45 protein-coding genes, 1 tRNA gene and 2 pseudogenes are annotated in these 54492 nt (G+C 47.6%); 33 read left to right on the top strand and 15 right to left on the bottom strand.

Features of this window, described 5'->3' with window-relative positions; all coding sequences use genetic code 11:
* The 7 genes from VIR50_RS09100 to VIR50_RS09130 all read left to right on the top strand — a co-directional run.
* The coding region (locus VIR50_RS09100; protein WP_331934815.1) for a TonB-dependent receptor domain-containing protein at positions 1-1008 on the top strand (1008 nt) is incomplete at its 5' end.
* Between the two features lie 16 nt (positions 1009-1024).
* Positions 1025-2458, top strand: coding sequence for a RagB/SusD family nutrient uptake outer membrane protein (locus VIR50_RS09105; RefSeq protein WP_331934816.1), 1434 nt, complete (start codon positions 1025-1027; stop codon positions 2456-2458).
* A 24-nt stretch (positions 2459-2482) separates the two neighbouring features.
* Positions 2483-3760: a DUF4843 domain-containing protein gene (locus VIR50_RS09110; protein ID WP_331934817.1), complete on the top strand. Its 1278-nt coding sequence runs from the start codon at positions 2483-2485 to the stop codon at positions 3758-3760.
* A gap of 12 nt (positions 3761-3772) precedes the next feature.
* On the top strand, positions 3773-5470 hold the full coding sequence (locus VIR50_RS09115) for a PKD-like family lipoprotein (protein WP_331934818.1): 1698 nt from the start codon (positions 3773-3775) through the stop codon (positions 5468-5470).
* A gap of 13 nt (positions 5471-5483) precedes the next feature.
* Entirely contained in the window at positions 5484-6587 is a 1104-nt protein-coding gene (locus VIR50_RS09120; protein ID WP_331934819.1) for a TlpA disulfide reductase family protein, read from the top strand.
* Positions 6588-6625: 38 nt separating this feature from the next.
* Positions 6626-7789 carry a TlpA disulfide reductase family protein gene (locus VIR50_RS09125; RefSeq protein ID WP_331934820.1) on the top strand — a complete coding sequence of 388 codons (1164 nt, stop codon included), beginning with the start codon at positions 6626-6628 and terminating at the stop codon, positions 7787-7789.
* Positions 7782-8948, top strand: coding sequence for a TlpA disulfide reductase family protein (locus tag VIR50_RS09130; RefSeq protein ID WP_331934821.1), 1167 nt, complete (start codon positions 7782-7784; stop codon positions 8946-8948). Before VIR50_RS09125 ends, VIR50_RS09130 begins: the two co-directional genes overlap by 8 nt.
* 81 nt (positions 8949-9029) lie before the next feature.
* Here the strand turns inward: VIR50_RS09130 and VIR50_RS09135 are convergent, their stop codons facing one another.
* Both VIR50_RS09135 and VIR50_RS09140 read right to left on the bottom strand, forming a co-directional pair.
* Positions 9030-9353 (bottom strand): TfoX/Sxy family protein, encoded by a 324-nt coding sequence (locus VIR50_RS09135; RefSeq protein WP_331934822.1) that lies wholly within the window; start codon positions 9351-9353, stop codon positions 9030-9032.
* Positions 9354-9562: 209 nt separating this feature from the next.
* A tRNA-Pro gene (locus VIR50_RS09140) sits at positions 9563-9635 on the bottom strand.
* A gap of 215 nt (positions 9636-9850) precedes the next feature.
* Between VIR50_RS09140 and VIR50_RS09145 the strand changes: the two genes are divergently transcribed.
* From VIR50_RS09145 to tsaE, 6 genes are read left to right on the top strand one after another with little or no spacing between them, the layout of a single operon-like run.
* Positions 9851-10981 carry a zinc-dependent metalloproteinase lipoprotein gene (locus VIR50_RS09145; protein ID WP_331934823.1) on the top strand — a complete coding sequence of 377 codons (1131 nt, stop codon included), beginning with the start codon at positions 9851-9853 and terminating at the stop codon, positions 10979-10981.
* A 33-nt stretch (positions 10982-11014) separates the two neighbouring features.
* Complete coding sequence (locus VIR50_RS09150; protein WP_331934857.1) at positions 11015-12262, top strand: 3-phosphoshikimate 1-carboxyvinyltransferase; 1248 nt, start codon at positions 11015-11017, stop codon at positions 12260-12262.
* A 16-nt stretch (positions 12263-12278) separates the two neighbouring features.
* Positions 12279-12668, top strand: a complete 390-nt coding sequence (locus VIR50_RS09155) for a hypothetical protein (RefSeq protein WP_331934824.1) — start codon at positions 12279-12281, stop codon at positions 12666-12668.
* A gap of 40 nt (positions 12669-12708) precedes the next feature.
* The gene (locus tag VIR50_RS09160; protein ID WP_331934825.1) at positions 12709-13524 is read left to right on the top strand and encodes a metal ABC transporter permease; all 816 of its coding nucleotides are present in this window, start codon (positions 12709-12711) and stop codon (positions 13522-13524) included.
* Positions 13521-16448, top strand: a complete 2928-nt coding sequence (locus VIR50_RS09165; protein ID WP_331934826.1) for a type IX secretion system periplasmic lipoprotein PorW/SprE — start codon at positions 13521-13523, stop codon at positions 16446-16448. Before VIR50_RS09160 ends, VIR50_RS09165 begins: the two co-directional genes overlap by 4 nt.
* A 27-nt stretch (positions 16449-16475) precedes the next feature.
* Positions 16476-16886 (top strand): tRNA (adenosine(37)-N6)-threonylcarbamoyltransferase complex ATPase subunit type 1 TsaE, encoded by a 411-nt coding sequence (tsaE, locus tag VIR50_RS09170; RefSeq protein ID WP_331934827.1) that lies wholly within the window; start codon positions 16476-16478, stop codon positions 16884-16886.
* Between the two features lie 372 nt (positions 16887-17258).
* On the opposite strand, the gene trxA is transcribed toward tsaE, so the two are convergent.
* Positions 17259-17576 carry a thioredoxin gene (gene trxA / locus VIR50_RS09175; RefSeq protein WP_331934828.1) on the bottom strand — a complete coding sequence of 106 codons (318 nt, stop codon included), beginning with the start codon at positions 17574-17576 and terminating at the stop codon, positions 17259-17261.
* Positions 17577-17677: 101 nt separating this feature from the next.
* Complete coding sequence (dnaE, locus tag VIR50_RS09180; protein WP_331934829.1) at positions 17678-21385, bottom strand: DNA polymerase III subunit alpha; 3708 nt, start codon at positions 21383-21385, stop codon at positions 17678-17680.
* Positions 21386-21516: 131 nt separating this feature from the next.
* Here dnaE and VIR50_RS09185 point away from each other — a divergent pair, with 131 nt between their 5' ends.
* The 4 genes from VIR50_RS09185 (at position 21517) to VIR50_RS09200 (ending at position 23912) form a co-directional block, all read left to right on the top strand.
* A complete protein-coding gene (locus VIR50_RS09185; RefSeq protein ID WP_331934830.1) occupies positions 21517-22212 on the top strand; it encodes a phosphatidylserine decarboxylase family protein in 696 nt (231 codons plus the stop codon).
* Positions 22213-22214: 2 nt separating this feature from the next.
* Positions 22215-22925: a CDP-diacylglycerol--serine O-phosphatidyltransferase gene (gene pssA, locus VIR50_RS09190; RefSeq protein WP_331934831.1), complete on the top strand. Its 711-nt coding sequence runs from the start codon at positions 22215-22217 to the stop codon at positions 22923-22925.
* Between the two features lie 62 nt (positions 22926-22987).
* On the top strand, positions 22988-23269 hold the full coding sequence (locus tag VIR50_RS09195) for a DUF4834 family protein (protein ID WP_331934832.1): 282 nt from the start codon (positions 22988-22990) through the stop codon (positions 23267-23269).
* A 52-nt stretch (positions 23270-23321) separates the two neighbouring features.
* The gene (locus tag VIR50_RS09200; protein WP_331934833.1) at positions 23322-23912 is read left to right on the top strand and encodes a DUF417 family protein; all 591 of its coding nucleotides are present in this window, start codon (positions 23322-23324) and stop codon (positions 23910-23912) included.
* Positions 23913-24067: 155 nt separating this feature from the next.
* Here VIR50_RS09200 and pyrH read toward each other — a convergent pair whose 3' ends face one another.
* The 3 genes and pseudogenes from pyrH to VIR50_RS09215 all read right to left on the bottom strand — a co-directional run bounded on the left by pyrH (position 24068) and on the right by VIR50_RS09215 (position 26021).
* On the bottom strand, positions 24068-24778 hold the full coding sequence (pyrH, locus tag VIR50_RS09205; protein WP_331934834.1) for a UMP kinase: 711 nt from the start codon (positions 24776-24778) through the stop codon (positions 24068-24070).
* 20 nt (positions 24779-24798) lie between these two features.
* Positions 24799-25572, bottom strand: coding sequence for a biotin--[acetyl-CoA-carboxylase] ligase (locus VIR50_RS09210; RefSeq protein ID WP_331934835.1), 774 nt, complete (start codon positions 25570-25572; stop codon positions 24799-24801).
* Between the two features lie 75 nt (positions 25573-25647).
* Positions 25648-26021 (bottom strand): annotated as a pseudogene (locus VIR50_RS09215) (YraN family protein).
* A 151-nt stretch (positions 26022-26172) separates the two neighbouring features.
* Here VIR50_RS09215 and VIR50_RS09220 point away from each other — a divergent pair.
* The 11 genes from VIR50_RS09220 to VIR50_RS09270 all read left to right on the top strand — a co-directional run bounded on the left by VIR50_RS09220 (position 26173) and on the right by VIR50_RS09270 (position 34514).
* Positions 26173-26874 (top strand): ABC transporter ATP-binding protein, encoded by a 702-nt coding sequence (locus VIR50_RS09220; protein ID WP_331934858.1) that lies wholly within the window; start codon positions 26173-26175, stop codon positions 26872-26874.
* The gene (locus VIR50_RS09225; protein ID WP_331934836.1) at positions 26867-27640 is read left to right on the top strand and encodes a hypothetical protein; all 774 of its coding nucleotides are present in this window, start codon (positions 26867-26869) and stop codon (positions 27638-27640) included. Before VIR50_RS09220 ends, VIR50_RS09225 begins: the two co-directional genes overlap by 8 nt.
* A 19-nt stretch (positions 27641-27659) precedes the next feature.
* Positions 27660-28505 carry a hypothetical protein gene (locus tag VIR50_RS09230; protein WP_331934837.1) on the top strand — a complete coding sequence of 282 codons (846 nt, stop codon included), beginning with the start codon at positions 27660-27662 and terminating at the stop codon, positions 28503-28505.
* Positions 28506-28508: 3 nt separating this feature from the next.
* Positions 28509-28952, top strand: a complete 444-nt coding sequence (locus VIR50_RS09235) for a nucleoside deaminase (protein WP_331934838.1) — start codon at positions 28509-28511, stop codon at positions 28950-28952.
* A 98-nt stretch (positions 28953-29050) separates the two neighbouring features.
* On the top strand, positions 29051-29839 hold the full coding sequence (locus VIR50_RS09240; protein WP_331934839.1) for a Cof-type HAD-IIB family hydrolase: 789 nt from the start codon (positions 29051-29053) through the stop codon (positions 29837-29839).
* Between the two features lie 75 nt (positions 29840-29914).
* Positions 29915-31255 (top strand): alpha-L-fucosidase, encoded by a 1341-nt coding sequence (locus tag VIR50_RS09245; protein WP_414703545.1) that lies wholly within the window; start codon positions 29915-29917, stop codon positions 31253-31255.
* A 396-nt stretch (positions 31256-31651) separates the two neighbouring features.
* Entirely contained in the window at positions 31652-32164 is a 513-nt protein-coding gene (locus tag VIR50_RS09250) for a toxin-antitoxin system YwqK family antitoxin (RefSeq protein WP_331934840.1), read from the top strand.
* Between the two features lie 238 nt (positions 32165-32402).
* Entirely contained in the window at positions 32403-32723 is a 321-nt protein-coding gene (locus tag VIR50_RS09255) for an ArsR/SmtB family transcription factor (protein WP_331934841.1), read from the top strand.
* 104 nt (positions 32724-32827) lie between these two features.
* Positions 32828-33061: a thioredoxin family protein gene (locus VIR50_RS09260; RefSeq protein ID WP_331934842.1), complete on the top strand. Its 234-nt coding sequence runs from the start codon at positions 32828-32830 to the stop codon at positions 33059-33061.
* Entirely contained in the window at positions 33058-33492 is a 435-nt protein-coding gene (locus VIR50_RS09265; RefSeq protein WP_331934843.1) for an arsenate reductase ArsC, read from the top strand. Before VIR50_RS09260 ends, VIR50_RS09265 begins: the two co-directional genes overlap by 4 nt.
* 53 nt (positions 33493-33545) lie before the next feature.
* Positions 33546-34514, top strand: coding sequence for a permease (locus VIR50_RS09270; RefSeq protein WP_331934844.1), 969 nt, complete (start codon positions 33546-33548; stop codon positions 34512-34514).
* Positions 34515-34947: 433 nt separating this feature from the next.
* On the opposite strand, the gene VIR50_RS09275 is transcribed toward VIR50_RS09270, so the two are convergent.
* The 7 genes and pseudogenes from VIR50_RS09275 to VIR50_RS09305 form a co-directional block, all read right to left on the bottom strand.
* Positions 34948-35697: an exodeoxyribonuclease III gene (locus VIR50_RS09275; protein ID WP_331934845.1), complete on the bottom strand. Its 750-nt coding sequence runs from the start codon at positions 35695-35697 to the stop codon at positions 34948-34950.
* A 23-nt stretch (positions 35698-35720) separates the two neighbouring features.
* Positions 35721-36353 (bottom strand): DUF4840 domain-containing protein, encoded by a 633-nt coding sequence (locus VIR50_RS09280; RefSeq protein ID WP_331934846.1) that lies wholly within the window; start codon positions 36351-36353, stop codon positions 35721-35723.
* Between the two features lie 65 nt (positions 36354-36418).
* Positions 36419-37012, bottom strand: a complete 594-nt coding sequence (gene folE, locus VIR50_RS09285) for a GTP cyclohydrolase I FolE (RefSeq protein ID WP_331934847.1) — start codon at positions 37010-37012, stop codon at positions 36419-36421.
* Positions 37013-37048: 36 nt separating this feature from the next.
* Positions 37049-37783 (bottom strand): SPOR domain-containing protein, encoded by a 735-nt coding sequence (locus tag VIR50_RS09290; protein ID WP_331934848.1) that lies wholly within the window; start codon positions 37781-37783, stop codon positions 37049-37051.
* A gap of 91 nt (positions 37784-37874) precedes the next feature.
* Positions 37875-39947, bottom strand: a pseudogene (locus tag VIR50_RS09295) (BT_3928 family protein).
* Positions 39934-40482, bottom strand: coding sequence for a DUF1599 domain-containing protein (locus VIR50_RS09300; RefSeq protein WP_331934849.1), 549 nt, complete (start codon positions 40480-40482; stop codon positions 39934-39936). Before VIR50_RS09300 ends, VIR50_RS09295 begins: the two are co-directional and overlap by 14 nt.
* Before the next feature lie 58 nt (positions 40483-40540).
* Positions 40541-40951 (bottom strand): hypothetical protein, encoded by a 411-nt coding sequence (locus tag VIR50_RS09305; RefSeq protein ID WP_331934850.1) that lies wholly within the window; start codon positions 40949-40951, stop codon positions 40541-40543.
* A gap of 125 nt (positions 40952-41076) precedes the next feature.
* Between VIR50_RS09305 and VIR50_RS09310 the strand changes: the two genes are divergently transcribed.
* The 5 genes from VIR50_RS09310 to lpxA all read left to right on the top strand — a co-directional run bounded on the left by VIR50_RS09310 (position 41077) and on the right by lpxA (position 50126).
* Complete coding sequence (locus tag VIR50_RS09310) at positions 41077-42531, top strand: CCA tRNA nucleotidyltransferase (RefSeq protein WP_331934851.1); 1455 nt, start codon at positions 41077-41079, stop codon at positions 42529-42531.
* Between the two features lie 914 nt (positions 42532-43445).
* The gene (locus VIR50_RS09315; RefSeq protein ID WP_331934852.1) at positions 43446-44639 is read left to right on the top strand and encodes an efflux RND transporter periplasmic adaptor subunit; all 1194 of its coding nucleotides are present in this window, start codon (positions 43446-43448) and stop codon (positions 44637-44639) included.
* Between the two features lie 9 nt (positions 44640-44648).
* Entirely contained in the window at positions 44649-47936 is a 3288-nt protein-coding gene (locus VIR50_RS09320; protein WP_331934853.1) for an efflux RND transporter permease subunit, read from the top strand.
* A complete protein-coding gene (locus VIR50_RS09325; RefSeq protein WP_331934854.1) occupies positions 47923-49323 on the top strand; it encodes an efflux transporter outer membrane subunit in 1401 nt (466 codons plus the stop codon). The genes VIR50_RS09320 and VIR50_RS09325 overlap by 14 nt, the downstream gene beginning before the upstream one ends.
* A gap of 20 nt (positions 49324-49343) precedes the next feature.
* Positions 49344-50126, top strand: coding sequence for an acyl-ACP--UDP-N-acetylglucosamine O-acyltransferase (gene lpxA, locus VIR50_RS09330; protein ID WP_331934855.1), 783 nt, complete (start codon positions 49344-49346; stop codon positions 50124-50126).
* Between the two features lie 141 nt (positions 50127-50267).
* Here the strand turns inward: lpxA and VIR50_RS09335 are convergent.
* Positions 50268-54492 (bottom strand): AAA domain-containing protein (locus VIR50_RS09335; protein ID WP_331934856.1); only part of this gene is annotated, 4225 nt, incomplete at its 5' end.

The raw sequence follows: 54492 nt of genomic DNA on the forward strand, positions 1-54492 counted from the left end.
ATGTTGGGAGCGGTGCTGGCTCGGTTGAACAACCCTAACCTGAAATGGGCCAAGACCGATAATTTCGGTTTGGGAATGGATATTGGTTTTTGGAAGAACAGAATCAATATGTCGTTAAATTACTACAATAACATTACCCGACAGCTCCTGACCACTTATGACATGATGCCATCTACGGGTTTCTCCTCACAAGTAATCAATGCAGGAGAGTTGCAAAATCAGGGTTTTGATATGACGTTGAATGTCATCGCATTGCAAAATGTTCGCAAACAATTCTACTGGACCGTGGCCGCGGGTATTAACCATAATAAGAATAAGATTCGTAAAATATCAGATTATCTTCGCAAAATGAATGAAAAGCAATTGGCCTCTCCAAGTGCGCCATTGCCGGTATTCCAAGAGGGACAATCTACAACTACTTATTACGCGGTGCGTTCTCTCGGTATAGACCCTATGACGGGAAAGGAAGTTTTCCTCACTCGTGACAATCAAAAAGCGTTTGTTTGGGACGCTGCCGACAAGGTTCCGGTAGGCGATACCACCCCTGATGCAAGTGGAACATTGAGCACTTCCGTGAACTGGAAGAACTTCTCGGCCTCTTTAGGCTTCACTTATAAATGGGGAGGCATTGTTTATAACCAAACATTGGTCGATAAGATAGAGAATAGTAACATAGCTTATAACTTAGATCGTCGTGCTGCGAAAGACCGTTGGCAGAAGCCCGGCGACGTAGCTAAGTATAAGAAGATAGACCTTAACGGTTCGCAAACGCCGGCTTCGACCCGCTTTATCATGGACGATAACGAACTGAAACTGGCCAGCCTCAACGTAGGTTATCGTTTCAACTACGAAAACTTCAAGTTCATGAAGCGTCTTAACCTGCAGGCTTTGAATGTGAACTTCACTACAAACGATTTATTCCGCATGTCAACCGTTAAGATGGAACGAGGACTAAGTTATCCTTTTGCCCGTTCGTTCACGTTTTCTGTTTCGGCAATATTCAAATAATTAAAGTATCGAAAGTATGAAAAGACATAATAATGCCATAAAGTTCTTATCTCTTTTTTTGATAGGTGCCTTCTTATTCTCTTCTTGTTCGGATTGGTTTGATGAGAGTCCTAAAACAGATTTGAAAGCAGATAAGATGTTTGAAAACGAGGAGGGATTTCAAAATGCCTTGACGGGAATCTACCTCTTATTGACCTCTGCCAACACTTATGCGGGCAACATGTCATTCGGTTTGTTAGACCAATTGGCTCAAGAGTACGACTATGTACCTGATGGCGTGCAAGATATAAACGCTATTTATAATTATAAAACCTCTACTACCAATGGCTATCAGTCGAAGCAAAAGATAACGGCCTCGTGGCAGGCCATGTATAATGTGATAGCCAATTGTAACAACTTAATCAAGTGGTTGGATAAAAGAGGAACCACGGTGGTGACCGATGAGCAAGAGCGCAACATGCTTCGGGGCGAGGCTTTGGCCATCAGGGCTTTCTGCCATTTCGACTTGTTGAGAGCATGGGGCCCTTGGAACTACCGTAACAATGCAAAGGCTGCCGCCACGGAGACCATACCTTACCGCACGGTTGCCGATAATAGCAAGCAACCTCGCTTGGCCGCGAAGGAAGTTCTCAACCGTATAGAAAAGGACTTGTTGGCGGCTCGCGACCTGCTTGCTTATGAGAAAGATGTTAAGCTCAAAGGAAGCGACCGGCGATATAGGTTTAATTACCATGCGATAACAGCCCTTTTAGCGCGCGTTTACGGCTTTATGGGAGCGCAAGAGAAGGCAGTTGAGCTTGCGAAAGAGGTCATTTCAAAAAGTGGTTTGGAACTGCAGACTACTAACCAGAACGATCCTATCTTGTTCAGCGAGTGTATCTGTGGTTTGAACATGTATCAGATGGAGGACGGATTGTCGTCACGTTGGGCGATTGGTGATAAGTTTACGACCCAATATGTTATCTCTCAAAAGAAGTTTGACGCGCTGTTTGAGGTGTCGGGGAGCCGCCGCGATGATATGCGCTCAAAGACTTCGGCCTTCTATACGTATGATACGCAGCAGTTAGCACTGTCGAAGAAGTATAATACTAATCAGAAAGAGGTTATTCCTTTGATCAGATTGCCGGAAATGTATTATATCTTGTGCGAGTTTACTACCGACAATGAGCGTTCGAGAAGTTACCTGAACTATGTAAGAAACCGTAGAGGCTATTCCGCGGCCCTCAATGAGAAATATACCGATATGGCCGGACGCTTGAAGGCTTTGGATAAGGAATATCGGAAAGAATACTATGGCGAGGGTCAATATTGGTATTTCCTGAAAGCCCATGGCTATACTTCCATTCCCTATGCGGCGGATATTACGTTGACGGAAGAGCGCTACGTATTCCCCTTACCCGACGCTGAGGTGCAGTATGGATGGGTAGAATCGGAAACGGCAAGCAATTAAACGTAATCATAAAAAGATTTTATTATGAAACATTTAATCCAAAATATATTCTTTGCCGTAGGCGCTTGCGTGGCCTTATGCGCGTGTAGTCATGAGGAAATAGAAGCCTATAGTGCAAATGATAATGGAGTGTATTTTAATTATAACACTTCGTCCGAACTTGAATCTTCCATTAATTTTGCTAATCATGTATTGGGTAATCCGCGGAGTTTGCCCCTTACGCTGAATTTAAAAGCAATGGGAGTGAAAGTGGATTACGAGCGTAAGGTGACATTGAAGAGCAAACCATTGGAAGGTTATCCGCTTCTTGTCGTTAATTGCCCGGAAGTTGTATTTGAACCAGACTCTATTGAGAAGCGAGTCGTGGTGGAAGTCATGCGTCCGGAGTTACGTGATTCTGATTACGCGGCAGTGCTTTATATAGATGGTGGTGACCAAGTCAGTACCAATGTCAAGGGATTGCAAGAATATGTTATCCATGGTAATGAGTCCTTTTCAAAACCTGCAAGCTGGAATGAGTGGAGCATGGTTCAAATGTATTTGGGCAATTGGTCGGTGGATAAGCATATTTTCTTGACCAACCTTACGAAGGATAATCAGTTCTATAATAGCAACGACTATTATACGATTATTCAGTGGAACATGAAAAGTGTAGACAGTCTGCGTATATGGCAGCAGGAACATCCAACGGAAACCTCGAAGGTTGAAATCCCATTTATTAACGAAGGCGATTTTAATTATGCTCAACCTTGGTATTGGAATGATGTTCTTACACGTTATCTGGGCCGGTATAAGTCTTCTAACTTCGCTACGATTTGCGGTGCGTTGGGAGTTTCTACAAAGAATGAGTATCAAACTTTCCATGTGGATGAGGCCGGGGCGAAGCTCCTTAATCGCACGGCGGTAACAGGAATGATGGAAAAGTATAATACGTTCTACCATGATGGATGGCGAAGTGGCGACAGTTACAAGGGCAACTTCTTTATTCCCATGTTCGGCGATATTGATTATGAGGTAGTGGAACCGGCTGCATGGAGCGACCTCGATGGGGGAGCAGACATGGTAAAGCAGTATTATGGCGAGTATTCTGAGGCAAAATATAAATTCATGATTAAGGTATGGCTACAGCATAAAGGCGCAAAGTTTGTCTTGAATCAGATGTTCCCTGTCAAGAATGAGTGGGGATCAGTTTCTTGGGATTCCTCTTTAGGCGGTGAGAATGCCATTAAAGAATGCAACAAAGTGTTCCGGAAGGCGATGGCCGGTGGGACTTATAATTTTACATTCCCTACAATTGACTAAAACAGAAACGACATGAAAAAGATATTATACGTATTAGTTACTACGTTGCTGTTGGCTTCGTGCTACGAGGATAAGGGTAATTATGATTATTCTTTTGACAAGATTAATACGATAGACTCCGTGCGTTTTATCCCGGCGGCAGAGCAACAACTGACCGGTATGACGATAGAGTTTACCCAACCTTTTACCGATGCGGACACGCTGCAGCGAGTGTCGGTAGAACTTGCGCAGTCTTTACAAACCAATTTGGATAATTTGGAGTTTGTTTGGATGCGCAATTATGTGCGTGATGGTGTGAGAATCAAGGACACGATTCGTACCAAAGGCTATATGGACGTGGTTCTGCCGAAAGGCCAATCTACCACTTATAACGTAATGTTGCAGATAAAGGATAAAACCACCGACTTGTCTCATTACTCTGAATTTGTGGTAGCGACACGTCCCATCTTTAAGAACAGTATCTTCGTGTTGCATGGAACACCCGGCAATATGAAGTTAGGAAACGTGGAGAAAGTTGGTGCTGATGTTAATGTCCGTACCGATGCGTATGCGTTGATGTACCCGGGTGAGGAGAATCCTTTTGCACAAGCAACTCGTCTTATGTATCAAGCAACGATGACTTTCGTTAATTATACGAAGATGGTGGAGAGCGATAACCTTATTGCTTTTATAGATGGTGGGGAAGCAAAAGTGTACAAGCCTTTTGGTTTGGAGCGTAAACTGAACAACTATAAGAACTATGTGTTGCCCTCTTCTGACCAAGGCGGACTCTCCGTTAGTCAGATAGGAATGGAGGGAGACCCGTCAAATCAGTCGGATTATTACTACATTATTGGTAAGGATGGACGCGTAGTTACGGCACGAAGTCTGCTAAGTTTTAAGTTCCCTAATAAGGATGTAGGCGAAACAAATTACAAAGTTACGGCCGGAGCCATCACTTATAGTGAGTTCGTATTTTGGGATGGTAAGAACAATCGTTTCCTGCATGTCAATAAGGAGGATAGCTATGGTATTTGGGGAGAGCAGGAAGCCTATTACGCTCAACTCAATAATCCTTTGCAGGACGCCCATGTGGATTTCTCTACTTTGGGTGCCGGACTCTCACCCGAGGGCAAAACCGGTGTGTATGGGTTTATCCAGTATCGTGAGAATTACGAGAATGAACATCCGTTTTTCGTCTTTAAGGACGATAGCGGCAAGTTTTATCTGTATGAATTAACTCCGACCCGTACGGAAGGGGGTGATAAAGAAGGTGGCGAAAGCGGTGACAGTGACGCTCCGGCTTATACCATCAAGGGGCAAGTGCTCAACAATTTCTCGCCCAGCGATGTGTCTTCTATCTTCTATAATACATGGTTTCCCACCAATTATATCTTCTATATTGACGGTATAAACATCGTACGTTATAATATAAGTAACGGCGATAACGTTATTCTTTATACGGCCCCATCAGGTTACAACATAGCTTGTATGAAGTTTAGGGAAAACAATTCCTTTATTCATTCCGCCGACTTAGGTCGTTATCTCTGCATTGGTCTTAACAAGGGAGATAAAGGTGCCGTTACCGAAATTAAACTTACAACCGGCGGGGACGTGGATGAGACCTATAAAGCGCCCTTATATAATAAGGATAAGAATAATGTAGAGTTTGGCAATATCGCCGATTTGCAGTTTGTGCATCCATATTCTTATCAATTGCCTAATTATTAATTGAGGATATATTATGAATAAACCTATAAGGATTTTGTTATTATTGTTGCTGTGTCTGGGTGTCTCTCGGTCGTGGGCTTCAGGTGAAGATTTAACGATAAAAGGCAAAATAGAGGGCATAGACGCCGGCAGGTTGCTGTTGATAGTTCAGACGGGAGAGTCTCGGAGAGATACATTGGGTGTGGCAGACTTCAAGGCTCCCCGGTTTACACTGAAGGCTTCTTTGCGTGAACCGGCTTCGGCCATGCTTATCGTAGAGGGTTATAATGGTGGATTTCAATTCTTTGCCGAACCCGGAACGTTATATTCTGCCCGTTTAAAGAATGATGAAAGTTTTTATATACGGGGTGGAAAACTGCAAGATGCGTATGGTAAATATGCGGCGTCGGTCAATACCAAGAGCATGGAAATTAACCTATTGGAACAGCAGTATGATAGTTTGAAGCGTGTCATGAAGTATCGGAGCGCAAGCGTTCTCAATGACTCTATCGTTGTTTTACGCAATGCCTTGCAAGCGTTTTCTGATAAATTCCATGCCGATAATGATAACCTGCTTACCGCTTACGAAGCTCTTTTTACGGCTCAGCGTAAGGATTTAGGCTATCAGGACAGTAAAAAGCTTTATGATCAGCTTGGCGAAGGTGCCCGACTGTCGTTGAGTGGTCGTATTTTAGCTGAGCGAATACAGCGTTTGGAACGTTTGGCGGCCGGAAAACCCGCTCCTGATTTTACATTGCCGACCCTTGATGGTAAATCTTTCACATTGAGTCAAATGAAGGGGAAGATTAAGGTTGTAGACTTTTGGGCAAGCTGGTGTGGACCTTGCAGGCTTAATAATCCTTCTTTAAAGAAACTTTACGCAAAGTATCAGTCCAAGGGATTGGAGATGGTTAGCGTATCCTTGGACGACAATCGAAAGCGATGGAACGATGCGGTGATTAAAGATGGGTTGCCATGGGTTCAGGTTTCTTCCCTGAAAGGATGGAAAGATGAGATTGTACGTACTTATAATGTGACAGCTATTCCCGCCATATTTATTCTTGATGAGGATAATCGTATTATCGCCCGGGATATTCGCGGAGAGGCGTTAGAAAACTTTTTAGCTGATCGTTTGTAAGCGTATCGATCGTAAGCAAATAAATAATATAGAACAATATGAAAAAACAAATCTTACTTATAATAGCTATTATAATAGCTGCGGCAGGCTTTGCCCAACAGAGCAGGAAGTATACTATTCAAGGAATGATGACAGTAGACTCTCTGCGCAACACACCTCAAATAATAAAGAAAGTCTATTTAACGCATGAGGTTGGCGGCAAGACCGTTGTCTTAGACTCCGCAAAGGTCAAGAATAAGAAGTTTACTTTTACTGGAACTGCCCCTGAATGGGTGGAAGCTTATTCTATTACGGGTTTTGACAATGGGGTGGTGCAGGTGTTTCTCGAGCCGGGAAATATCGTGATAGCTCCTTTTGATGGCCGTTATCCGGGGGGAGCTAAGGTACATGGAACTCCTTCCAATGATATTTATATGGAATATTTGGACCTCAACGGGCAACAAATCTCACGTTCGCGCGAGGCAATGAATAAGGCAGTGAAGGCACATCCCGAGGCCGCTAAGTCGGAAAAGGATTTCTTACCCTATCAGACTGCGGTGTTCTATTCAAATACATTGGGCCATAAAACCATGGCCATGAAGTTTGTGGCAAAGCACTATATGTCGCCGGTTTCGCTTTATATCATCCGTTATAATTTACAGTCTTTGTTCACTCCAAAGTTTGTTGAGCGCACGTTGCTCCGTCCGTTGGCCCCAAGTCTTCAGAAACATCCTATGTACAAGGAAATCTCAAATACATTGAAGGCGGCCAATCTGAAGGTGGGAAGCGAAGGACCTGATTTCACGGCCCGGACCGTTGATGGCAAGGAACTCAGCCTTTCATCTTTGCGGGGGAAATATGTTCTGTTAGACTTTTGGGCCAGCTGGTGTGCGCCTTGCCGAAGAGAATTTCCTTTTATGAAAGAAGTATTGAAGTTATCAGAGCAACATGACAATTTCGTTATCCTCAGTTATTCTATCGACAGCAAGAAAGCGGATTGGACTAATTGCATTAAAACAAATGCGTTGACCCATCCCCATTGGTTGCATGTCTCTACTTTAAGTAGTTGGGAGTCAGATGCGGCTAAACTCTATAAGGTAGAAGCCGTGCCTCGTACGGTTCTTTTGAATCCCAAGGGACAAGTTGTCGCTTTTGACTTGCGTGGAGAAGAGATGGTAAATAAGATAAAAAACATATTGGAAGGAGAAGAAGTTTATGAATAAAAATATAATTGTTCGCTTAGGACTGATAGCGTTAATAGCATGGTTAGTCCCTGCTGCTGTGGCGGCGCAGGGTGTGTGTCATATTCAAGGGCACATGGAAAAGGATTCATTGCGATTCACAAAAGCAAAGATTGAAAAGCTTTATCTGAGTAAACTTAATGAGTTCGACCAGTTTGTAAAGATAGATTCGACTTCAGTCGTTAACGGTGACTTTAAGTTTCAATATACTTTGAAAGAAAATGAGCCGATAGTCATGTTCTTCATTACCGGTTTTGACAATGGCGATATACCTGTATGGGTAGAGCCCGGTACCGTTACGGTTTCCATACATGACGCGGCTTTTGCCAGTGGGGCACGTGTATCAGGAACTGCTACGAATAATCTTTACGCAGAGTACAAAGCTATCAACCAGCGTTGTATCAATATTCAGCAGGATTCAATCAGGCAGTTTGTCGCAAAATATGGCGAAGCCTACATGGATAGCCCGGAGGGAATGGCCCGCTTACTTCGGTCAGGAGCCGCCGAGGTGTTGGTTTGTGAGGCAGACAGATTGCAGTTCTTGTTGGATCATAACGACTCACCATTAGCTCCTATCATGTTGGAACGTGAGCTTGCTTATCACTTTGACGCCGATTATGCCAACAAATTGGTTAAGGCTTTGTCGCCTACTTTACATAAACATCCTTATTATCAGCTTTTTTCCAACTATATTAAAGCGCAGAATTTAAAGGTTGGTGGCGAACTCCCCGATGTAAAGTTACCGTTAATCAGTGGCGAAACCAAATACCTGAGCGATTATGCCGGCAAGTATGTAATCCTTGATTTTTGGGCCAGTTGGTGTGCTCCTTGTCTGAAAGAATTGCCTTATATTCGCCAAATTTATGAGTTGACACAAGCCCATAAAGACAAGATGGTTCTTATAAGTTTTTCCCTCGACAATAAAAAGAACAATTGGTTGAATGGCATGAAGAAGCATAATTTGGAGAATCCCGGGTGGGTTCATGCCTCTGATTTGCTGGGTTGGGGCTCTCAAACGGCTAAGCTGTTAGGCGTGGAAGCCATACCACAGATAATAGTGGTCGATCCTGAAGGCAAAGCCGTGTCCTTTAAATTGCGTGGTGAGGAGCTGGTAAAGAAAGTGAAGGAACTTTGCAATTAATGTTTCGACTAAGAGAAATAAAATAATAGATTAACTTTAGAGGGGGATTCCTACATAGGAATCCCCCTCTAAAGTTTTATATTACGACCGTGTCTTCTTCGGTTTAGGCGGTGGCAGCTCCTTGCAAGTTTCTTTAACAAGCATGGATAGGTAGTCGTGGTCGTCTACGTCAGCGATGTAGAAATAATCTTTGGCACCGTTATAAGGCGGCTGCATATCTATCGTGCGTAAGCGTTTCTTGGCTCCTTCTGTAGGTTTCAGATAAAAGCGGTCGTCACAAATCAATCCGAAAATTTTACCATTACAGTAAATCCCGTACTCTCCAAACATCTTTTTGAATACAATCTCTCCGGCTCCACTGCATTGGTCGGCGATGTATTGTACAAAATCTAAATTGCAAGCCATATCAGATTATTTTATAAAATCGTGTGTAAAGAATCGTCAAACTCAAAAGAAATAGGAGAATATAATTTGCTGTAGACGTATTCCATTCCCCTTGTAAATTAGTACATTACGTACTTTATCCCCTTTGTTTACAGTGAATATAGTAAGAAAACCGTGACTTTCAGAAAATGCAAAAGGGGTTGAAAATCAACCCCTTTGCTTGTTTTGTGTCGGGATGACAAGACTCGAACTTGCGACCTCGCGCCCCCCAGACGTGTGCGCTACCAACTGCGCTACATCCCGAACAATGCTTTTTGTAAGCGGTTGCAAAGGTAATGATAAATTATAGTTTGAACGAAGAAAATTAATTAAAATATTTTAAAAGTGTGGTTATTTAGGTCTAATCACCCCCTTTTTACGTAACTTTGTAGAAGAAAGATGTATAACAATGGACCGAGATTTGTCATTTGTCGCTCGAGTTCAAAGATGCGTCTTTATAATTTTCATATAAATATGAGATGAAGAATTATATATTGCTCGTCTTCGCAGCATTAACTTTGGGCTTTCTGCAAAGTTGTAAGGGTGAAGAAGACATAACGAAAGCGACAACAGTCGATTTGGATGACGATAATACCACATCTATCATCACCGAGGGATATACTTATCAGCTTCCGGTTATTTTCCATGTATTTTATCAGAACGCAGCGAATAAGGACGAATATATAGACGCTGCACGCCTGCGTACCTTGCTTAGCCGTGTCAACGAACTTTACCAAGGAAGCATTTATGGCGAAAGCGAGAATATTAATGTGCGCTTCATTGCGGCGACACACGATGAGCAGGGCCATAAGCTGACCACTCCCGGGGTGGAGTACATACACTATGACGGCACATTTCCCATAGACCAATTGAAATTTATTTCTTCAGAAGATAATCGAAAATATCTTTGGGACCTCAATGACTATATCAATGTGATGGTCTTTCCCTTCGCTCAGGCTTCTGACAATGGGGAAAGTACCGTCATGGGCATTACCAGCCTTCCGCTCATGCGCGATGATGAGCATGCAGTGGATGGGTTGCAGAAGGTTAAATCCAGTAGTAAGAAACTTACGAAAGCGAATCTGAAATATACTCACTGTTCATGTCTTAACAGCAACTATGTCTATGAGGAGTCTACCCGTTACGGTGCGAATAAAGGTCGTGGCGGCTATACTTACAATGTGGCCGACGCCAATGTCACCTTGGCCCATGAGTTAGGACATTACTTGGGGCTTAGTCACGTCTTCACGGAAGATAAGACCGGCATGATCGATGTTTGTGGCGATACCGATTACTGTGAAGATACGCCGAGCTATAACCGTGTGGAATATGAGCAGCAACTGAAGTTCTTGATAGGTGGAAGCAGAGCTACGCTCAACGCTGAGGACTTGGCCAAACGCCAATCTTGCAAAGGCGACAATTATGTTTCCGCCAATATCATGGATTATATGGTGACTTTGAGCTATAAACTCTCGGCCGATCAGAAAAAGCGCATGCGCCATGTGCTTTATTATGGACTGCTTATGCCCGGTCCCAAAAAGAATAATGTCTCTCGAAGTGCCCTGCCTGCCGATGATGTGGTTGTGGAGCAAGGCACTTACGTCTATTAGTTTAGTGTCGATTTAAGCAGTGCTTACATCATGATAACCTACAGAATAACCCCTCCCCGGCGTCTGAAAGCCCATATTCAGTTGCCCGCTTCAAAGAGTATCAGCAATCGGGCGTTGATGATTCATGCGCTTTCAACCGATAGCGTCTTGCCCGATAACCTATCAGATTGCGATGATACGGAAGTCATGGTTCGTGCTTTGCGTGATATGCCGGCCGAGATAGACATTAAGGCGGCCGGTACCGCCATGCGATTCATGACGGCTTACCTCTGCGTTACCCCGGGCGAGTATGTCCTGACGGGTACTGAAAGGATGAAACAGCGTCCCATCCGTATCCTTGTCAATGCACTTCGCTACCTTGGAGCTGACATCACTTATATGGGGGAGGATGGTTTTCCGCCGCTCCGCATTCGTGGACGGCAGATAGCGGGTGGTCATTTGGAGATTCCCGGCAGCGTAAGTTCGCAGTATATCTCGGCTTTGCTGTTGATAGGTCCGGTGCTTCGTGACGGTTTGACCTTGCGAATGACGGGCGAAATCGTGTCGCGTCCTTATATTGATCTTACGCTTTGTACCATGCGAGAGTTTGGTGCGCGGGCCGATTGGACCGATGTAGATACCATCACCGTGCGCCCTTCGACCTATATAGGTAAACCTTATATGATAGAAAATGACTGGAGTGCCTCGAGTTATTGGTACGAAATGATGGCCTTTACGGCCGATTCAGAGGCCGAAACATTGCTCGAAGGCCTGATGGACGGGTCTCGGCAGGGCGATTCTGTCGTAAAATACATTTTCTCTTTATTAGGTGTGAAGACCCAATTTGCCAGTACGGAGGCGGGCGTTCCCACTACCGTGAAGCTGAAATGCCATCCTTCTATGCTTCCCCGGCTTGACTATGACTTCGTAAACTCGCCCGATTTGGCCCAAACTTTGGTTGTTACATGTTGTGGCATGGGCATTCCTTTCCGTTTCACCGGCCTTGCCAGCCTGCGGATTAAGGAGACTGACCGCATAGCGGCCCTGAAGCGGGAACTCGGAAAAATGGGTTTCGTCCTGACAGATGAGGGCGATGACGTGTTTGTTTGGACGGGTGAGCGTTGTGAGCCTACCGGAGAAGCCATCGATACCTACGAGGATCATCGCATGGCCATGGCTTTGGCGCCGATGGCTATAAAGTTAGGGCATGTGGATATGAATCATCCGGAAGTGGTCAGCAAGTCTTATCCCCACTTTTGGGATGACCTGCGGAAGGCCGGTTTTACGGTTGAGCGCTTATAAACGAATACGTTTCAATATGTTATATTTACTGATTTTATTGGCAGGCTTGGGCTTGGCCACTGCTTTGTTCACGTTGCTGAATCGCCATTCCGGTGAAAGCGAGGCGCCCATAGTGACAACTGACTCTTGCAGCACTTGCAATGGAGATAATGACAAGTGCGAGCAGGAGTGTATGATGGAGGCTTCCATTAAGGAGATAGAATACTATGACGACGAGGAACTTGACCGTTTCAAGGGCCGCGATTCCGACGCTTATACTGATGAAGAGATAGAACAGTTCTCGGAAGTGCTCTATACCATGCGGCCGGAGGAGGTTAAAGGATGGACCCGCAGTCTTACGCTGCGAGGTATCAGCGTTCCCAATCCGTTGAAAGACGAGGTCTTTGCCTTGTCAGACCGCTTGTAACGGTGCGTTTCTTGTTTTACATTATTTATTCTTCTGAGCCGTGGAGATTCTTCAATATACATTTTTTCAAAACGCCTTAATCGGTTCCCTGCTGGCCAGCATAGTGTGTGGATTCATCGGAACCTATATCGTTACCCGTCGCTTGGTGTTCATCAGCGGCGGTATCACGCATGCCTCGTTTGGTGGTATAGGGTTAGGAGTCTATGCGGGGGTGAACCCCATCCTTACGGCCATGGTCTTCGCCGTGCTCTGTGGCTTCGGTGTGCAGTGGATGTCGCGCAAGACCGATGTGCGTGAAGACTCGGCAATAGCACTTTTCTGGACGCTCGGCATGAGTATCGGAATCATTTTCAGTTTCCTAACTCCGGGCTTCATGACCGATTTGCCTTCGTTCCTTTTTGGCAACATCCTTACCATCGGCCGTGCCGACCTATGGTTGTTGGGCGTGCTGGCGATAGGTGTCGTGGCAGTCTTTGTCATGTTTTACCGACTGATTGTCAGCGTGGCGTTCGACCGAACATTTGCCCTTGCGCGCCGATTGCCGGTCAAGACCACCGAATATGTCATGATGGCACTCATCGCCGTGACCATTGTCTCAACTTTACGGATGGTGGGTATCGTGCTCGCCATCAGCCTATTGACCATTCCACAGATGACGGCCAACCTTCTTACTTTTGATTATAAGAAGATGATAGGTTGGAGTGTGCTGATAGGTTGGATAGATTGTCTGTTGGGCTTGCTGATCAGTTATCAGCTCAACGTGCCTTCGGGTGCCTCCATTATCTTCGTAAGTATTTTTCTTTATCTCCTCACTCGGATAGGGAAACGGCTGTTTTCCTCCTCTTCTGTACAATGAATATTCGCTTGAAAGATATGCTCCTGCTGTCGGCCGTGGGCCTTTTGCTCTTGCTGACAGCCTGCTCGACCCATCAGAACACGGCAAAGTCGAGGTGGTGGCATGCTTTCAACACCCGTTACAATGTGTATTTCAATGGTGCCCAAGCCTATGTGGACGGCTCTTTGGAGAAAGAGAACGCCCATCGGGACAACTATACCGACCTATTACCTTTATATTATGTGGGCAATAAGAACAGCGTGCCTTTGGGAAAAGCCGGCTTCGACAAGGCCATAGAGAAGAGCCGGAAGGCCATCAGCCTGCATAGTATCAAGCGGAGGCCCGTGTGGGACAAGCAACGGCGCAAGACCGACCGTGACCGGGGGTGGCTTGGCCGTAAGGAGTACAACCCTTTTTTGTGGAAAGCGTGGCTGTTGATGGGCCGCTCACAGTTTCACCAAGGCCTTTTCGACGAGGCTGTGGCCACTTTCTCCCACATGAGTCACCTTTACGCAACGCAGCCTTCCATCTATCAAAGGGCACAAGCGTGGTTAGCCAAGAGCCACGTTGAGCAGGGAACACTTTACGAGGCCGAGGACATTATTCGCAATATGGGCCGTGACTCCATCCATTGGTTGGCGCAAAAAGAGTGGAACTACACCCTGACCGACTACTATCTCCATACCGCTGACTATGCCAAGGCCGCCATTTACTTGCGTCGTGTTATCGCAAGAGAGCAGCGTCGAAAGCAGAAAGCCCGTGAATGGTACCTCATGGGGCAGCTCCTGACAAGGCTCGGACACCGAAGTGAGGCCTATGAAGCCTATCGGAAAGTGGTGTCGATGAATCCTCCTTACGAATTGGAATTCAACGCTCGAATCGCCATGACCGAAGTGATTGCCGGCGGACAGCAGCGCCAAATGATAGCCCGTTTGGGCCACATGGCTGCTTCGGATAAGAATAAGGACTACTTGGAGCAGGTGTATTACGCGATAGGAAATATCTATTTGAGCCAACACGACACACTGATGGCCATTCGGGCTTATGAGGATGGAAACGCCAAAGCCGTGCACAGTGGGTGGACCAAGGGCGTGTTGCTTCAGACATTGGGTAATCTTTATTGGAGTAGGCATGACTTTGCCGACGCCCGCCGTTGCTATACGGAGGCCATCGGCTTGCTCGACAAGAGCCGGGAAGGCTATGGGTTGATGACCGAACGTTCGGAAGTGCTCGACGAATTGGTGCCCCACATGGAGACCATCGCCCTTCAGGACTCGCTCCTCCGCTTGGCAATGTTGCCCGAAAGTGAGCGCCTGAAAGCGGCCGATAGGGCCATGGAGGCTTATCGAAAGAAAGAAAAGAAAATGAGGGAAGTCATGGACAATCCGGCTTCGGCCGTCCAACAGCGTACCGAAGTGCCTCGGCAGAATCTGCCTCCCTATCAGCGTAATGGGATGGGAACTTCCCTACCTTCGGTCGATCGGGGCGTATCGACTTGGTATTTCTATAATCCCATGGCGGTGGAACGGGGCAAGGAAACCTTCAGGACGTTATGGGGCAACCGTCCCAATACCGATGATTGGCAGCGGACCAATAAGACAGTGGTCGGCGATAGGCCCACCATGAACCGGGCAGACCAGCCGATGGCCGAAGCGCCGCAGGCTGTTGAGACGCTTCCCACGGAGCAACCGGTCGTCAGTGCGGCCACTACCGACCCGTTGACCCGTGACTATTACTTGGCGCAGATACCGCTGACAGCCGATCGGCAGGCTGAAAGTCGCCGCCTATTGGCCCATGCGCTGTTCAGGGCGGGCGTCATTTTTAAAGACAAACTCAATGAGTTAGCCCTGAGCGAGAGGCTATTGACCCGAATAGAGCGTGATTTTCCTCGTTTTGAACAGTTGGATGAGGTGTATTATCACTTGTTTTTGCTCTATTCACGAGCCGATAAGCCGGTGGTGGCAGAGGGCTATGTAGCGAAATTGAAGCGACAATTCGAGGCGAGCAAGTGGACCTCCGTGCTCACTGATCCGTACTTTAAGGAGAACGCTGTCTTTGGAGAACAGATAGAGGACTCGCTTTATGGGGCAGCTTACGAGGCGTTCAAGGCCGGGAATTACAGTGTGGTGAAGGCCCATCGGGCCCTTTCGGACCGCCGTTTCCCTACGAGGGCAAATCGTGATAAGTTTCTTTTCATCGGCGGACTGAGCCGTCTTAACGAGGGCGATGTACGAGGTTGTCTGGAGGATATGCGCCTACTGATAGAGAAATATCCCGAGAGTAAGCTCAGCGAACCGGCCGGAATGCTCATCAATGGCGTGAAAGCCGGTCGAGTGTTGCATGGTGGCAATTTCAGCATGGATAATCTGTGGCAGCGCAGGACTGCGGTGTTGAGCGACAGCGATAGTATCGTCAGCCGCCCATTGAGTGAGGACATGAATTGCGAGTTCCTCTATGTGATGGTGTACCATCCCGATTCCGTGCGGGAAAATCAGTTGCTCTTTGAGCTGGCCCGTCATAATTTCACGAACTATCTGATACGTAATTTCGAGCTGACGATAGAGCATGTGGCTGGCGCCTATCGCATGGTGGTGAGTGGATTCCGCAACTATCGTGAGGCCTTGCTCTACAGTCGGCAACTTCGGGAGCGGCAAGCCGTGACCCGACTGATGGCTAATGTGCGCAGCCTGATTATCAGTAAGGTTAATTTAGATAGGCTCGGGCAGGGTGTGAGCTATGCCGATTATGAGCAATTCTATAGGAAGCATTTTGAATCGGTGCAACTGCCCGACATCAATTTGCTCAACGAGCCGGCGGAGATAGTCTATAAGAAAGAGCCGGCCGCCGAGCCGTCACAGCAGGTTACGCCCGTAGCGCCACTGCCACCGGCGAAGCCCAAGCAGCTCGATTTGGAGGATGAGTATTATGATTTGGAAGGATTTTAACGATCAATATTAAAAAACAACAATACAATGGAGATAATAATTGAGTCTTTAGACAACATTCGGGAGGCCGCCCGGAAGTTTGTTGACCAAATGGACGGCCGTAAAGTATTCGCTTTCTATGGTAAGATGGGGGCAGGCAAGACCACTTTCATCAAGGCTATTTGTGAGGTTTTGGGCGTGGAAGATGTCATAACGTCGCCCACATTCTCGCTCGTCAACGACTATACCGATGGCGAGGGACAGTCTATTTATCACTTCGATTTCTATCGAATCAAGAAACTTGAGGAGGTATATGACATGGGTTATGAGGATTATTTCTACAGTGGCAACCTATGTCTCATGGAGTGGCCCGAGCTTATCGAGGAGCTGCTGCCCGACGATGCGGTACGTGTAACCATCACCCAGTTGGCCGATGGCTCTCGCCGTGTGGAGGCATAAGGGCGCCATCGTTTACCCATAGGGTATCGGTAGCCTCAAAAGCATTTTCCCAAAGTTACCTTTTTGAATGGTGGTTTGCTGTTGTTCAAAAGGCTTTTTTTGCCAAGCAACCCAACAAAACATGGGGAACGAGGCGACAAGAGTGCCCTTTTGACATGATGAAATAGGGCATTTGAGCGGCCAATAGAAGGCAAATGAGCCGCTGAAAGGGGGCAAGTGAGCCGTCAAAAAAGTGATAAGTAAAAAAAGAAAGCCATATCTCACCCAATTTAAACGGTGAAGATATGGCTTTCTTATGTATTGAGTGACGATGTGGCAAGGAGAGAATAAGGAAATCCTTATGCTGTCATTGCCGTGTCATAAATCATTGGCTTATCCGAGCAAGGCCTTGAATTTTTCCTCAATCTTGTCTTTGCTGGCTGCTCCAACGAACTTGTCAACAAGCTGACCGTCCTTGAAGAAGAGGATGGTAGGGATGTTGCGAACACCGAACTCCATGGCGATGTCGTCGTTTTCTTCAACGTCGCACTTGCCGACAACGATTTTTCCATCGTAGTCATTGGCCAACTCTGAAATGATGGGGCCTACCATACGGCATGGTCCACACCATGTTGCCCATAAGTCAACTACCAATGGCAATTCACCATTTTTGTAGCTATTGAAATTTTCTGTTGTGATAGTTACTTCCATTTTCTTTTATTTTTATAATGAATAATTGTATTTATATTGTTTAAGAATATATCTATTTCATCTTTATAATGTAGAAGTTTGGCAAATAGTATGCCAACTATTTAATTAATGTTGTATGTCATGCCGGGCGTGGACTCTATGTAAGTGATGAGATCGTTCTTGATGTTGATGACATGACTCTTCGATCTTAACAGAATCCTTGTGTTGTGTTCCTCATCCACAATTTGGAAGAAGAGTTGGGTAGAGCCCGGATTCTCTGAAATGATGGTGCTTAAATCTGTGACAACCTCGTCGTTTATGACATTGCGGTTAATGGTAATTGTAATCTTCTCAAGCCTGTGTTCCTTTACATCTTGTAGGAATTGGATGTTCTGAACCTTTAAATCGTAGTAGTTACCGTTTTGATAAGGCTGCGTGCATTTGGCTGTGATATATACGGAACAGCCGATAGTCAGCATGCCGCTCCAGCGTCCCCAGTCCTCACCGAACAGCGCCAACTCGCCTGCACTCTCATAATCTTCGAGCGTGACGATACCAAATGGCTTCCCGTTTTTGGTGAATTTGGATTTTACTCCGGTGATAATGCCGCTGAGGGTTATCTCGTCTTTCAAGGAAAGCGCGGCCTTGTCGCCCAGTTCAGAGCACAAAGTGTTGCTCATGTTTTTGACGATAATGGCGTAGTCGTCAAGCGGGTGGGCCGAGAGATAGATACCTACAAGCTCTCTTTCTTTATTCAGTTTCTCGATGGTACTCCATTCTTCGGCTTGTGGAGCCATGGGATGTGCGATGGCAACGGCTTCTTCTCCTCCGAACAAAGAGGTTTTGGCTTCGTTTTGTTCCTGCTGGAAAAGCTGGCCATAATGTAATAAGGTGTCGAGGAAAACTTCGCCTTTGGTGTTAGGCGCCAAGTATTGCTCGCGTCGAATGCCGAAACAATCAAAGCCACCGCTCAATGCTAATGATTCAAAAGCCTTTCGATTGACATTCGTAAAGTCAATACGCTCCGCAAAATTATAGATGTCTGTAAAAGGGCCATTGGCCTCTCGCTCGTTGATAATAGCGAGAGCGGCGGCCTCGCCCATGCCCTTGATGGCTGCCATTCCAAAGCGAATCTCGCCTTTTTTGTTAACACCAAAGTTGCTGAAACTTTCGTTTACGTCGGGACCAAGGGTGAGTATGCCCATTGCCTTGCATTCATCCATGAGCTTGGTGATTTCCTTGATGTCGTTCTTACGGCGTGTAAGCAGGGCTGCCATGTACTCTGCGGGGTAGTGGGCCTTGAGATATGCGGTCTGGTAGGCCACCCATGAATAGCAAGTAGCGTGTGATTTATTGAATGCGTAAGAAGCGAATTTCTCCCAGTCGGTCCAAATCTTCTCTAACACTTGGGGATTATGACCGTTTGCTTGGCCTTGGGAAATGAATTTAGGTTTCATCGCGTCTACGATGGCTTTCTTCTTTTTACCCATGGCTTTACGAAGGGCGTCGCTCTCACCACGTGTGAAGTTGGCCAATTGACGTGAGAGAAGCATGACTTGTTCCTGATAAACCGTAATGCCATAGGTATCTTTCAGATATTTTTCCATGCAGGGAATATCGTACTTAACCAAGGAAGGGTCGTTCTTACGTTTGATAAAGTCGGGGATATAATCCATAGGTCCCGGGCGATAAAGTGCGTTCATCGCGATGAGATCTTCAAACACGGTAGGGTGTAGTTCACGCAGATATTTCTGCATACCCGGTGACTCAAATTGGAAAGTTCCGATGGTTCGGCCTTGTTGATAGAGCTGATAGGTAAGCTCATCGTCTATGGGGATATTCTCCAAATCGACAATATCTCCCGTTGTGAGTTTGATATTTTTACATGCTTCCTTCAACTCTGACAAGGTCTTCAGGCCAAGGAAGTCCATTTTGATAAGGCCGGTTGACTCTATGACATGGCCATCATATTGGGTCACGGCAGTTTTCAAGCCGGGATAGTCTGGGTCGGCAGCCGTGGAAACCGGTACCCAATCGCTGATGGCATTTTGACAAATAATGAATCCGCAAGCGTGAATACCCGTGCCTCTGACCGTTCCCTCCAGCATTTTAGCGTATTTAATGGTATTGCGTTCCTTGGGATCAACGGAGGCTTCAGCTTCCCGCAATTCAGGCGTACACTTGATAGCATTCTTCAAGTTCATCTTTAATCCGTCGGGTAAGCGGTCGGGTATGGCCTTGCATAGTGCGTTGGATTTATCCAATGGCAGCTTTTCCACCCGGGCAACGTCCTTGATGGAGTTCTTCGTTGCCATGCTACCATAAGTTATGATGTGCGCACAGTTCTCGTGACCGTACTTATCCATGACCCAGCGCAGCACCTTGCCACGTCCGTCATCGTCGAAGTCGGTATCAATATCGGGGAGGTTTACACGGTCAGGATTGAGAAAACGCTCAAACAGCAAGTCATATTTGAGAGGGTCTATTTGGGTGATTCCCAAGCAATAAGCTACCACGGAACCCGCTGCCGAGCCACGTCCCGGACCAACCATGACACCAAGTTCTTCTCTCGCGGCTTTGATAAAGTCGGACACAATGAGGAAGTAGCCGGGGAAGCCCATCGTCTTCATGACGTGCAACTCAAAGTTGATATGTTCTTTTACATTATCAGATAGCGGGTCGCCATACAACTTTTTGGCACCATCATAGGCTAATTTCGCCAAATAGTCGGCCTCAAACTTTATGCGATAAATCTTTTCGTATCCGCCAAGTCGGTCAATAACCTTCTGTCCTTCCTCGGGAGAGAGTTGGTTGTTACCGTTTTCATCGGAAGTGAATTCATTGTATAAATCTTGCTCAGAGAACCTTGTTTTCCATATTTCCTCGGTTCCGAAATCTTCGGGAATGGGGAAGAAAGGCATGATGGGGCCATGATCAATACTGTAAGTATCAATCTTGTTCAAGATTTCCAAGGTGTTAGACATGGATTCAGGAATGTCGGAAAATACCTCATTCATCTCTGCCTGGGTCTTAAACCATTCTTGTTTGCTGTATCGCATACGGTTAGGATCATCAAGGTCTTTACCGGTTGACAAGCAAAGTAGATGATCGTGAGCCTCCGCAGTCTCTTTGTCTTCAAAGTGACAGTCGTTGGTACACACAAGTTTTATACCGTATTCTTTTGAAAACTCCGCAAGGACTTTGTTGACTTTCTGTTGCAGTGGATATGCCTCTCGGTTGGCTAAAATAGTGGGATCTTTGACTTCGTGACGCTGTAACTCAAGGTAGAAGTCATCGCCAAACACCCTTTGATACCATTCGCAAGCCTCGCGGGCTCCTTCAATGTCACCTTTTAATATCTTTCTGGGTATTTCCCCGGCCAAGCAGGCGGAGCAAACAATCAAATCTTCATGGAATAACTCCAAGTCAGCCCTATCGGTACGAGGTCTGTAATAGTAACCGTCTACCCACGAGCGGCTGACTAACTTTATCAGGTTTTTGTAACCATTATAGTTTTTGGCGAGCACAATGAGGTGATAACCGCTGTTGTCTCCCATTTCTTTCACCATGTCCTCTTTACGGCGCCGGGCCACGTACATTTCACAACCGATAATGGGTTTGAAAGGTTCCAGCCCGTCTTTTTTACGCTGTTTGTTGACACCGTTACAATAGTCTACGAATTCCTTAATGCCATACATGACGCCATGGTCCGTGATAGCCATGCCTTTCATACCATCTTTAATAGCTTTATCTACTAAATAAGGTATTTTGGACTGCCCATCTAAGATAGAATATTGTGTGTGGACATGCAGATGAATAAAGTCTTCCATTATTTTTGAGTGCATTTTAGAGCACTAAGTTACGCTGAAAACTTGATATGGCAAAAGAAAAAAAGTAAAAATTTGCGCACGCAATAAAAAAACACTAACTTTGCAATTGGTTCGAATCGATAGCCTATTTTATGATTAAAATTAAGAAAAAACTTAAGAAAATACGTATTCATCGTGAGGGAACAGACCAGCTTGTTTATGGATTCATAGGGATAGCTGCCATCGCTCTCTTATTATATCGGCTTGACAATAAAGTCCCTTTTTGGACCTTTATGGTTTTAAGTCTTATCGTTTACTGCATTGTTGTTAATTTTTATCGCTGTCCTATCCGCTATTTCTCAGAGTCAGAGGATACGGAAGGCCTTGTCGTTGCCCCTGCCGATGGTCGTGTAGTGGTGATAGAAGAGGTTGATGAAAAGGAATATTTCCATGATCGTCGTTTGATGATCAGTATTTTCATGAGCCTTGTCAATGTGCATGCCAACTGGTTTCCGGTGGATGGAAAAGTAAAGAAGGTAGTACATAAGGATGGCAATTATCATAAGGCATGGCTGCCCAAGGCCAGCGAGGAGAACGAACATGCCGATGTAATCATTACCACTCCCAATGGCGTTGATGTGCTTTGCCGCCAAATCGCCGGTGCCATGGCTCGCCGTATTGTGACTTATGCCAAGGAAGGAGAGGACTGTTACATCGATGAACACCTTGGTTTTATCAAGTTAGGTAGCCGTGTGGATGTTTATCTTCCCATAGGAACTGAGGTTTGTGTGAAGATGGGTCAGGCTACAACCGGTGACCAAACGATCATCGCTAAGTTACAAAGCTGAACATGAATTTCGTAAAACATATTCCAAATACGATAACTTGCTGCAATCTGATTTCAGGTTGTATCGCCACTGCTTACGCCTTTTTCGGTGATGTCAAGGTAGCTTTGATGTTCATTATCTTAGGTGCTGTCTTTGATTTCTTCGACGGTATGGTGGCCCGTTTGCTGCATGTGTCTTCTCCAATAGGTAAGGAATTGGACTCATTGGCAGACAATATCACGTTTGGATTTGCTCCGGCGACAATTATTTTTACCGAACTTTCCGTATTGGAATATCCCTCTTTCTTGGAGCCTTTGCGTGAAGTAGTGCCTTTCTTTGCCTTTGTAATAGCGGCATTCTCGGCTTTGCGTTTGGCAAAGTTTAATCTTGACGAGCGCCAATCTACAAGTTTTATCGGCTTGCCAACGCCTGCCAACGCTCTGTTTTGGGGCGCGTTGTTGGTATCTCATCCCACTTGGATAGAGAATCAGCAAGGGGGAGGCCTTATCTTGTTGGCCATGATTGTGTTGAGTTGCTATTTATTGGTAGCTGAGTTCCCTATGTTCGCGTTGAAATTTAAGTCGTGGGGGTGGAAAGGTAACGAAATAAAATACGGCTTTATCGCTTTGTCGGTATTGTTGTTGGCAGTTTTTGGCTTGCTTGAGGCTTGGTATCTTATCATAGCTTGCTATGTTATCGTGTCGGCTTTGGTAAATATTTTTCATAAAGCCTGATACTTTTTACAGATTGGGGTGGTGAAAAAGTCATCACCGTTTATTAGGGATATACACAGAATATGGTATTACTTAAATTCTTAATCATCATTTTCTTCGTCATTGTTTTAATGATATTCATCGTATTTTGGGATGTTATTAAAACGATGTTTAGGCTCTTCTGGCAAGTGAAAAGCCAGCTTCGAGGTGCTCAAAGGGCTGATAATAGAACGTATAAAGGCCACAATCGCCGGTCATATCCCGATGGTGAATCGGTCATAGACCAACGAAGTCCGCAAGAGGCCAAGCAAAAGATATTTAAGAAAGACGAAGGTGAGTACGTAGATTATACGGAAGAGCCTTAAAGAGAGATAACACAGAAAGAGAGACTATTGTTTTATTTAAATTCAATTTAATATGTATCAAAAACTAAACACTTTATTTTATGAGGCGCTAAAAGTGGCAGTCTCAATGAAAAGCTTTGGCATTCACGCCATCAGAGTAGCTATCTTTATCATCTTTGTATGGATAGGTGGCCTTAAAGTTTGTAATTATGAGGCCGAAGGAATCGTTCCGTTCGTAGCCAACAGTCCGTTTATGAGCTTCTTTTATGCGAAAGATGCACCTGAATATAAGGACTATAAGTTAAAAGAAGGTGAGTTTGACGCCGCCAAACATGAGTGGCATAAGGCTAATAACACTTATACTTTCTCTTACGGTTTGGGCACAATGATTGTGTCATTCGGTATCTTGACATTGCTGGGAATATGGTGGCCAAAGATTGGTTTGATAGGTTCGGGCTTTGTAATCATCATGACTTTTGGCACCCTTTCGTTCTTAGTTACGACCCCCGAGGTATGGGTTCCTAACTTGGGAAGCGGCGAACATGGCTTCCCATTGCTCACCGGAGCGGGTCGTTTGGTCATAAAAGACGTATGTATATTGGCCGGTGCGTTTGTCGTATTGGTCGATTGTGCGGAGAAAATCCTACGTTCTCGTAAGCAATAAGGTAACTATTATAAAATAAAATCCCCCAAAGACAATGGCCTTTGGGGGATTTTTTATGCCCTTTTGGTTGCTTTTGGAGTGGTGGTTTTAGTGAAACGGCCACGCTGTTAAGGGCAAATGGCGCATGATTTATGGGCAAATCGTGGGGTAAAAGATTAGTTATGAACGAGTGTTCCTATCTCTTCGCCCGCCATAACTTTCTGTAAATTGCCCACAATATCCATGTTGAAAACATAGATAGGCAGGTTGTTTTCCTTGCACATGGTGGTGGCTGTGAGGTCCATAACCTTTAAACCACGTGTGTAAATCTCATCATAAGTGATGTCTTTGAACTTTGTTGCCGTTGGATCTTTCTCAGGATCGGCGGTGTAAATGCCATCCACACGGGTGCCTTTGAGCATAACGTCAGCCTCTATCTCTATGCCTCGCAGCGAGCTTCCGGTGTCTGTGGTGAAGTAGGGGCTGCCTGTTCCGGCGGAGAATATGCAGACGTAGCCGCTCTCCATGGCCTCTATGGCTTTCCATTTGCTGTAAAATTCGCCGATAGGCTCCATCCGGATGGCTGTGAGAACTTTGGTTTTAACGCCCAAAGCGCCCAAAGCGCTGCTCAAAGCCAGTGAGTTGATGACCGTGGCGCACATGCCCATCTGGTCACCTTTTACTCTATCGAAGCCTTTTTGGCTGCCACTCAACCCGCGGAATATGTTGCCACCGCCGATGACAATGCCAATTTCTACTCCCATATCGTGCACTTCCTTGATTTGTCGGGCATAGTCTGACAGACGGTCGGGGTCGATACCGAAGTTCTGTTTACCCATCAGGCTCTCGCCGCTCAGCTTTAGTAATATTCTCTTAAATCGTGCCATAATGTTTTGATTTATAGTTATTAATTGATAAATTTTACTTCTTTAAACTCGTATTCCCTGAATCGGCCTTCTTGGTCGCGCAGAACGAGCAATCCATCGTCGCCCACCTCTACGATTGCCGCCTCAAAACAACCATCCTTGTCTTCGTAAGCATGGAAGCCATGGCGGCGATAGAGCGCCTCATGATAGCGTGCCGAAATGTCTCCATGTTGTCCGTTGACCGCCATTTCATGATACTTTGTGAAGGCGGTTATGATTTGTTTCAACAGCGATTCACGGTCAACTTCATGGCCGAGAATCTGAAAGAGTGACACCGGATTGGGCGCATCGCTTTCAAATGTTTGCTGGTTGACATTCAAACCGATACCGAAGATACAGTTTTTGATGTGGCCTCCTGCGATGGAAGTCTCGATGAGTGTGCCACTCAATTTGCGATTTTTCCAATAAATATCGTTAGGCCATTTCAAGCTGATGTCATCGGTGTAGGTGTCGAGAACCTCTTTCAGGGCCAGTGCTCCGGCTTCGGATAAGATGAATTGGCTCCGCAAGGGCATTGTAATGGGGTGGGTGAGAATACTGAACAGCAGGTTCTTGCCTCGCTCGCTTTCCCATGTATGGGTTCCCTGACCTCGACCGGCAGTCTGAAAATCCGCGCTGACTACGGTCATGTTTTCGTCAGTTGCCGGCGTATATTGTCGCAGGTAGCTGTTGGTAGAGTCAACTTCCGCTAACGCTATCAGGTTGGTTTTGAATTCAGGTGCTTTGTTTTTTTTCTTGAAAGGCCACTTTATCATTGTCTTATCAAACCTATGTGGTTATTTAAAAATCAAAAAATAGGAGAATGAGTATAAGGTTTTTCCGTCTTACCTTTATAATAATAGGGGATTGAAGGCGTCTTCGATATGTTCCAAGAGGCCGTCTCCTCACGGTCGCCGATAATCGAAATGATGTCAAACCGTAGCTCGTCCCATAGCTGTTGCTCCTTAACGTAGGCGTTGGCGGCCACGCCCAAGCTCCTTATCTTGGCGGTGTTAACGGCGTCTTGGGGCTTAGTGATGACATCCGACGTGCGCGTCTTTACCTCCACAAACACAATCGTAGTGCCGTCGGGGGTGCGAGCGATGATGTCGATGTCACGGTGTCCGAAGCGCCAATCACGGTCGAGAATGGTGTAACCTTGCTCTTCCAAATAGCGGGTGGCAAAGTTTTCGCCCCATTTTCCAAGTTCATTGTGCAGTGCCATGCGTCCTACCTCATTGTTATTATTTTACAAAAATACGATTATTATTTTACATTATATAGAAAAACAGCTATTTTTGCGAATACTATCAGGGGCCTTTTGAACGCCTTTTGCGCTCCTTAGGCTATGTTTTTTGACGATAATATTGTTCAGAATGGTTATCCAAGAGCTGTCATTTCGCTATCCCCGGCACAATGATTTTGTGTTTCGCGACTTCTCGTTGTCGTTTCGTGAAGGACGTATTTACGGCCTTTTAGGTCCTAACGGCGCCGGAAAATCCACCTTATTATATTTAATGGCAGGCCTGCTGACGCCCGATGGTGGGCGGGTAAGCCTTGATGGAGTAGACGTGAGGTTGCGTCTACCAACAACGATGCGTGAGATTTTTCTCGTTCCCGATGAGTTTGAACTGCCCCGTGTTACGCTTACGGAGTACATAGCCACTAACAGCGTGTTCTATCCTCACTTCTCTTTAACCGACATGCAGACCTATTTGAACACGTTTGGCATGACGATGGACGTGCGCCTTGACGGGCTTTCGCTCGGCCAGCGTAAGAAAATCTTTATGAGCTTTGCCATGGCTGCCCATACCAAAGTACTCTTGATGGACGAGCCTACCAATGGTCTTGACATTCCGGGGAAGCGCCAGTTTCGTGAGTTTATCACGCAAGGACTTACCGATGATCGCATTTTCGTCGTCTCCACCCATCAGGTAAAGGATATAGAAAGCATTATCGGACATGTATTGTTGATAGATAGAAGCGAGATTATCCGTGACGAACCGTTGGATGGAACGGCCGATTTGGAATCTTATTTTGAGCAAGCCATGCAAGGAAGGGAGGCGCACCATGACTAAAGATGTATTTAATCAAGAGCGTTTTAGGGCTTACGTGGCTAAGTTATGGGCCGAGCAAAAGCGGTTTGCCATGACCTTTTGCCTGATTCTCGCGGGGCTTATCTTTGCGGCAGAACTATTCGCTGTCTTTACATGTTATCATGTTCCGAGTTATGCAGTCGACAATAATATGCCTGCGGAAGACCCTATACGCAATGGCATAGTGGTGGAGTGTCTGCTCCTTTTGTTTGCCGGTGGCTGCATAGCTGCCAGCCGTATGTTGGCTGATGGTCAGCAAAAGGCCGGTCGTATTCATGTGCTTACCCAGCCCGTCAGTATGTTTGAGAATTGGTTGGCCCGTGTATTGATATTCGTGGTGGGCTATTTCGTGGCGTTTCATGCTATTTACTATGGGTTTGAACTGGTGCGTGTGGCTATCTTTTCGCCTGTTTTCCCGCAGTCACACATCAGTGTACAGCATTTGTTCTCCTTTGCTGGGAGTTCCGACATGTTCTTCCCAGCTTTATTTTATTCGACGGTAGCTTATGCGTTTTTCGTATCTTTCTATACGTTGGGGTGCTTCGTGTTTCCTCGGCGGCCGCTGCTGGCTACTACCGTCGCCTTGTTCTGTATCGGTATAGCGTTGTTGTTTATACTGTTACTCTATGCGGATCCCTCCGAATTCTTCATGGAGGTAATGTTCGTTTGGGGCGCCTTGTTGGCCGGTTGTAACTTTTGGCTGTCTTACCGGCGGCTCCGTGAATTAGAAATTATTGACAGAATGTAACCCAAAAGCGCACTCGATTATGAAAAAGACCAGCGAAATCATTATCGGCCTTTTGGCCTTCACGTTACTCTTGGTAGCCATTTCTCCCGTGTTTAATATACATTCTGAGCAATCTGTTGTGTATTTAGGGCAGCGTGCCAGCCTGCGAACGCCTTGTATAGAAGAAGTTGAGGCGTTCGATTCGACCTTGAGTGATTTGCTCTATAAGGATAATTATACGATTAGTATTAAGGTGAACGACAGCCTGAAGGAGGCTGTCGTAGACTATCCTTCGCAGTTGATGGTCGCTAAAATGAAAGGTACGAAGCTATGCTTGGGCATGATTCCGGCCTTGAAAGAAAAGCAAGGGCAAAAGGGAACGATTTATTTGGAGGAGCGCAAGTCGGTTACTGATACCACCAAATATGATGGTCCGGTTCAGTTAAAAGTAAATATTGAAATGCCTTCAGCCATGGTTCATCGCATGCTTCGTAAGCCTTCATCTTTCCGTTTAAGTCCATGTCGGTTGCGGTTGGTAGGCTTGCAGACCGATAATTTTGTTTTCCGAACAAATGTGGGTTTTGTTTTAGATAGTTGTACGATACGCTCCGCTGACATAGATGTGAGCCCCGAAGACCTTAGCTTGTCGGAAACCACTATTGGAACGCTTGTTCTCAATGTGCGAGGAGATGGCGAGCAGTCATTTTCTTCTGATATATTGGAATGGGAATCGGTGAAGGTTGGCCATCTTATCCTTCGTGGATGGAGTGCATCTACGGTTCGTTTGGACCAACATTGTTATGATCATGTGACGGTAGAGCCCGATTTGGGGCGTACGCTTGACGTGGAACTGAATGAAATAAAAGACAAAATGACACTTAAATAGTTTATGGAGCAGGAAAATAAAGACGAACTTTATATGCGCCGTGCGCTCGATGAGGCGCAGCGGGCGTTCGACGATGGCGAGATACCCGTGGGGGCGGTGGTGGTTTGTCGTGACCGTATCATCAGTCGGGCACACAACCTTACCGAAATGCTTCACGACGTTACGGCCCATGCCGAAATGCAAGCCATCACGTCGGCGGCCAACCAGTTGGGTGGCAAGTACCTGAATGATTGCACTTTGTATGTAACTTTAGAGCCTTGTGTGATGTGTGCCGGTGCTTTGGGATGGTCGCAGATAAGCCGTATCGTCTATGGAGCTTCTGATGAGAAACGTGGCTTCTCGCGCTTTGCCCCCAATGCCTTGCATCCCAAGACATCGGTGACGGCCGGCGTGCTCGAGGCCGAATGTAAGGAACTGATGCAGCTTTTTTTCAAGCAACGACGCTAAACGGGGGCATGATAACTTAGCCCCCATTTGTAAATATTAACGAGAAGAGCCTGTTTTATTGTTCTTAGTTTTGTATCTTTGTCCTATAATTATAAGCTATGAACAATAATATCAGAGCTCTGTTTTTTGATATAGACGGCACCTTAGTGAGCTTTTCCACCCATCGCATACCCGATTCCACGGTGTCAGCGTTGGAGCAAGCCAAGCATAATGGCGTGAAAATATACATTTCAACGGGGCGTCCTGTCAGTCTTATAGTTAACTTATCCCAAATAGATTCGCTCATTGATGGCTACGTTTCAACCAACGGCGCCTATTGTTTTGTTGGCAACGATGTTGTCAGCTGCTCATCCATGTTGCGTCATGACGTGGATGTTATTCTGTCGGCATGCGAGGAATGGAGGGTGCCCGCCGTGGTTGTGGGCACTGACAAGATAGCGGTCTTTCAGGAAGATGGCTCTATCGATAAGGCTTTCCGGGTGGGGTTGGGAATCAACAATGTGGTCTTTTCACCTTTGGATGAGGTGTTGGAAGGTCCCATCTTGCAACTTACGCCTTTCTTCTCGCCCGAACAAGAAGCCTTGGTCATGCCCCGCCTCGAGGCATGTACAAGCGGACGATGGACCCCGGCCTTCACTGACATAACATCGGTAAAGGCCGACAAGGGATTGGGACTGCGTGCCATGGCCGCCCATGAAGGGCTGGCGATAGGTCAGACGATGGCGTTTGGCGATGGAGGCAACGACATTCCAATTCTTAGAACGGCCGGTGTCGGCGTGGCCATGGGTAACGCCGGAGAGGAGGTAAAGGCCGTGGCGGGGTATGTGACCACCTCGGTCGACGAGGATGGTGTCATGAATGCGCTCCGTCATTTCCATGTGATTTGAAAGCAATTGCCACCTGATTTGAAAGCAATTTATAATAGTCTGTTATTACATATTTTATCTAACACCTAATACAAGATGAAAAAGTTTATTATGGCAGCCCTGCTCATGGGCATGTCCTTGCCGTTGATGGCGCAGAAAGCCGCCGATGATTCCACGGCTTGGAAGTCGAGAATGCAATGGTTTAAGGACGCTAAGTTGGGTATTTTTATCCACTATGGCATTTACGCGGTGGACGGAGTGTCGGAGAGTTGGTCGTTCCGCAATGAGCGGGTGTCCTACAAGGACTATATGGCTCAGGCCAAACGGTTCACCGGAAGCAAATGGAACGCCAAGGATTGGGTCGACCTTATTAAAGAGAGTGGTGCCAAGTACGCGGTCTTAACGACGAAACACCATGATGGCGTGGCCCTTTGGGATACCAAGGTGGGCAAGTTGAGCACGGTGAAAACCACCAAATCGAAGAAAGACTTCATCACACCTTTTGTCAATGAGCTGCGCAATCAGGGAGTGAAAGTGGGCCTTTACTATTCTTTACTTGACTGGAGCCACAAGGATTATCCTAATTTCACGAGGAGCATTACCCGTTACAAGATAGAGAATGACCGTAAACGATGGAATCGTTTCATTGATTTCAACTTTGCGCAACTCGGGGAATTGCGTGACCAATACAACCCCGATTTATGGTGGTTTGACGGCGACTGGGAGCAGACCGCTGAGGATTGGCACGCTCCGGAGCTCATAACATTCCTGCGTGATGGCAATCCTAACGTGGTAGTCAACAGCCGTGTGCAGGGCTATGGCGACTATGCGACGCCCGAAGTGGGTGGTCCGGTGCAGCAACCTTCCGATCCTTATTGGGAACTTTGTATGACGATGAACGACTCTTGGGGCTATCAGCACAAGGATACGCTGTTCAAATCGCCTTACGAACTGCTGCGTACGTTCTGCGACTGCCTAAGCATGGGCGGTAACTTGCTGCTCGACTTCGGTCCGAAAGAGGATGGTACGATACCCGAGGAAGAAGTGGCTATCCTCAAGGAGTTTGGCCGTTGGACGGGCAAACATAAGGAAGCCATCTACGGAACCGACGCCGGTGTTTACAAAGACGCGTTCCAAGGCTATACCACCATCAGCAAAGATCGCAAGACGCTCTACCTATTTATTCCCTATCGTCCGCATGGCGAGGTGGAGGTAAAGGGCCTTTTGACCAAGCTGAAGGGCGCTTGCGTGGTTGGATCTAACCAACCTTTACGTTGGAAAATCTATAATGAGGCCGATTGGCGTGCCGAACCGGGCAATCTTTACATAGAAATACCCGAGAATCAGCTCGACAGTCAGATTACCGTCGTGGCGCTTGACTTGGTTGAACCCATCAAGATGTACGTAAAGAAAGACGTGCGTCAATTTCAGCAATAATTGAAACAAAATGTTCATATTTTAGCTCTTTGAAAAGCTAAAAGTCAGTTCCGACCGACAATTTGCTTTCTATGAGCTTTATTTTACAAACCTAATCGTAAGTAATGGTCTTATGATTAGGTTTTATTTTTGCCCATTATTTATCTTTTTCTGTCATAATGTTAGGAATAGACACTTAATAGCTGTGTTATTAGAAAGGCTGTTTTACAAACTGTAAGATAAACATGTTAAAAACAGCAACTTTTAAATTGAAAGCATAGGGTTCGATTTTAATCAAATTATAGCTGAAAAATAGTTATGAAATTACGTTAAAATATTTGCGAAATTACAAGAAAATTGCATACTTTTGCATCGCAAATTAGAAACAAACCATCAAGTTTTAAACAATCAAACAATATGAAAAAGTTCCTTTTGTTAGCAGTTGCTGTAATGGTATCTCTTACAAGTTTCGGTCGTCAACGGCTGGTTTCAGACAATGCAAAGGTCGTTGCTGACACTATTTTTTACGCAGATAACATGCAGAACGTGGTCAATCGCGCCAACGCAAGTTATTATCGACTGCTCAAAACGCAGGGCCAAGGCTTGAAGAAGCAAGAGGTTTTTCAGGACTTCTATATGAATGGAACGCTGAAAGCTGAAGGAAGTTACAGTTTTATTGACTTAGGTAACGACGCCAACACCGTGTTGAACGGTAAAGTGACCACCTATTATAAGAATGGCAAGGAGCGTTGGCACGGTACTTACGTGGAAGGCAAGCGTCATGGATACTTTACTTTGCAGATGCGCGATGGTGGAATCGCTGTCGTTCAGTTTGAAAACGGCGTGTCAAAGTTTAACTATTTCACCGTAACTTACACTGACGGAACGACTCAAAAGCGTTCTATCAATGAATTGAAATCTCTCTTATAAGATAAATTTACAAAAGTCTCTATTTAAGAAACATTATTTCGGAAAGGTCTGCTTCGTGAGAAGCGGACCTTTTTTGTTGGTCATCATGGTGCTTATGGGGCAGGGGAGAAAAGGAGCTTGGTGTGTAAGTGAGTGTCGGTGGCCGATTTCTCATAAGGTTGCTTTTGTTCCTAAAAAGGTTTAAAATATTTGGATGGAACGCTGGTTGTTCGTAAATTTGCGAACAAAAGAACCTTTTATGGCAGATTATACATACAAACAAGAGATGTTGGCACGCTTTGCCAAGGCCTTGGGCCACCCCGCCCGTATTGCTATCATGGAGTTTTTAGCCCGGCAGGAGGTATGTTATTTTGGGGATATTCATGAGGAGTTGCCCATTGCGAAGGCCACTGTGTCGCAACATCTTCAGGCTTTGAAAGAGGCGGAACTGATACAAGGTGAGACCGAACCGCCTAAGGTAAAGTATTGTGTCAATCAAAAAAACTGGTTGTTTGCCCAAATGCTGTTTGCCGATTTCTTCGGTCAGAAGCTCCGTAAACAAGGTAATTGTTGTGAATAGCTTTTGATTCGCGACGTAAGGAAAAAGGAAAAACGTGTCTTTTCTTGGATTTCAATTGTTCGTTGTTTTGCGAATTACGTTTTAATATTTAACTATCAATCAACATGGAAATTATTATTTTAGGAACAGGTTGCAGCCGATGCAAGGCATTGGAGGCTGCGGTGAGAAGAGTTGTGGACGCTACCGGCATTGACGCTACGGTGCGTAAAGAGGAGGATATGGCCCGAATTATGGAGTACAACGTGATGGCTTTGCCCGCCCTTGTGGTAGATGGCAATGTTGTTTCCAAGGGAAAAGTGCTGAATGAGGCCGAAGTTCAAACGTTACTTGGCCTATGAGCGGTGCAAGGATTCTGGTATTGTGCACGGGCAACAGCTGTCGCAGTCAGATGGCCATGCGTTTTTTGCAGGAGTGTGACGCCCGGTTGGACGTCCACTCTGCCGGAACGCGGCCCACGGCGCAGGTAAATCCCTATGCGGTGAGCGTCATGGAAGAGCTTGGCATAGACATGACGGCCACGTATCCGAAGTCGGTCGAGCGCTATCTTGATGAGCAGTGGGACTATGTAATCACCGTATGTGGCCACGCACGGGAGAGCTGTCCCGTGTTTACGGGGCATGTAAAGCGGCGGTTGCACTTAGGTTTTCCCGACCCGGCATTGGCCGTGGGGACGGAGAACGAGGTTATACAGGTATTCCGAAGCGTGCGTGACGATATACGCAGGGTTATGACCGAGTTCTATGTTCGTGAGCTTGCGGATGGGCAATAGGATCGGTCGGGCTGTTTGTAATTACGATTTGTAGGATGATAAAGAATTGAGTCATGATTCAGGGTTTTGCCGATTGGCTTGTTTATGGTGTGTTGGAAATAGGCGTGGAGACACGTTTGGGCGCGGCAGTGAATTTCTTTGTATATGACACATTGAAGATATTGCTGTTGCTTTTTCTCATCAGTGTGGTGATGGGGGTGGTAAACGCTTACTTCCCCGTGGAGCGGCTGCGGGCTTATTTGGCCACGCATCGGCTCTATGGGTTGCAGTATGTGCTGGCCTCATTGTTCGGTGCGGTTACTCCTTTTTGCTCTTGTTCGAGTATTCCGTTGTTCATCGGTTTCGTGAAAGGGGGAATTCCGTTGGGCGTAACCTTTGCTTATCTGATAACATCGCCCCTCGTCAATGAGGTGGCCGTGGCCATGTTTCTCGGTACTTTCGGCTTGCGCATTACGTTAATCTACGTGGTGAGCGGCATAATGCTGGGCGTTGTAGGCGGTTGGATACTGGGACGACTGCGCACGGAGCGCTGGTTGAGCCCTTGGGTGATGAAGATTCAAGAGCAGGCTACGGCCGAGTCGGCGGAGTGGGAGGCCGAACATACGGGTTTTTGGCAACGACTCCCGATGATATTGCGTGACGCGTGGGGAATTGTGCGAGGCATATTGCTTTATGTTATTATTGGAATCGGGATAGGCGCGGCCATCCACGGTTACTTGCCCGAGGACTTCTTTCGTCAATATCTGTCGCGAGAGGGATGGTTGAGCGTGCCGCTTTCCGTGGTGTTGGCTGTGCCGATGTATAGCAACGCGGCCGGTATCGTGCCGGTGATAGAGGTGTTTGTGCAGAAAGGAGTGCCCATCGGTACGGCCTTGGCGTTCATGATGGCGGTGGTAGGGCTGTCCTTGCCCGAGGCCATGCTGCTCAAGAAGGTGATGACATGGCGGCTTATCGGCATATTTTTCGGGGTCATTACGCTGGCCATTGTCCTATCGGGCTATTTGTTCAATGCCGTGTTGTAAGCCGTGGAGCGGTGGGTAGAAGGATTGGTTGCCCATTAGGTAATTGGTCGCAGGGTAGCTTGAATCAACAGGTGTGGGGCAGCAGAGCGTAAAGAAGATGGTCCTTGGTTTTGTGAGAGCTTAGCTTTGGGCGTGTCAAAAGGCTGTTTTGACCGTGTAAAAGGGCAGGTATGACCGTGCGAAAGGGCTGCTTTAGCAACTTGCTTACCATGCGTCGGCTGCCAACCTTTCGGCTGATGGCCGATTTGCTTGCTAACTCACGCTCCGTGATAACGAAATAGATAAAGAGGGAGAGACTGCTGATAAGAAGTTTCCTTGTTAACTCGGGTTGTCAATTGGTTAACGGGAAACTTATTTACTCGTCCGCTTTCATGATGTGAAAAGAAAAAGGCTCTTTCACGCCGATTGATGGTGAAAGAGCCTATAAGAGGTTTTATTTGAGTGTAAGTTCCACGGGACAGTGGTCGCTTCCGTAGATGTCGGTGTGGATGTCGGCACCTTGCAGACGGTCGCGCAGGCGATCCGAAATGAGGAAATAGTCGATACGCCACCCCGTGTTCTTCTCTCTGGCATGGAAACGATAGCTCCACCAGCTGTAAGTAACCTGCTCGGGATGGAGCCAACGGAACGAGTCGGTGAAGCCACTGCTGAGCAATGTGGTCATCTTTGATCGCTCCTCATCGGTGAATCCGGCGTTGCGGCGGTTGGTCTTGGGGTTCTTCAGGTCGATTTCCTCATGGGCCACGTTGAGGTCACCGCACACGATGACCGGCTTGTTGGCGTCGAGCCGACACATGTAGGCTCGGAAATCATCTTCCCATTTCATGCGATAGTCGAGGCGGCGCAGCTCGTCCTGCGAGTTGGGCGTGTAGACGGTGATGAGGTAAAAGTCGTCATATTCAAGCGTGATGACACGTCCTTCGTGGTCGTGTTCATCGATTCCCATGCCGTAGGTAACGCTGATGGGGTGGTGCTTTGTGTAGATGGCAGTGCCGCTGTAGCCTTTTTTATCGGCATAGTTCCAGTAACTTTCATAGCCCTCGAATTGAAGATCGAGCTGTCCGGCTTGCATTTTCGTCTCCTGAAGACAAAAAAAGTCTGCGTCGAGCTGCCGGAAAGATTGTTCAAATTCCTTTCCTACAGCGGCACGCAGACCGTTCACGTTCCATGAAATAAACTTCATATCGTTGCGTTGTTTTTTATTGCTTATACTTTGGTTCTTAGGATGAAGATGTTGTTGATGGGGTAGGTCGACTGGTCTATCTTTAGTTCCTTCACCAGCAGATAGATGATGTTTTGCCCTTTAAAGAACTGCATGATGGGGTAATAATACGTGCCATAGGGTTGCAGAGCCGTCGGACTGAAAATAAGTTCGCAGGCTTTTCCCTCGTGATTGAACACGATTTTATAGTCTTTAGGCACGACTTGGAACTGATAGAATTGGTTGTCCCAGTCGGCTTTAGTTATATAATAAGGTGTATAGATGCCGGCAATGAGGCGCTGGTTATTCATCTTTTCCACCGTTTCCTTGGCGGTTTTGTCGTACAGATATTGTGCGAATTGCTTCATGGGCAATGATTCTACGGTGAGCGTGGAGTCGCTTCCGCTGATGGTCCATGTAACGGCTACGGAGTCTCTCTTGTGGCTTGTGGCGTCAGCATAGTACATCCAGCCGGTGTAGTTACCCGTGGTTGCGTTGAGTATTTGCATTCGTTGCGCGTGTGTGAGGTATAAAACTTTGGATTGTTCGTCATCATTCCCGTCACCAAGACAGGAACATAAGGATGTCACTGCGAATACGCAGCCCATCAACATGAGTAATAAGTTCTGCTTTTTCATATTCGTTTGGTTTTAAAAAGTTAGGTATATAAGTTCTTAGGATTGTGGTCTAAGCCCATTGGGGATTAGATTCTTTTCGATTCTCCTCGCAAAAGGTTCATGAATTCCTCACGTGTTTTGGCTTGGTTGAACGCCCCGCTGAAGTCGCTTGTGGTCGTGATGGAGTTCTGCTTCTCTATGCCCCGCATCTGCATGCACATGTGCTTGGCCTCTACGACCACCATCACGCCCAGTGGTTTGAGCGTGTCTTGGATGCAATCTTTTATCTGTTGGGTGAGACGTTCCTGCACTTGCAGGCGATGGCTGAAGATGTCTACCACTCTCGCTATCTTGCTCAGGCCCGTTATGTAGCCATTGGGAATGTAGGCCACGTGGGCTTTGCCGTAGAAAGGAAGCATGTGGTGTTCGCACATAGAGAAGAAATCGATGTCTTTTACAATGACCATTTGATTGTATTTTTCCGCGAAGAGAGCGTCGGTCAGTACCTTGTGAGGGTCTTGCGTGTATCCTCGGGTAAGCACTTGCATGGCCTTTGCCACTCGCAGGGGAGTTTTTTGAAGTCCCTCACGCTCTGGGTCCTCGCCCAAAAGGGTTAGGACCGACTTGTAATGGCCGGCCAATTCGTCGAGCCCTTCTCTATATTCTGGTTCCGGATTCATAATGATTGTGTGGCGAAGCGTGGCGCTTCGTCCGTTTTAATATTGTACGGTGATTTTGCCCCTGACGATCGATGCTTGTCTGTAGCCCATGGCTTTTACGCGCTGGAGCATGCGGTTGGCTTCCTCGAAGGAGCGATAGTTGCCTATGCGACATATCCATCGGGGTGAGTAGAAGTGCACGTAGACGGGCTCGTCGGGGTATTTCATTTTTATCTTGGAGCCTATTTGTTCGGCTTTGATTCTGTCTTGTCGGGAGTTACCGCCGGCAAATGCCTGTACGCGATAGCCGGTAACTTTGTAGCTTCTGCGCATGATTTTCTTGCGCATGTCGACGGTTGGCGTTTCCGTTCCGTCCTCTTCAGAACTTCGGTGCTCCGTAGGCTCCTGCTTACGGTCGGCCGTCTGTCTGTCGTTTTCCTTCTTGTCGGCGTCGTGGCGGTCGGCTTTTGTCGAGTCGGGCTTGGTCTCGTGCTGTGTATCTTTCCTGATACTGTCGGGCAAAGCCTCTTTCTTCTCGTTTTTGGGTGCCTTCTTGATACTGTCGCTTTTGGCGGCTTGCGGTGTAGCTGTCGCCTTTTCTTTCGCCGTGGAGGCGGTTGTGGAGGTATTGGCGCTGCGGCCGTTTACCAAATCTTCAATCTGTTTGCTTTGATGAATCGTCACGCTTCCTTGCCCATTCTTTTGCTTCTGAATGTGCTCGGTATAAGTCTGTGCGGTGGCAGTGGCCATGCAGCAGCTCAGCATGAAGAATAATGTGACGAAAAAGTGCATAGTTGAGTCGGTTTAAAGAAAGTATGGGGTGGGGCGGCGTGACCCAAGTGGCTGTCGCCTTGCCCACCCTATACCGGCTATTGAGTGATGATTACTTCTTCCAAGCGTCGATGATACCCTTGAAGTCTGCGCATTTCAAAGAGGCGCCGCCAATCAAGCCACCATCAATATTGGGCTTAGAGAAGAGTTCGGGAGCGTTGGAAGCCTTGCAGCTACCGCCATAGAGGATAGAAGTTTCATCAGCAACTTCTTGTCCGAACTGCTCTGCTACGATGGAACGAATGTAAGCCAACATCTCTTCTGCTTGATCAGAAGTAGCGGTCTTGCCGGTTCCGATGGCCCAAATTGGCTCATAAGCGAGAACGATGTTCTTCCATTCCTCGGCTGAAAGGTTGAATACGCTGCCTTCGAGCTCTGCCTTTACAACCTCGTTCTGGCGGTTTGACTCGCGCTCTTCGAGGGTTTCACCGCAGCAGAAGATAATCTTCAAGCCGTTAGCCAATGCCAACTGTACCTTTTCTTTCAGGATTTCAGCGGTCTCTCCGTAGTATTCGCGACGCTCAGAGTGGCCTAAGATAACGTATTGAGCGCCAGTGCTCTTTACCATTTCGGCTGAAACTTCGCCCGTGTAGGCACCTTTGGCCTGATTGGCGCAGTCTTCTGCTCCAAGGGCTACGACATTCTGGTCGAGTACGTCAGCTACTTTGGCAAGGTGGATGAAGGGTGTGCAGATAACAACTTCGCAGTTAGGTTTGTCTGCTGTCATAGCTTCATTGATTTCCTTTGCCAGCGCAATACCGTCTTGCAGGTTCATGTTCATTTTCCAGTTGCCTGCTACAATTTTCTTTCTCATTGTCGTTTTTTTTATTAAAATTAGTGTTAGAATTGATTGTTATTGTCGTTTCTTGAATTTCAAGTACCTTGTCCACGCCCATATTCGGTCGGCCAGCGTCAGCAAGAAGAGCGGAAGTAGGAAGATAAGCATAATCTTCATGACCTTGTTGGCTGTGGAGTTGTCGGGTTGTCGGCCTATTTCCAATTGGGCCAAGGGCTTGTCCGTGATTGTGAGCCGTGGTAGGTTGTTGTGGCTCCACTTGCCGATGATGCGGCCATCCTTTATCAAGAGGAGGCCGGGATTGCTGCGAACGATGGTTTTGAGTGTCGTTTCGTCGGTCGTGGCAAAGGGATATTGGGCGCCGGTATTGTCGCTCCAAGTCTGTATGTTGCCTTCGGTGCTGGCCGTGAGACAATAGAATGGAACGTCATGGGCCTTGGAATAGTCGTATATTTGATTGATATAACCGAAGTTACTGTCGTCGGCGTACTCCACGTGGGGGGCTATCAAGAGGAACGTGTAGCGCTTGTCGTTGAGTACGGAGTCGGTGATGTTCTCGCCGTTAAGCTCAATGGAGAAATCGTGGATGGGCGGAACGTAACCTTCTTCGGTTTGAATGGTTTTGCTATCTACGAATTCCCATGTGGAATCAGGGTAGTTATTGAGCGTAAATTCCTTTTTTACGCCGTCCTTTTGCAGGATAAATGTAGTTTCAAACTTAGGCTGTTTGGCGCCCGGCGGTATCTTCGTGCCTTCCCGTATGCTTGTTCCGACGCGGTAAGGGCGGAAATCGAACTGTGGAAGGAAGTAGAGACTGTACACGCTACCGGCCAAAATAAAGAATATGGTGTAGTTAATGACAATCCATTGGTTGCTCCGGCTGACAAAGCGAAGCATGCGGAGAGGCCACAGAACGGTGACAACGGCGCAGGCCAAGAGCACGCAGTTCTTGATGAGCGTCTCAATATTGGTCAGTCGGATGGCGTCGCCGAAGCACCCGCAGTCCTTTATCGGGTTGGCAATGGCCAGCCACAATGTGACAACCGTCATGAAACTCATGAACGCCACGGTAAGTTTGGTCGTCAGACGGCGGCGTATGGCGAAGAGCATAAATATGCCCAAACAGAATTCTAAGGCTGAAAGAGAAATGGAAGTAGCTAGCGTTACCCAATCGGGAACAATGCTTTGCCAGCCCAGTGCCTCAAGATAATCTTGTATTTTGTACTGAGTGCCGAGCGGATCGATGGCCTTGACGTATCCTGAAAAAATGAAAGTGAGCGCCAAGACGAACCTGCAAATGTTGACGATGATGGTTTTAAACTTGCTCATTTAGTTTGATAGCGCCGAAGACAGCGTAGTTGATGATATCCATGTAGTTGGCGTCAATGCCCTCACTTACGTAGGTTTGGCCATGAATATCTTCTATTTCCTTGATTCGTTGCAGCTTGGTGAGAATGAAATCGGTATAGCTGCTGACACGCATGGAGCGCCAAGCCTCGTCGTAATCGTGGTTCTTTTTGAGCATGAGCTCCAAGGCCTCAGAGGCGTGACGGTCGTAAAGCATGAGGGCTTCATCGGCAGTTACGTCGACCGAATCGACAAAACCTCGCTCTAATTGGATGAGACCAATGATTCCATAGTTGATGAGTGCCACGAATTCGGGCCTGATTCCTTCGCCTACCAATGACTCTTTCTTGATTTCAAGAGAGCGGATGCGCTTGGCCTTAATAAACAATTGATCGGTCAATGAGGCCGGGCGGAGAATGCGCCATGAGGCTCCATAGTCGTGCAACTTCTTACTGAAGAGCTCCCGACACTCGGTCATTACGGCCTTGAACTGTGCTTCCGTGTTTTGAATACTCATTTTACGAGGAAATATATTGACTGCAAAATTACTTATATTCTGCGAAATAACCAAATTATTACTTTGCTTTCATCTTGTGGCGGATGATTCTCACGGTGCCGCAAAGGGCCTCGTAACGGGCCTGAAGGGAGTCGCGCTTCACGCCAAGCATGTTGCGTTTGAAGCGATCGCTTTCCTTTGGGATGGCCGCCGTCGTGGCTTGCAGCAGTGAGTCGGTCTTGCCCACATCCTGCTGGGTCATCAAGAGCGACGCCTCCTGCCATAAGGCAAGGGCTCGTTTACGGGCTTCGATGGCCTTGGGATAGTCGGCCCGCAGCTTCAGAATGGAGTCCAAAGTAGCCTGATAGCGGCCTTCGGCGAAGAGTTGCTCAATCTTTTGCAGTCGGGCTTGGGCCTTCTCGTCGTCAGTAGGCCGGCAGGAACCCAGCAAGAGGGCGCCCAATAGGAATAGAATGATATTTGACTTCATTCTTGCAAAATTATAAAAATAATGTCATTTGCTTTTGGCAGCCCCGTCAATAATTGATAATCTGTGTTAATCTCTGTAATATGTATCGTTTTTTTTATACCTTTGCGCAATTAATTTTCAGAATAATGAGAACCCTTTCCAATGCCGATCTGGCAGCAATACTCAATCAAGATATTTTTCATAAAATCTCCGAAGCGGCCGATGGGCTTGGCGTCGACTGCTACGTTGTGGGCGGTTATGTGCGTGACTTGTTCTTGGAGCGCCCGTCAAACGACATCGATGTGGTCGTGGTTGGTAGCGGAATACGCGTGGCCGATGAGCTGAAGAAGCTCTTGGGCAGGCGTGCGCATATCTCGGTGTTCCGTAATTTCGGAACGGCGCAGGTGAAATACAAGGATATGGAGGTAGAGTTTGTCGGCGCACGGCGTGAGAGTTACAACCGCGACTCACGCAAACCGATAGTCGAAGACGGCACGTTGGAGGACGACCAAAACCGCCGCGACTTCACGATTAACGCCTTGGCGGTATGCCTGAACGCTGAAAGATTCGGCGAATTGGTGGACCCTTTCGATGGCATTTACGACATGGAGGATGGCATTATTCGCACACCGCTCGATCCGGACATAACGTTCAGCGACGATCCTTTGCGCATGTTGCGCTGTGTTCGCTTTGCTACGCAGCTCAACTTTTATATCGAAGACGAGACGTTAGAGGCGCTCAAGCGCAATGCCCATAGGCTTAAGATTATCAGCGGGGAGCGCATTCAGGAGGAACTTAACAAGATAATGCTGTCCGACCATCCCAGCAAGGGCTTCTACTACATGCGTGAGACCGGTCTGCTCGACTTGGTATTACCCGAGTTAGTGGCGCTCGACTGCGTGGAAGTGCGCAACGGAAGGGCTCACAAAAACAACTATTACCATACGCTCGAGGTGCTGGAGAACCTCTGCAAAGCCCAGTCCGTGGCCGGCGCGAAGGTGCTGGAGGAGCATAAGTTGTGGCTGCGATGGGCCGCCTTGTTACACGATGTGGGCAAGCCCAAGAGCAAACGGTGGGAGCAGGTGCAAGGTTGGACCTTTCATAACCACAACCTCATAGGCGCCAAAATGGTGCCATCGATATTCAGAAGGCTGAAACTACCGCTCGATTCGAAGATGAAATACGTGCAGAAAATGGTCGACCTGCACATGCGTCCCATCGTAATTGCCGATGAGGAGGTGACCGACAGCGCCGTGCGTCGCTTGGTTAACGACGCCGGGGAGGATATAAACGAGCTGATGATGCTCTGCGAAGCCGATGTTACCAGCAAGAACAGCCAGCGTAAACAGCGGTTCCTGAACAATTTTAAGCTGGTGCGTGAGAAGATAGCCGACTTGGAAGAGCGTGATTACAAGCGCTTGTTACAGCCCGTGATTGACGGCAATGAGATTATGGAAATGTTCCATTTGGGACCTTCCCGTGAGGTTGGTACGCTGAAGCAGACCCTCAAGAACGCCGTACTCGATAACACTGTGCCCAATGAGCGTGAGGCGCTTATGGAGCTGTTGATGCAGAAAGCCAAGCAAATGGGGCTGGTGTAATGGGGGGTAGTTGACGAGTTGTTGGTTTTAGTTGACGAGTTTACAAGTAGACAAGTTAACAAGTTGTTAGTATAAGTGGACGAGTTTACGAGTAGACAAGTTAACGAGTTGTTAGTTTATTCTTTCATTCCACCATCAATTTGTTAACTCGTCAACTTATAACTTGTCTACTTGTTCCATTAACTTGTCAACTTATGCTATTATTTTTTTCTATTTGTTAGCCATCAACTCGTTAACTTGTCTACTTGTAAACTCGTCCACTTATACTAACAACTCGTCCACTTGTTCCTTCAACTCGTTATTTTTACCTTTCTCAAAGCTGCCCTTTTGTGTTGCCAAAGCAGCCCTTTGAGCCGCCCATAACGGGCCTTTTACTCGCTCAAAGCTGCCCTTTTGTAGGACTACTTATTACCTTTATTGTTTTTGTTCACCAACTTGGTCGGCCGAGTCAGACCAATCTGACTTGTACAACCGGCCAGACTATGGTAACCCACACCCCATTATCAGCCGTCAACTCATTAATTAATACCATCAACTCGTCAATCAACAAGTTATTTACTCGCTCATTTTTACCATCCATTCGTCCACCGTCAACTTGTTTACTCATCTACTAAAACTAACAACTTGTTTACTTGTCAACTTGTCTACTCGTCAACTTCCACAAACATCTCGTCCACTCCTATCTTCATGACATAGGTCATTTTTATCTCCTAACAAGTAGGTATTCTTTATAAAAAGAGTTAAAAGAGGCGACTGTGGCTTATCAACCTATTGATATTATTTGTACATTTGCACTGCAAAAACTTAAATACGACATTAAGTTTTCTGTTTTCTAAGTGAAGAAAACGTCCTTTCCGATGTTGGGATAATGTTTTTATTCGATTTCAGCATATAATATATAATATAAATAAGGTATGAAAATTAAAAGTCTTTTGTTAGTAGTGGCTGCTGCCACATCGTTGGCTTCATGTGGCGGTGGTGGCGGAATGCCTAAGTTTGGTGATGATGAGTTCCCCGTCTTGACGGTTGGTTCAAGCAGCGCATCATTGCAAACGACCTATCCGGCTACGATTAAAGGTATTCAAGATGTGGAGGTTCGCCCCAAAGTTTCAGGATTTATCACGAAAGTTTATGTGCACGAAGGCCAGACCGTTTCGGCCGGTCAGGTGCTTTTCAGCATAGACAGCGAGACCTATCGTGCGGCCGTTCAGCAGGCACAAGCTGGCGTTAACACCGCCAGAGCGCAGATGAATACGGCTCGTTTGACATTTGAGAACAACAAAAAGCTGTTCGAGAAGAATGTGATAGGCCAGTATGAGCTGTCTACTGCGCAGAATGCTTACGCCACGGCGCAGGCTGCTGTGGCACAAGCGCAGGCTGCTTTGACTGCGGCCAAGGAGCAGTTGAGCTGGTGTCAGGTAACAAGTCCGTCGGCAGGTGTCGTGGGTAGCCTTCCCTTTAAGGTGGGTGCGCTCGTCAGTGCGTCCAATGCGCTGACCACGGTTTCGGAGATTGGCACGGTGGAAGTGTTCTTCTCTATGTCTGAAAGTGAAATGTTGAATCTCACGAAAACGGCCGGCAATGTCAATGCTGCGCTGCAATCCATGCCCGCAGTGAAGCTCCAATTGGCTGACGGAACCATTTATAACCACCCCGGCAAGGTTGTCAAGGCCAGCGGAGTTATTGATCAGGCCACGGGTGCCGTTACTTTGATTGCTCATTTTGCCAATCCCGAGAAACTGTTGAAGAGCGGTGGTGCCGGTCAGATTATCATTCCGAGCAATAGCAACAACGCCATTCAGTTGCCACAAGAGGCTTGTTCTGAGGTGCAGGATAAGATATTTGTCTTTAAGGTAGGCGCTGATAACAAGGTGAAGTCCACGGAAATCAAGGTCAATCCGCAGAACGATGGCAAGCAGTACATCGTAACCTCGGGCTTGAGCGTAGGCGATCGCGTGGTGGCGAAAGGCCTCACGAAGTTGACCGATGGGCAGGCTATCAAGCCAATCACGCTCGATCAGTATCAGAAGAAAATCGATGACGCGGCCAAATTGGGCGAAAAGCAAGGTACGGCCAAAGGATTCATCGACGCAATGAAATCTAAATAAAGCAAGATTATGACATTTACAAACTTCATAAAACGCCCGGTACTGTCGACGGTGGTCTCCATCTTCTTCGTCTTACTGGGCACCATCGGCCTCGTGTCGCTGCCTATTGAGCAGTATCCCGACATTGCTCCACCAACCATCGTTGTGATGACGACTTATCAGGGAGCCGACGCGCAGACCGTATTGAACTCCGTTGTGACGCCGCTTGAGGAGAGTATCAACGGTGTGGAGAACATGACTTACATGTCATCTACGGCCACCAACTCGGGCTCGGCTATGATAACGGTGTATTTCAAGCAAGGTTCGGACGCCAACATGGCCGCCGTCAACGTGCAGAACCGTGTGCAGCAGGCCCAAGCTTTGCTGCCTGCTGAGGTTACGCGTGTGGGTGTTACGGTGAGCAAGCGCCAGTCGTCCAACGTTATCATGTATTCGTTGACTACCGACGACAGCCGTTATGATGGCCAGTTCCTGACCAACTATAACAATATTAATATCATTCCGCTCCTCAAACGTATCAATGGTGTGGGCGACGTGCAGTCTCCTTCCATGGCCAATTACTCCATGCGTATTTGGCTGAAGCCCGATAAGATGAAGCTCTATGGGCTTGTTCCTTCTGATATTTCGGGCATATTGGCCGAGCAGAACATTGAGGCTGCCCCGGGATCGTTGGGCGAGAACGGCTCGGTTTCGTATGAGTACGCCTTGCGTTACAAGGGACGCTTGAAGAGTGCGACCGAGTTTGAGAACATACTCATAACGAGTTCAACTACCGGACAGACCTTGCGATTGAAAGATGTGGCCGATATAGAGCTTGGTTCTTTGATGTATAACGTCAATTTGATTAACAATGGGCACCCCGCCGTTATGGGTATGGTCAATCAGATTGCCGGTTCCAATGCCACCGACATCGCCACTGACGTGAAGGCTGCGCTCGAAGAGGCCAGTAAGTCTTTCCCTCCGGGCTTGAAATATACCATTGAGCAAGATACCACCGAGTTCCTTTTCGCTTCTATCGAGGAGGTTATCATGACGTTGGTCATTACTTTGGTGCTCGTGTTCCTCGTGGTTTATATCTTCCTTCAGGACATGCGCTCAACACTGATTCCGCTGATTGCCGTGCCCGTAGCGTTGATAGGAACGTTCTTCTTCCTATGGGTATTCGGCTTCTCCATCAACTTGCTTGTGCTCTCAGCCTTGCTGTTGGCCATCGCTATCGTGGTAGACGACGCCATTGTGGTGGTCGAAGCGGTGCACGCCAAGCTCGATCAGGGCTATCAGAGTGCGCTCACGGCGTCTATCGACGCGATGAACGAGATTTCGGGAGCTATCATTTCCATTACTTTGGTGATGGCAGCCGTGTTCGTACCGGTGTCCTTCCTCGGCGGAACATCAGGTACTTTCTACCGTGAGTTCGGTGTGACGATGGCCGTGTCTATCGTGATTTCGGCTGTCAACGCGTTGACCCTTTCGCCCGCTTTGTGTGCTATCTTGCTGAAACCGCATGAGGGTGAGAAGAATGAGAGTAACAAATCGTTTGTCAGCCGTTTCCATTCTAATTTTAATAAGGTATTCGATCGTACGACTGAGAAATATAAGAAAGGTGTTACTTTCTTCATAAATCATAAGGTACTCACGGGCAGTTCCATCGTCGTAGGTATCGTTGCGCTGTCTGTTTTGATGTCGACTACCAAGACGGGGTTGGTTCCTAATGAAGATACCGGTACACTGTTCGTCATGATTTCTGCCGCTCCGGGTACCAGTCAGGAGCGAACCAAGGAGATAGTGCATGAGGTTGACAAGATGTTGGCAGGCAATCCGGCCATTCAACGGCGTGAGGCTATCATCGGTTATAACTTCATTGCCGGTCAAGGTTCCGACCAAGCAACGTTCATTATCAAGCTGAAGCCGTTTGAAGAGCGGTCGGGTGGTTTCATCGCTCGTATCAAGAATGCTATCGTGAATGCCGATCCTATGGCGTTGTTTGTCAATCCTTTGGAGGCCAACTCGGTGTTGGGAATGATTTATAAGCAGACGGCAGCCATCAAGGATGCACAGATTTTGGCTTTCGGTCCTCCCATGATTCCCGGTTTCTCCGTACAGAATGGTATCACGATGACCATGCAGGACAAGACCGGTGGCGACCTTAACAAATTCTTCCAGCTCACACAAAGCTTCTTGCAAGAGCTTAATAAGCGTGAGGAAATCCAAACGGCGATGACCACTTATAACCCTAATTATCCGCAATACATGGTAGATGTGGACGTGGCTAAGGCCAAGCAGGCCGGTATTTCCCCAACAGCCGTGTTGGCAACGTTGCAAGGTTATTTGGGTGGTATGTACGCTTCTAACTTCAATGCCTATGGAAAGCTGTTCCGAGTAATGATTCAGGCCAGCCCCAACGACCGTATGCGTCCCGACCAGTTGAGCAATATCTATGTGCGCACGGCCAGCGGTCAGATGTCGCCGGTGTCCGAGTTCTGCACCCTGAAGCGTGTTTACGGTCCGTCCAATATCGCCCGTTTCAACCTCTTTACGGCCATTAACGTGAGTGTGACGCCCGCTACGGGTTACTCAACGGGTCAGGCTATGCAGGCCATTGCCGAGGTTTCAAAGAATGTTTTGCCCGCGGGCTACGGCTATGAGTACTCCGGTTTGACGCGTTCCGAGGCTGAAAGCAGCAATTCCACGGCCCTTGTGTTCGTCCTTTGCTTGGTTTTCGTCTACTTGATATTGAGCGCTCAGTATGAGAGTTACATCCTTCCATTGGCTGTTATCTTGTCTATACCGTTCGGATTGGCCGGCGCTTTCGTCTTTACGCTGCTCTTTGGTCACGCCAACGACATCTACATGCAGATTTCACTCATCATGTTGATTGGTTTGTTGGCCAAGAATGCCATCTTGATTGTGCAGTTCGCATTGGAGAGAAGACGCACCGGTATGGCCATCCGTTACTCTGCTATCTTGGGAGCAGGGGCCCGTTTGCGTCCTATTTTGATGACTTCGTTGGCCATGATTATCGGTTTGCTGCCTCTGATGTTCGCTTCGGGTGTGGGAAAGAATGGTAACCAGACGTTAGGAGCTGCCGCTGTGGGCGGTATGTTGATAGGAACGATATGCCAAATATTCGTCGTTCCGGCCCTTTTCGCCGTCTTCCAATGGTTGCAAGAGCGCTTTACGCCGATTACATTTGAGGATGAAGAGAATTCGGAAGCAGCCGCTGAGCTTGAGCAATATGCCCATGCACAGGGTGCTGTGACACCAGTAACTTATAAGAATCAGTATGATGAAAAGTAAATTATATACCATTCTCGCCATAGGACTTGCAGTATTCACTTTGAGTAGCTGCAAAAGCCTATACGGGAAGTACGAACGTCCGGAGGTGAATACCGCAGGATTGGTGCGTGACGCGCTATCCGACAAGGAGACGTTGGCTGTGACTGACACGGCGAGTTTCGCCAACATACCATGGCGCAGTGTCTTTACGGACCCTTATTTGCAGACCCTTATTCAGAAAGGTCTCGACAATAATCCCGATCTTTTGAACGCTGCGCTCAATGTGAAGATGGCCGAGGCCCAGCTCAAAGCTGCAAAGCTGTCGTTCCTGCCCTCGTTCGCTTTCACGCCGCAAGGTACCATCTCTTCGTGGGATGGTAGCAAAGCGAACAAGATTTACAGCCTTCCCATCAACGCGAGTTGGAATGTTGACCTCTTTGGAACGCTGCTCTCATCGAAACGGGCGGCGCAAGTGGGCCTCTTGCAGACGAAGGATTACCAAGTAGCTGTCAAGACAAACATCATCGCAGGCATAGCTAACATGTATTACACGCTGCTCATGCTGGATAAGCAAATGGAGCTTGTAAATGATATGGAGCAATTGACGAAGGACACATGGGACATCATGAAGCTGCAGAAAGACGCCGTCATCGGTATTCGTTCTACGGCCGTGCAGAGCGCTGAGGCCAACTATTACTCCGTACTTGTGCAAAAAACGGACATCCGTCGTCAGATTCGGGAAACGGAGAATGCCCTCTCTCTGCTGATAGGTCAGCAGGCGCAGGCCATCACCCGTGGCAAAATAGAAGACCAAGTGTTGCCTTCCAACTTCTCGACAGGCGTTGGTATCCAGTTGCTTAACAACCGTGCGGACGTTCATGCGGCCGAAATGAACTTGGCGCAATGCTTCTATAACGTGCAGACAGCACGGAGTCGATTCTATCCCGGGCTGAATATCAATGCCAGCGGTGCCTACACCAACAATGGCGGTATGGGCATTGTGAATCCCGGAAAGTTACTCCTCACGGCCGTAGGCTCACTGACGCAGCCCATCTTTCAGAACGGTAAGCTCATCGCAGGCCTGAAAGTAGCGAAAGCTCAGTACGAACAAGCCTACAATACATGGCAGAATGCCATCCTCACTGCGGGCAGTGAAGTGAGCAATGCCCTTGTTCTTTACAACGCATCTGCCGAAAAGTCGAAGATAGAAGAGAAGCGGATAGCCGTATTAAAGCAGAACGTGGAGGATACCAAAGAGCTGATGTCGAGTGCCGGAAGCACCTATCTTGAGGTGATAACGGCCCAAAGCAGCCTGCTCAATACGGAACTTTCCAAGGTGGCCGACGACTTTAGCCGCATGCAAGCGATTGTCAATCTATACTCAGCCCTTGGTGGTGGAGCTAAATAAAAACAGAAAGGAATTTCATTATGGCAAGCGAAATCAGTCCTAAAGCAGAAGTTTCTCCGAAGGCAAAGATCGGTGATAACTGTAAGATATTCCCATTTGTCTACATCGAGGATGACGTAGTCATTGGCGACAACTGTATTATTTTCCCCTTCGTCAGTATCCTTAACGGCACCCGTATGGGCTCTGATAACAAGATACATCAGGGCGCTGTGGTCGGCGCACTGCCGCAAGACTTCCATTTCTGCGGTGATATAACCGAGTTGGTGATAGGCGATGGCAATATTATTCGTGAGAATGTGGTTATCAATAGGGCCACCCATAAGGGCGGACAGACCGTTATCGGCAACCATAACTTCCTGATGGAAGGCTCTCATATCTCGCATGATACGAAGGTAGGCGACCATTGTGTCTTCGGCTATGGTACCAAGATAGCCGGCGATTGCACCATTGGCAATGGCGTAATCTTCTCCTCTTCGGTGATAGAAAACGCCAAGACGCGTGTCGGCGACTGCGCTATGATTCAGGCCGGAACCACTTTCTCCAAGGATGTTCCACCTTATATTATAGCCGGAGGCAAGCCCGTAGGCTATAACGGACCAAATACCACGATGATGACAGCCCACGGTATTGACGAGAAAGTACAGAAACACGTGGCCAATGCCTATCGATTGGTATTCCATGGGCAGAACAGTGTGTTCGACGCCGTGCTGCAAATAAAGGACCAAGTGCCCGATAGCGTGGAGATACAAGCCATTGTTGACTTCATCAATGCTACTAAGTTAGGTATTATCAGTAAAATGTAATTCATACCTTTACATTTTATATTATACGAGAAGGGTTGACCGTGAGGTCAACCCTTCCATTTTTTATGACGTCGAAGCTCAAGGCGAGGGACATGGGCGCTGGGAAACGGACCCATGGAAGACCCCAAACGTTATCGCCCATTACCCATTCATAAAAATGTCATAGCTGAAAAGTAGCGTGCGGGGCATGCCCTCCCATTGGTAGGCGACGGCCGAATGGTCGTGGCGGAAAAGGTCGATGGCGGAGCCGATGACCTGCTTAAACACGTTGTAAGCGTTGATTTGATCTTCTCCCTCGGCATGTTCGGCGATGATTACGTACCGATTCATGGGGTAACGCTCTACGATTTGGCAAATCTGCCGGGCCAAACGCTCCGTAAATCGGGCCGAAACGTTGGGGAAAAAGCGTGATAAGTTGATGATGACCAATGACGATTGACCGGGCCAACGCTCCCAAAAACTATCGTCCGACGCCGGGAATGAAGTCCTCATTTCCGTGAGTAAGCGGTCTTGAAATATGCTTTCAAGGAACTGATAACCCAACTTTCTCATTTCCGCTGACGTGTCTATACCCGTATATACCATGCCGGGCGCTGCGTCGAGGAACCGCTCCGCAAAGGCAATACCGCAACTTGCCGGGCCACACCCCATGTCAATCATCCGCACACGGCCGTCTACCGACCTCATCAGCGGCTTGAGCCACGCCTCGCAATCGCCATAAACCGACCGACTGCTACTATAGTTCGACCGCATGAAATAGTAACAATAGGTAAGTACCTGCTGCTCAACCGACAAATAGTCGTTGGCCGCCACTTGCACCGGTTGGGAGAAATCTGTCTGCCCATAGCCTATGGCGTTCAGGCAAACATCCCTTTCCCATCCCCATACCTTGGCCTGTCCATCCGCTCCACTCTCTATTTTCATAGGGTGGAGCACATGCTTCCTAAAGGCCGTATCAAACCTTTCAGAAAGCGGGAATACGGCTTGCCCCATGTCGATTGCGGCCGATTCATACGGCGGCACGTCGAAACGACCGGCCATGTAGTCGTCTTTGGCTACGTGGAAATAGCCATGTTTGCTTTTCACAAAGGCCAAGAGCTTGTGGAAAATAAGGTTGTTCGACAATAATTCGGGCCAACCTACCATTACCAAATGCTCCTCGGCGCGCGTCATGGCCACGTTAAGTTTGCGGTCAACAAGGCTTCCGTCAATGTCTTCAAATACGTTATTGGTAAGGAAATTAAGCTGATAATACTTCTGAATGGTAAACCCATAGACGATATATTTGCGCTGTGAACCTTGGTAACGCTCCACTGTGTCGATGGTAATATCGTGTAACGGCGCTATGCCATAGCGGTCGATGGTGTTTCGGATGGTCGCTATCTGATTTCTGTAAGGTACGATTACGCCCACCGTTTCGGCTATATTGAAGCGCTCTTTCTCGATTTCGTATATCTTCACCACCGTTGCGGCGATGATGTCGGCCTCGTTTTGATTTACTTTATCCGACGAACTGTCCTGCGGCGGTTCCACGGCTATGAAGGCGATGCGCCGTGTTCGCAGCAGGTTGGTTATGCCGTCATGGGCCGGACCGGTAGCGGGGAGCATGGCGTTTTGGTGGGGCAACGGCACTATCTGCAACCTATTGTTATAGAAAGCGTAGTTGGGAAAGAGCCCGATGTCGTGGTGCATGCGCCCTTGTCGGCTGAGCATGTAGGTCAGCCGCGGGTCTTTGCCGTATTTGCGGAGCAGCCTTTCAAAGAGCGACTGCCTGCAATCGGTCAGTAAAATATCCTTCAGCAGGGCGTCGTTTACCCTCGATACCTCGGCCGTTTGCTGTACCACGGCCGTCAGTTGCTTGTGATCGCCTATGAAAACCACCTTTTTAATGGCAGGCGTACCGTTGTTGTGGGCGCTCAGCAGGCCGATAAGATGAGGCTCGAGAATTTGCGACGCCTCGTCGACCACGGCCAAACTAAACTGTTTGAGCTTGAATAATTGCAGGTTGGCGTTGAGCGCTGTCGTTGTGCCCACTACCACTCTGGCGGCCGTAAAGGCGTCTTTCAACTCGTTAATGTTGCTGCTTGCCTCCACACGAGCGGTCAAAAGCTTGTCCCGATAGCTGTCGGCGCACGTTAAACTGCCGCCTATCCTGATGAAATCAATGCCCTCTTCGTAGAGCTTACTGCATATTTCGTCCACGGCCCTATTGGTGTACGACATGAGCAGAAGGGTGCTCCCGGGCTCTGATAGCTCCTCTTTTACCGTATTGAGCATGCCAAAAGAAGTCTTGCCCGTGCCGGGCGGACCGATGATGAGGAAGAAATCGCGGGCTTGTTTCACCCGCAGCGATAAGTCGTTAAACGGCCCGTAGTCGCCCTTGAGACAGATGTTACCGTCAAATTGCGGCTCTCTTTGCAGCAAGAGGAGGTCGCGTCGCTCCCTCGGGGCCGACAAGAAAGCGTGCATACCCTTGTAAAGTGAGTTGTAGGACGACTCCATGAAGTCGTGCTCTATGGCCCATAGTCGGTCTTTTTCCTTGGCAAATACACGCCCATCGGCCTGCGCCGCCCGCAGTCTTAGCGTGATACTGTCGATACGCAGGTCGGCTATGGTACAGCGGAAGACCATCGTTTGCCGGGCGTCGGGCTCCTTATCGGAGTCGTAAGGGTAGAGTATCACGATGTCGCCCGTGCGGAAATTAGACATGTCGTTGTCGGCCGTTTCGGCGAAACGAAGCACTACTTGGCTTATTCTTCCCGTGGTTTGACCGTCGGGCGATACGAGGGTTAGGCGGTCGTAGATGTTGCCTGCCAAGCGTTTCTCTTCCAAAGAGTCGTGCCATTTGGCCGCAAAGCCCGAGTTCTCCTTGGTCTTGTTGCCTAATTTCGACAACATGTGCTCGTTTGAAACGAACGTGAGGAAGCGGAAATAATAGGCTTTCTCCAAGTCCGAAGCCGCATGGATGGGGGCCAAAACGTCAGCTATCTGCCCGTATTGGTAGTCGTTCCACAGTTTGTTATCTACCTTTTTAAGGTTCATTTGCTCGGGGGTGAGCGTTTCTAACAGCCTATAGCCGTGGGGAAGGGTATAGAGTAGCTCTGCCGAAGCTAAGCCGTTGCGTATCTTGATGGCCCTGAAGATGAGCTCGGGGGCAAATCCCATACCCAAAAGACTGTCGTTGTATTTGGAATAAAGCAAGAAAGCATGGAGCTCACGGCCGTTTTTCTCGTAAGTATCGCGGAAGTTATAGCGAATAAGCGCCATGTAGAGGAGCAGTTGTATATAGTGTTCCTCCCGATGGCGGGGCTTCATGAAGTGGTCGTAAGGGTACTCGCCCTTGCCCGATTTCTGCTCTAAGAGCACCTTGTAATCGAGCTGCAGGTAGTCCATACGCCCCTGCATACCGAGCAATTCCGAGAAAAACGAAGGCTCTACCATGCCTTCCTTGGCGTTGAAATGGCGCAGGGCCTTGGGCAGGGTGGTATGGAGCGCCTGCCTGATGTTTTGCTTTTGGCGCTGTGCTTCCTTGTGAAAATCGGGTCCTATGCCCGCCGTGAGCAGGCCGATAGCGTTATCTTTGAAGAAAGAAGCTACGCTTTGGGCATAGCTATGCGTATCGGGAAGTTGGTGGATAGACTCATCGAGCAACTGACCGGCCAAGTTTCCCAATACGATGGCTTCGGAGTTTTGGGACGGTTTGAGCCTATCGATGAGGCTGACGAGGGGCGATTCGGCGTAATTGGTGAAGCAATGGGCGATGGAAGATATATCGATGAGATAGTCGGGCTCAAAGATAATCAGCTCCGGATAGAGCGTGTCGCCTTCTTGCCGGGGGCGAATAAGATTGAGCTGGGCCCCCTTGTAGAACATTTCTTTTAAGTAACTCCAATCGAAATCATAGTATTTGTTATCGTGGGCGTAGGCAGCTTTCAGGCTGATACCATCAGATAACTCCTCGCACGGGCCGTAAACGAACTCGTCGTCCCACGCCTCCACGATCATGCGCAGGCGTTGGCCTATGAGCAGGGGCGTATGTGTGGTAGAGTGATGGGTAGGAAAGAGGGCCGCCAAACGTACGGGAACGGGCGTTTGATAGATGAAAGCGATAAACTCGCAAAGGTTTTTCAAGTCGGTAAGTCGATGGCGTTTCAGCTCGTCATCGGCCAATTCGGCGCGTCGTTTCAGCCTTACACGGGTATCGTTGACGGCATTGACGAGGGCGGTTGGTGCCCCATGCTCTTTCAAAAGATAGTCGGTCTTGGCGAAAGTGCCGCTAAGATTGAGCCGTGTGGCATGGGTTTGCTGCTCCAAACACTGCTGAAACACCTTGTTAAAGCGGCTGTATATCAGTTGATAGTTGGGC

The organism is Prevotella sp. (assembly GCF_036570325.1).
Classification (GTDB): domain Bacteria; phylum Bacteroidota; class Bacteroidia; order Bacteroidales; family Bacteroidaceae; genus Prevotella.

What these genes read in the sequence shown, in the direction of transcription:
- pssA (WP_331934831.1), top strand. Translation starts at nt 22,215, where the DNA reads ATGAATTTCGTAAAACATATTCCAAATACGATAACTTGCTGCAATCTG.
- VIR50_RS09105 (WP_331934816.1), top strand. Translation starts at nt 1,025, where the DNA reads ATGAAAAGACATAATAATGCCATAAAGTTCTTATCTCTTTTTTTGATA.
- folE (WP_331934847.1), bottom strand. Translation starts at nt 37,012, where the DNA reads ATGAATCCGGAACCAGAATATAGAGAAGGGCTCGACGAATTGGCCGGC.
- VIR50_RS09265 (WP_331934843.1), top strand. Translation starts at nt 33,058, where the DNA reads ATGAGCGGTGCAAGGATTCTGGTATTGTGCACGGGCAACAGCTGTCGC.
- VIR50_RS09250 (WP_331934840.1), top strand. Translation starts at nt 31,652, where the DNA reads ATGAAAAAGTTCCTTTTGTTAGCAGTTGCTGTAATGGTATCTCTTACA.
- VIR50_RS09300 (WP_331934849.1), bottom strand. Translation starts at nt 40,482, where the DNA reads ATGAGTATTCAAAACACGGAAGCACAGTTCAAGGCCGTAATGACCGAG.
- VIR50_RS09155 (WP_331934824.1), top strand. Translation starts at nt 12,279, where the DNA reads ATGTTATATTTACTGATTTTATTGGCAGGCTTGGGCTTGGCCACTGCT.
- VIR50_RS09315 (WP_331934852.1), top strand. Translation starts at nt 43,446, where the DNA reads ATGAAAATTAAAAGTCTTTTGTTAGTAGTGGCTGCTGCCACATCGTTG.
- VIR50_RS09110 (WP_331934817.1), top strand. Translation starts at nt 2,483, where the DNA reads ATGAAACATTTAATCCAAAATATATTCTTTGCCGTAGGCGCTTGCGTG.
- VIR50_RS09235 (WP_331934838.1), top strand. Translation starts at nt 28,509, where the DNA reads ATGGAGCAGGAAAATAAAGACGAACTTTATATGCGCCGTGCGCTCGAT.
- VIR50_RS09220 (WP_331934858.1), top strand. Translation starts at nt 26,173, where the DNA reads ATGGTTATCCAAGAGCTGTCATTTCGCTATCCCCGGCACAATGATTTT.
- VIR50_RS09225 (WP_331934836.1), top strand. Translation starts at nt 26,867, where the DNA reads ATGACTAAAGATGTATTTAATCAAGAGCGTTTTAGGGCTTACGTGGCT.
- VIR50_RS09200 (WP_331934833.1), top strand. Translation starts at nt 23,322, where the DNA reads ATGTATCAAAAACTAAACACTTTATTTTATGAGGCGCTAAAAGTGGCA.
- VIR50_RS09120 (WP_331934819.1), top strand. Translation starts at nt 5,484, where the DNA reads ATGAATAAACCTATAAGGATTTTGTTATTATTGTTGCTGTGTCTGGGT.
- VIR50_RS09240 (WP_331934839.1), top strand. Translation starts at nt 29,051, where the DNA reads ATGAACAATAATATCAGAGCTCTGTTTTTTGATATAGACGGCACCTTA.
- VIR50_RS09185 (WP_331934830.1), top strand. Translation starts at nt 21,517, where the DNA reads ATGATTAAAATTAAGAAAAAACTTAAGAAAATACGTATTCATCGTGAG.
- VIR50_RS09165 (WP_331934826.1), top strand. Translation starts at nt 13,521, where the DNA reads ATGAATATTCGCTTGAAAGATATGCTCCTGCTGTCGGCCGTGGGCCTT.
- VIR50_RS09130 (WP_331934821.1), top strand. Translation starts at nt 7,782, where the DNA reads ATGAATAAAAATATAATTGTTCGCTTAGGACTGATAGCGTTAATAGCA.
- VIR50_RS09290 (WP_331934848.1), bottom strand. Translation starts at nt 37,783, where the DNA reads ATGCACTTTTTCGTCACATTATTCTTCATGCTGAGCTGCTGCATGGCC.
- VIR50_RS09320 (WP_331934853.1), top strand. Translation starts at nt 44,649, where the DNA reads ATGACATTTACAAACTTCATAAAACGCCCGGTACTGTCGACGGTGGTC.
- VIR50_RS09210 (WP_331934835.1), bottom strand. Translation starts at nt 25,572, where the DNA reads ATGATAAAGTGGCCTTTCAAGAAAAAAAACAAAGCACCTGAATTCAAA.
- VIR50_RS09245 (WP_414703545.1), top strand. Translation starts at nt 29,915, where the DNA reads ATGAAAAAGTTTATTATGGCAGCCCTGCTCATGGGCATGTCCTTGCCG.
- VIR50_RS09275 (WP_331934845.1), bottom strand. Translation starts at nt 35,697, where the DNA reads ATGAAGTTTATTTCATGGAACGTGAACGGTCTGCGTGCCGCTGTAGGA.
- VIR50_RS09135 (WP_331934822.1), bottom strand. Translation starts at nt 9,353, where the DNA reads ATGGCTTGCAATTTAGATTTTGTACAATACATCGCCGACCAATGCAGT.
- VIR50_RS09310 (WP_331934851.1), top strand. Translation starts at nt 41,077, where the DNA reads ATGAGAACCCTTTCCAATGCCGATCTGGCAGCAATACTCAATCAAGAT.
- VIR50_RS09115 (WP_331934818.1), top strand. Translation starts at nt 3,773, where the DNA reads ATGAAAAAGATATTATACGTATTAGTTACTACGTTGCTGTTGGCTTCG.
- tsaE (WP_331934827.1), top strand. Translation starts at nt 16,476, where the DNA reads ATGGAGATAATAATTGAGTCTTTAGACAACATTCGGGAGGCCGCCCGG.
- VIR50_RS09270 (WP_331934844.1), top strand. Translation starts at nt 33,546, where the DNA reads ATGATTCAGGGTTTTGCCGATTGGCTTGTTTATGGTGTGTTGGAAATA.
- VIR50_RS09255 (WP_331934841.1), top strand. Translation starts at nt 32,403, where the DNA reads ATGGCAGATTATACATACAAACAAGAGATGTTGGCACGCTTTGCCAAG.
- VIR50_RS09125 (WP_331934820.1), top strand. Translation starts at nt 6,626, where the DNA reads ATGAAAAAACAAATCTTACTTATAATAGCTATTATAATAGCTGCGGCA.
- VIR50_RS09325 (WP_331934854.1), top strand. Translation starts at nt 47,923, where the DNA reads ATGATGAAAAGTAAATTATATACCATTCTCGCCATAGGACTTGCAGTA.
- VIR50_RS09195 (WP_331934832.1), top strand. Translation starts at nt 22,988, where the DNA reads ATGGTATTACTTAAATTCTTAATCATCATTTTCTTCGTCATTGTTTTA.
- lpxA (WP_331934855.1), top strand. Translation starts at nt 49,344, where the DNA reads ATGGCAAGCGAAATCAGTCCTAAAGCAGAAGTTTCTCCGAAGGCAAAG.
- VIR50_RS09230 (WP_331934837.1), top strand. Translation starts at nt 27,660, where the DNA reads ATGAAAAAGACCAGCGAAATCATTATCGGCCTTTTGGCCTTCACGTTA.
- dnaE (WP_331934829.1), bottom strand. Translation starts at nt 21,385, where the DNA reads ATGGAAGACTTTATTCATCTGCATGTCCACACACAATATTCTATCTTA.
- trxA (WP_331934828.1), bottom strand. Translation starts at nt 17,576, where the DNA reads ATGGAAGTAACTATCACAACAGAAAATTTCAATAGCTACAAAAATGGT.
- VIR50_RS09145 (WP_331934823.1), top strand. Translation starts at nt 9,851, where the DNA reads ATGAAGAATTATATATTGCTCGTCTTCGCAGCATTAACTTTGGGCTTT.
- pyrH (WP_331934834.1), bottom strand. Translation starts at nt 24,778, where the DNA reads ATGGCACGATTTAAGAGAATATTACTAAAGCTGAGCGGCGAGAGCCTG.
- VIR50_RS09280 (WP_331934846.1), bottom strand. Translation starts at nt 36,353, where the DNA reads ATGAAAAAGCAGAACTTATTACTCATGTTGATGGGCTGCGTATTCGCA.
- VIR50_RS09260 (WP_331934842.1), top strand. Translation starts at nt 32,828, where the DNA reads ATGGAAATTATTATTTTAGGAACAGGTTGCAGCCGATGCAAGGCATTG.
- VIR50_RS09305 (WP_331934850.1), bottom strand. Translation starts at nt 40,951, where the DNA reads ATGAAGTCAAATATCATTCTATTCCTATTGGGCGCCCTCTTGCTGGGT.